Consider the following 46998-nt stretch of genomic DNA (forward strand, 5'->3'; position numbering starts at 1 on the left):
TCTCCCTGCACGGCCTGGTGCGCCACCTCGCCGGGTGCGAACGCTGGTGGTTCCGCATCCAGTTCGCGGGCGAGGACGTGCCCCTCCTCCACTACTCGGACGACGACCCCGACCAGGACTTCGAGGGCCTCGACGGCGACGTGGCCGAGGACTTCGACGTCTGGCGGACGGAATGCGAGGCGTCACGACGGGTCACGGCGGAAGCGGCCTCGCTCGACGCGACGGGAATCCGCAGACGGGACGGCGAGCCGATCTCGCTGCGCAGGATCCTGGTGGACACGATCGCCGAGTACGCCCGGCACAACGGCCACGCCGACCTCCTGCGCGAACGCATCGACGGCGCCGTGGGCAGCTGAGCGGAAGCGCCCGACCCACGGACGGCCACCGGGACTTCCGCCGGGCTCCGGCCCGCAACCCCCCGGGAGCCGTGTCCCCGACGCATCGTCGCCCGGCACCCGGGACAACGGGCGCCGCAGTTCAGGGAGTCGTGACCCCGTCCACGAGCGGACGGCACACCGGCTGGGCCCCCTCCGGGAGTTCGTCCGGCCGGCACCAGCGGGCCTCCAGGATCTCGGCGGGGTCGATCCGCAGCTCCCCGCCCAACAGCCGCGCTTCGAAGGCCACTTCGAGGCGCGTACGGAAACCGCTGTTCAGCAGGACGAGGTCGCCCACCTCGACGTCGAGGCCGGTCTCCTCCTTGACCTCGCGAACCACCGTGTGCCGGAAGTCCTCGCCCTTACGGGCGAACCCGCTCGGCAGTCCCCACTGGCGGCCGGGCGGCCACATGCGGTGGCGCAGCATCAGCACCCGGCCCTCGTCGTCGCGCACGACTCCGGTGACGCCCACCACGAACTTCGCGTTGAGACACCACATCACGCGGTTCTGGAACGGGCGCAGGGCACGCCACAAACGGGCGAGGAGTCGTGACACGGGTGCTCCGGAACGGCGTGGGGGCGGGCGGTTGTCCGCTTCGGACGGTACCCCGCCGCGCGCACGGCACGACAGGCGAGGTGGACAAGGGCCCTGATCACCGGACGGAGAGGGAGCAAACGCGCCTCGGCGAACCGGATTTCACGCTCGCGCGGACGGGGGGGACCGCCGGTGCGCCGGCCCGGTGCGGACCCCGTCGGCTCCTCCGGTGAGATCGCCACGCGATATCCGGCCCAGCCGGGGTAGGCGGCCAGTCACACGGCCGAACCGGCCGTACGCCCGGCCCTCGGAGGAACAGCATGCTCGCACTCACGTCCCGGCGGCTGCGCCGTACCGCGCAGCGGGTTTTCGGCTGGCAGCGGCTGCGGCCGGCCCAACTCGACGCCATGAAGGGCGTGATGAAGGGGCGGGACGTCCTCGCGGTGATGCCGACCGGCGCGGGGAAGTCCGCGGTGTACCAGGTGCCGGCGGTGCTGCTGGGCGGGCCGGTCGTGGTCGTGTCACCGTTGATCGCCCTTCAGCGCGACCAGATGCAGAGCCTGCTCGACTCCGGCGGACTGCGTGCCGCCGCGATCAACTCGGCGCAGAAGCGCAGCGACAACGAGACGGCGTGGGCCCGGATCAGCGCGTCCTCGGTGGACGTGGTGTTCCTGGCTCCCGAGCAGCTCGCCAAGCCCGACGTCGCCGAGCGGCTCGCCGCGGTGCGGCCCCGGCTGCTCGTGGTGGACGAGGCGCACTGCGTCTCGTCCTGGGGCCACGACTTCCGTCCGGACTACCTGCGGCTGCGCCACGCGCGCGAGCGGCTCGGCAATCCGCCGGTGCTGGCGCTGACGGCGAACGCGGCTGCCCCGGTGCGCCGGGACATCGCCGAACGCCTGGGCATGACCGACCCGTTGGAGGTGGTGTCCGGCTTCGACCGGCCCAACATCCACCTCGACGTGACCGCCTTCCAGGAGGAGGCCGCCAAGGAGCGTTTCGTCGTGGAGCGCGCGGCCGTGGAGGAGAAGCCCGGCATCGTGTACGCGGCGACCCGGCGGGCCGCGGACAAGTACGCCAAGGAACTCGCCGAACTCGGCCTGGCAGCCGCGAGTTACCACGCGGGCAGGCCGGCCGCCGAACGCGGGGAGACCCAGGACCGTTTCCGGGACGGCGAGTTGGACGTGGTCGTGGCCACCTCCGCGTTCGGCATGGGCATCGACAAGGCCGACGTGCGGTTCGTGCTGCACGCCTCGGTGCCGGGCTCCCTGGACGCCTACTACCAGGAGATCGGCCGGGCGGGCCGCGACGGGGCACCGGCCCGCGCGATCCTCGCGTACCGGTCCAAGGACCTCGGGCTCCAGCGGTACTTCGCCGCCGGGTCGCCGGACGCCGACGCGCTGCGGCGGGTCGCCGAACGGCTGCGGGCCGAGGGAGCGGCCATGGGGGCGACCCGGCTGCGGGAGGCCTGCGACCTCAGCGCGACCGGGCTGTCCGCGGTGCTGAACCTCCTGGAGGAGACCGGCGCGGTCACCACGGGGCGCAACGGCACCCGCTGGACCGGCCTGACGGACGACGAGAAGGGCGGCACCCCGGCCGGCACGGCGAAGAGCACGGCCGAGGACGACGTCGAAGCCGTCGTGCAGCGCGCGCTGGCCGTCGACGCCACGCACCGCAAGCTCGAACAGTCGCGCGTGGACATGATGCGCGGCTACGCCGAGACGTCCGACTGCCGGCGCCGTTTCCTGCTCGGCTACTTCGGCGAGACCGTCCCCGTCCCGTGCGGCGCCTGCGGAAACTGCTCGGGCCCGGCGCCCGGGGCCGGCCACGACCTGCGCGAGGAGCGCGGCGGTGCGGGGCGGCGCCGGTCGCGCGGCGAAGGAAGGACGACGGCCGCGGGCGTGCCGGCCGACACCCGCCGCAGCGCGCGCCTCCGGCTCCGCGGCGGTGCAGCGCCGCGCTCCGCCGCCGACGGTCCCGGCACGGGCGCCTCCTCCGCCGGGCGGCCCGCCGCGACCGCGGCGCCGGCCCACCCCTACCTGCCGGGCGTCCGCGTGCGTCACGGTCAGTGGGGCGAGGGCGAGGTCATGAGCGAGGGCGACGGCAAGGTCACGGTGCTGTTCTCCACGGTCGGATACCGCACCCTGTCGCTCGCCGTGGTGACGGACCGTCACCTGCTGGACACCATGCCGTGAGCGGGAGTTGACACGTGTTGGCCAGGTGGCCCGTGAGGGGCGGGACGCCCCTGCGGACCGTGGTTCCGTGTACCGCCCAGGCGTATTGAATCGGCCGATGATCGGCTTTATAGTCGGCGTGCCCACATCAGCCCGACCCGCCCCCGCCCTCCTCCCTTCGTCCCCTCCACCCCCCACCACCCGCTACCCGCAGGCCCGCCCGCGCCCCTCGGTGCGGCCGGTCCCATCAGCGTTGAGGTGGATCGATGACGACCCGGACCCACACCCGTGGCCCGCGCAGTTCGGCCGCACTGCTGGAATCGGCGGTACTGGCCTGTTTCGACGGCGCCAGGTCGCTGCACCGCGCGGAGATCGCCGAGCGGACCGGGCTCTCCCGGACCGTGGTGACCTCGCTGCTGAAGGAGTTGGTCGGGCGCGGCACGCTGTCGGTCGCCCCGGGGTCACGGGACCGGAGCCCGGGGCGACCCGCGTTCACGTACCAGCTCAGTTCGGTCGTCGCGCCCGTCGCCCTGGTGCGGCTGGGCCCGGCCACCACCTCGCTGGTCCTGGCGGACGCGGCCGGGCCGCGGTCGGCGGACAGCGTCGCCGCGCTGCCGACGTCGCCCGGCACCTGGGACCGGGCGGTGCTCGACTTCCTGCGACGGGCGCGCGGCGGCGGGTCCCCGGGGGTGCGGCAGGTCGTGATCGCCGCGCCGTTCCCGGTGACGGAGGACGGGCCGCCCGTCCTGCCCTCCGACGGTCCGCTCGCGCGGCGGCTCACCGCGCAGTTCGACGCCGTGGCGTCCGCGCACGAGCGCCTGAGCCGGTGGCTCGCCGAGCCGGTGACCCTGGTCAACGACGCGCAGTTGGCGGCGCTCGGCGAGGCCGTCTTCGGTGCCGCGGCGGGCACCCGGGCCAGCGTGCACCTGAGCGTGCGTCATGGCATCGGGTCCGGACTCGTCTTCGACGGGCGGCTGTTCAGCGGACCGGGCGGCACGGCGGGCGAGATCGCGCACGTGCAGATCGACGCCGACGGGCCCGACTGCCTGTGCGGTGGGCGGGGTTGCCTCGCCACCCAGCTCGCGGGAAAGGACGCCGACCTCGTCCTGTCGGAGCTGTACGGCAGGGCGCTGACCGGCCGCGAGGCGGACGAACTGGTCGCGGCGGGCGACCCGGTGGCCCTGCGCTTCTACCAGGACGCCGGGCGCAAGGCCGCCCGCGCGCTGTCCGGCCTGGTCACGGTGCTCACCCCGGACGCCATCGTCATCGACGCCCAACTCGGCCCGGCTCACGTGCCGTTCACGACCTCCCTCGCCGACGGCCTCGGCGAGCACTGTCCGCCGGGGCAGATCCAGCACCTTCGGCTGGTGCGCGGCCGTCTCGCCGACGCGCAGGCCTACGGGGCCGTCGCACTCCAACTGGGCTCCGCGAACTGAGGGTTCGGGGCATCGCACCCCCGCCGCGAACGGTTCAGTCCAGCACCAGCGTCGCCGCGAGGACCGCCGCTCCGACCAGTTCGGCGTCGGCGCCGAGACGGGCGGGCACGATGTCCATGGACGCGGCGATGGCCGGCTGGGCGTTGCGCTGCACCGTCGCGGTGACGCCCTCCAGCAACGGGCTGCCGGTGGAGCCCAGTTCGCCGCCGATCACGAGCGCGGCGGGGTTGAGCAGGTTGCTCAGCACGGACAGCACCTCGCCCAGGACGTGGCCGGCGTCGTTCAGGATCCGCCGGCTGGTGGGGTCGTCCAAGTCCTCCAGGCGGACCGCGTCGGCGCGCATGCTGGGGTGGGTGTGGGCGATCTGCGCCTTGATCGACTCCACGGAGACGACCGCCTCCAGACAGCCCCGCTTGCCGCACCGGCACAGGTCGGTGTAGCCGGGCAGGGGGGTGTGGCCGATCTCCCCGGCGAAGCCGAGTGATCCCCGGTAGGGCTCGCCGCCGAGGACCATGCCCGCCCCGATCCCGTGGGACGCCTTGACGTACAGGAAGTCCGCGTAGCCGCAGCCGGCGCCGCGGTGCAGTTCCCCGTACGCGCCGAGCACGGCGTCGTTCTCGACGTGGACGGGGAGCCCCAGCCGGTGTTCGAGTTCGCAGGCGGGGGCGAGACCGACCCAGCTGGAGAGGATGGTGGGCGAACGTACCAGGCCGGAGACCGAGTCGAGCGGCCCGGGGATGCCCGCGACCACGACGGATATGTCGTCGACGCCGCTGTCCCGGCCGAGCGTGCCGAGCATGTCGGCGGCCAGGTCCATGGCCTGGCGCGCCTCCAGGTCGACGTCCAGTTCGGCCCGTTGGCGGGCGACGATGTTCCCCGAGGCGTCGATGACGGCAGCCTGGACGTGCGTGTGGCCGAAGTCGAGTGCCGCGCAGTTGCGGCCCGCGGAGACGCAGCGCAGCAGGCCGGCCGGACGTCCGCTGCCCGTCCCCGGTCCCTTCGCGGTCGGGTCGGCCTCGGTCACGCGCTCGTCGGCGATCAAGCGGGAGACCGCGTGGTTCACGGTGCTGCGGGACAGTCCGGTGGCCTCCACGAGATAGGCACGCGTGACGGCCCCGCCGCCCTGGATGGCGCGGAAGATCTCCTCCCGGGTCCGGTTGCGGGGCGAGGAACGATCAGCGGCCACGTCCATCAGCACATGATAGGCAACTCACTTCATTGCGCCAGTCATTGGCCAAATCTTTAAGTCCGGATAACACAAAACCCTGAGTGGCGTTTTGTTTTTGGTTATTGACGGTTCAAAAGGCGGTTCATACATTCCTCATGTCTCCGGCTCATTGCCAGGCCGGACTCGACAGAAGGGACGCTGTCCGTGAACACCACCCCCGTGAACCGTCGGATCAGACCGATGCTCGTCGCCGCAGGAGCCTCGGTCGTCGCGTCGGCGCTGCTCTTCGGCGGGCTCATCCCCGCCCAGGCCGCCACCACCGACCCGCAGCCGAACGCCCTGGAGCAGGCGAACGCCACGCTGTCGCGCCAAGCGGCGGAGCAGGGCATGGTGCTGATGGAGAACCACGACTCGGCGCTGCCCATGGCCCGTTCCGGCAACGTCGCGCTCTTCGGCGTCGGCGGCTACCAGACCGTCAAGGGCGGCACCGGTTCGGGCAACGTGAACAACCGGTACACCGTCAGCGCCCGTCAGGGCCTGGAGAACGCCGGTTACAAGATCACCACCAGTGACGCCTACTGGTCGGCGATGACCACCGCGTTCGACAGCAAGTACCCGCCCTCGTCGGGCGGCAGCGTCTTCGGACCCACGATCGACTACTCCTCGGTGGAGCAGCCGCTGACCGCGGAGACGGCGAAGCCGACCGCGAAGACCGACACCGCGGTGTACGTCATCGCCCGCAACTCCGGTGAGGGTGCTGACCGTTCGGCGGGCAAGGGCGACTACCTGCTGGCCGACACCGAGCGCGCCAACCTCGAAGTGCTGGGCAGGACCTACAAGCACGTCGTCGTGGTCATCAACTCCGGCGGTGTCATGGACACCAGCTTCTACAAGCAGATCAACGCCGCCGAGAAGGACCCCTCCGGCGGCATCGCCCTGGACTCCATGCTGCTGATGAGCCAGGCCGGCCAGGAGAGCGGCAACGCGCTGGCCGACGTGCTGAACGGCACCGCCGACCCCTCGGGCAAGCTCACCGACACCTGGGCCGCGAGCTACTCCGACTACCCGGCCTCGGCGACCTTCGCGAACAACGACGGCAACTCGCAGACCGAGGAGTACAGCGAGGGCATCTACGTCGGTTACCGCTACTTCGACTCCTTCTACCGGAGCATCGACAGCGCCGACCCGGCCTCCGTGGTCAACTACCCCTTCGGCTACGGCGGTTCGTACACCGACTTCGACATCCAGGCGCAGCGCGTCACCGCGGACGCGAAGCAGGTGAAGGTCACCGCGAAGGTCACCAACACCGGCCGCCGCTACAGCGGCAAGGAGGTCGTGCAGGTCTACGTCTCCGCGCCGCAGAAGGGCCAGGACAAGGCGTACCAGCAGCTCGCCGGCTACGTGAAGACCGACGACCTCGCCCCCGGCGCCTCCCAGACGGTGACGGTCAGCTTCGGCACCACGTCGCTGGCCTCGTACGACGAGTCCCGTGCCGCGTACGTGCTCGACGCGGGCGACTACGTGGTGCGCGTGGGCGACTCCTCCCGCAACACGCACGTCGCGGCCAAGCTGTCGCTGTCCCGGTCCGTGGTGACCGAGCAGGACCACACCGAGCTGGACGACCAGAAGCCCGCGAGCGAACTGTCCAGCGACCCGGCGGACTTCTACTCCTACGCGTCGGAGAAGCGGGAGATCGCGGGCGCCCGCCGCATCACCCTGAGCCCCGCTTCCTTCCGCACCGCGAAGGACGCCTCGGAGTACGAGCAGAACGTCACGGTCGACGCGACGTCGCCCTATTACGCGCTCGACGGTGCCAAGGTCTCCTCCACCACGGTCTACCTCGACCCGAGCCAGAAGAACTGGGAGAAGACCGGGGCCCCGTACAAGCCCAAGACGGGCGAGAAGGTCAGCAACGTCCGGACCAACTCGTCGTACACGCTCTACGACGTCGCGAAGGGCAAGATCTCGATCCAGCAGTTCGTGGCCGGCCTCTCCGTCAGCCAACTGGCCACCCTGGTCGAGGGATCGAGCGTCGGCGGCACCACGCCGTCCGCGGTCGGCGCGGCCGGCTACACCACCGGCGCCTACGAGAGCCTCGGCATCCCGAGCATGAGCCTGTCCGACGGCCCCGCCGGACTCCGCCTCACGCAGCAGATCGCGACGACCCCGGCGACCTACCAGTACGCCACCGCGTGGCCGGTCGGCACGCTCCTGGCGCAGAGCTGGGACCACGACCTGGTCGACAAGGTCGGCAAGGCCATCGGCCAGGAGATGAACGAGTTCGGTGTCTCCCTCTGGCTGGCACCCGGCATGAACATCCACCGCGACCCGCTCAACGGCCGCAACTTCGAGTACTACTCGGAGGACCCGCTGGTCGCCGGCCTCACGGCCGCCGCCACCACCGAGGGCGTGCAGAGCAATCCCGGCGTCGGCGTGACCGTGAAGCACTTCGCGGGCAACAACCAGGAGACCACGCGCAGCGGCGGCAACGACGTCGTCAGCGAGCGGGCGATGCGCGAGATCGAGCTCAAGGGCTTCGAGATCGCCGTCAAGGCCGCCCAGCCGATGTCGGTCATGAGTTCCTACAACCGCATCCAGGGCACGTACGCCTCCGCCAACTACGACCTGCTCACCGACCTGTTGCGCGGCGAGTGGGACTTCAAGGGCACCGTGATGACGGACTGGGGCGGCAGCCACGGCGCCACCGCCACCATGTACTCCGGCAACGACCTGATCGAGCCGGGCGGAAGGCCCTCCGACGTGGTCAACGCCACCGTGAAGGCCGATCCGACCATCGACGTGGACGGGCTGCCCGCCTACACCCGCACCGTGCGGGCGACCGGTTCGTCCAGCTACTCGTACCAGCTCGGCGGACTCACCCTGGCCGCCGCCGGCACCTCGACGGTGTCCACCACCGTGGACTCCTCGACGGACCTGTCGAAGACGCCGCTGTCCGGCACCACCACCATCGACGCGATCAACAACCAGACGTACACGGCCAATCCGAAGTTCACCTCGGTCGACGACGCCTACAAGGCGGTACAGACCCTGCTCGCCTCGACCGCCCTGACGGCCGCCCAGAAGGCGGCGATCACGGTCACGGACGTGCAGTACGCGACGCCCGGCGACACCACCAGCGCGGTCACCTCGTACAAGGTGAACCTGACCGGCAACTACCCGGCGGCGGACGCCTACACGATGCGCCTCGGTGACCTCCAGCGCAGCGCGATCCGCATCCTCACCACGGCCTCCAAGACGGAGTCCTTCCAGCAACTGGCCAAGCAGCAGGGCGTGAAGGGCATCTCGGTGGGTTCCTACACCGGGCAGTTCAAGAACCTCGACCCAGCGGTCACGACCTCGAAGGGCCGGGTCGGCAAGGCCCCCGGCAGGCACTGACCACGCGGGGCCCGAACCCAAGGGGCCCATGTCGCGGGGGCGTTCGGCGCAACAGCCGTCGAACGCCCCCGACCGCACCGGTCACCGCCGCGGCCGCGCTCCCGTCACGGGGGCGCGGCCGCGGTGTTCCGCGGACACGCGTCCCGCTCGACTCCCTTTCGGAAGGCGGCACTTGGCGCGGCCCGCACCGGACCGGGGCCGGGTGCCGTGCCGTGTGCCGGGCTCAGGGCCGGGTCGCGCTCGTGGCGGGTCCCGGGACGCTCTGGTTGTAGCGGCCCGCGGCCCGGTCGTTGAGGGCGCTGCCCCAGGCCCGCAGCCGGCCGGCCAGGCCGTGGACACCGGCCGGTTCGAGGCCGTGGCCCTGCCGAAGCGGCGCACCGGCCTCTCCCTCCGCGTCGGGGAGCAGCCGCGCCACCAGTCCGCTCGCCCGGGTCACCAGCGTGGGCGCCACGCCGTGGGCGAGTCCTGCCGCACGCGCCGCCGGTGTCAGTACCAGCCGGGTGCGGCGCCGCTCGACGGCGCGGACGATGCGTTCGGCCGCGCGCTCGGCGTCCATCGACACCACGGGCGCGCCGGCGAGCGCCGAGAACCAGGCGAACTCGGCCGAGGCGCGCCCGCCGAACTCCGCCTGGAGGTGCGAGCCCGTGCGCATCAGTCCCGGGTGGACGGTGGTGACGGTGACGTTCTCGCCGGCTGTCTCCGCCCGCAGCCCCTCGCCGAGCGCGCCCACGGCCGCCTTCGCGCACGAGTACGGCACCAGGTGCGGCACGGCCAGCAGTCCGCCGACCGACCCCACGAATCCCAGCCGTCCGCCGGCCCGGCTCTCGCGCAGGTACGGCAGTGCCGCGAGCGCCGTGTGGAGGGCACCGTCGAAGATGGTGGACATCGCGTCCTCGAACGCCTCGACGCCCGCCGTGGCCGCGGGTGCCACCTGGATGACACCGGCGTTGGCGAGCACCACGTCGAGCCCGTCCTGGACCGCGTACGTGTCGGCGACCGCCTGCTCGACGGCGGCGCGGTCGCGCACGTCGCACACCGCCGTCCGCACGTCGCGACCGGTGCGGTCCTCGATCCACTCGGCGCCCCGGCGCAGTTCGTCCGCGTCGCGGGCCAGGATGGTGATGCGGCAGCCGCGGACCGCCAGCCGGGCCGCGAGCAGCAGCCCCAGCCCTCGCGATCCGCCCGTGACCAGGGCGGACAGCCCGTCGATGCGGGAGCGTTCCAGGGCCGGCATGACCTCACCTCGTTCTCTCGTCCGTCGTCGTGGGGGCGCGACGGGCGTCGGTCGCGAGTACCCCGCCCCACCAGTTGACATCGAGTACCCGTGCCGGGCATCTCCTCACCGGCGGCCCGCCCGCGTCGGCGGTGACCGTTCGCGCGTGCGGCGCGCGTGCGGCGCGACCGTGTGAGCGGCCGTGCCGTCGGGGTGGCTGAGCGGCGGGACCGTTTGTCCGCGGGCGGCAGGGGCTAACCGGCTTCCATGAAACTCACCCGCGTACTGCTCACCAAGACCACGACAGTGCCCGAGGACTTCGGCGCCGCTGCCTCCGGGGCGCGGTCCCCGCTGGTGGACGCCCTCGACGCTCTGGGCCGGGCCGAGTCGCTCGACGGTGTCGCCACGAAGGTCCGCCGCGTGGTGCGGGCCCTCCCGCTGGGCCCCCTGCGCGACGTCCTGCACGGGCGGCAGGCCGGACATCCGCTGCATCCGGCGCTGGTCCAGGTGCCCGTGGGCGCCTGGCTCTCGGCGGCCGTGCTGGACGTCCTGCCCGGCGGGCGGCGCGGCGCCCGCGTGCTGGTGGGCGTCGGCACCGTGGCCGCGGTGCCGGCCGCGCTGGCGGGCTGGGTCGACTGGGCCGAGCAGCACGAGCAGCAGATGCGCACCGGGCTGGTGCACGCGGGGTGCAACGTCGCCGCCGTGACCCTGTACGCGGGTTCGTGGGCGGCGCGGGGGCGGCGCCCCGGGCTCGGCAGGCTGCTGGGGTTCGCGGGGCTGGTGGCGGCCGGGACGGGCGGACTCGTCGGCGGTCATCTCGCCTACCGGCAGGGCGCGGGCGCGAACAAGGCGGAACCGGTGCCGCACCTCGTCGAACCGGGCTGGCACACCATCGGCCGGACCGGGGACTTCCCGCTGGGCGAACCCGTGCGGCACCTGCTCGGCGAGGTTCCGCTGCTGGTCGTGCGCGCCGAGGGCGACGCGGTGAGCGTGCTGGCCGACCGGTGCAGCCATGCCTCCGGACCGCTCTCGGAGGGCGAGGTGGCCGACGGCTGCGTGACGTGCCCCTGGCACGGGAGCGTGTTCCGCCTCTCGGACGGCTGGAACGTCGCGGGTCCGGCGACGGCGCCGCAACCGTGCTTCGAGACGAGGGTCGACGCGGACGGCACCGTCTCGGTGCGCCTGCCCGACGCGGGCTGACGTCGGGAGCGGCTCTCGGGCGGGTGTGCGGGACCGGGCGCGGGCAGGTGCGCGCCGTTTCCGCAGGCATGGGACGCCGCCACGCTGGTACATCCCTCCTGCACGTGAAGGTTCCGCGACGTTCCGAGGGAGAAGCGAGGCATGGTGGCGCCTGCGATGGTCTGGGAGTTGCGCACGGTGGGAGGGTCCGTACGGCGGTCCCTCACCCGGTCCGGCCCCGAGCGGTACACCGCCGTGCAGTCCCTCAAGGCCGCGGGCGCGGCCCTGCTCGCCTGGGCCCTCACGGGGTGGTGGTGGCACGCGCCGCTCGCCCTGCTGGCACCGTGGACCGCGCTGTTCCTGATGCAGAGCACCGTGTACCGCTCGCTCGTCGCGGGGCTCCAGCAGTTCGTCGTGGTCGTGCTCGGCACACTGCTGGCGGCGTTGGCGGGTGTGCTGACGGACAGCACCATGGGCGCCCTGGCCGTCGCACTGCCGCTGACCGTCCTGCTCGGCAACTACGCGCGCTTCGGCGGCCAGGGGCTGTACGCGCCGACCGCGGCCCTCTTCGTCATCGCCGGCGGTTCCTACGGCCCCGTCGCCCTCGGTCACCGGCTGCTGGAGACAGCGGTGGGCGCCGTCGTCGGCATCACCGTGAACGCGCTCGTCCTGCCGCCCGAACACGCCCGGCGGGTAAGGCAGTTGCGGACGCAGCTCGCGATGGAGAGCGGCCGTCTGCTGGACGACGCCGCCGGTCACTTCGCGCACGGCGAGCCCGGTGACGGCCCCGGGGACTGGCGCGACCGGGCGCAGTGGCTGGGCGACATCCTCACCGAGCTGCGCGAGGCGCAGCGCTGGTCCCAGGAGAGCAACCGCCTCAACCCCGGTCGCCACATGCGCCGTTCGGCGGGCCCGGACGATTCGCCGGGGCTGCCCGACACGGCGTGGTACGACCTCACCGACCACCTCTCCGGGCTCACGCGCACCCTCACCGACCTCGACGCACGACCCGACGACCTCCCCGCCGAGGCGCTGCGCCCGCTGCCCTCGCTGTTGCACGGGGCGGCACTGGTGTTCCACCGCGACGCCGCCGCGAAGACGGGCAGCGGCGACGGCGGGGCCGGCCCGGACGGCCCGTACGACGAGGACGCGCTCGCGACGGCGTGGCGGGCCCGCGACGAACTGCTCGCCGCGCTGCCGCACACGGGCCGGGCGACCTCGACCGGCGCCGCCCTCTCCGTCGACACGGAACGCCTGCTGTCGGCGCTGGCCAGGGCCCTGGCACCGGAGGCACGGGCGGTGTGAGGAGCGGACGCCGACGGCCGTGGGCCCCACGCCGCGAGCCGGGGGCGCCTCCCTCTCGCCGTCCCGGCCACCACCGTCCCGCGCCCGCACCCCGCCGCGCGGCCCGTCGCCCGATCGGCCCTGCACCCGCCGTACCGCGCTGCCGAGCGCGGGCGCCGCGCCTCGGCATCGACCGCGCGGCGCGCCCGCGGGTGTGCGCGCGGGCCCGGTTCCGGGGAACGCCCCGGCCCCGCCTCCGTGGCCGGGTGGTCGCCGCCCCGCCCGTGTGGCGCCGGGGCCCGGAGCGGTACACGGTGAGAGCCAGGGTGTGTACGCGACGCCGCGGGGTACCCAGGGCCCGGAGTTCCCGGGGCCGGCCGAACCCCGCCGCCACCCTCGGACGTGTGGGAGGAACGATGGGTGCTCGCCGACTGCTCCGCCGCTGGCCCGCCTACCGGCAGGTCACCGGGACGGACAGGCTGGGGCGCGGCCGGGCGGCGATGTCGCCGGACACCGAGAACCTGCGCCCACGCACCGACTCGGCCGACCGGGTGGTGAAGTCGGTCTGCCCGTACTGCGCCGTCGGCTGCGGCCAGCAGGTGTACGTCAAAAACGACCGCGTGGTGCAGATCGAGGGCGACCCGGACTCCCCGATCAGCCGCGGCAGGCTGTGCCCCAAGGGGTCGGCGACGCTCCAGCTCACCACGTCCGAGAGCCGGGGCCGCCAGGTCCTGTACCGGCGCCCGTACGGCACCGACTGGGAGCCGCTGGACCTGGAGACGGCCATGGACATGGTCGCCGACCGGGTGGTGGAGACCCGGCGCAGGACCTGGGAGTGGGAGCACGAGGGGAAGCGGACGGCCCGCACGATGGGCATCGCGAGCCTGGGCGGTGCCACCCTCGACAACGAGGAGAACTACCTCATCAAGAAGCTCCTCACGGGGCTCGGCGTGGTCCAGGTGGAAAACCAGGCGCGGGTCTGCCACAGCTCCACGGTCGCCGGTCTCGGCTCCTCGTTCGGCCGGGGCGGCGCCACGACGTTCATGCAGGACCTCCAGCACGCGGACTGCATCGTCATCCAGGGCTCGAACTTCGCGGAGGCGCACCCCGTCGGGTTCCAGTGGGTGATGGAGGCCAAGGCGCGGGGCGCCCGCATCATCCACGTGGACCCCCGGTTCACGCGCACCAGCGCGCTCGCGGACCGGCACGTCCCGATCCGGGCGGGCAGCGACATCGCGTTCCTCGGCGCGATCATCAACCACGTGCTGACGGAGGAGAAGGACTTCCGGGAGTACGTCCTCGCGTACACCAACGCGGCCACCCTCGTCGGCGAGGACTTCCGCGACACCGAGGACCTCGGCGGCGTCTTCTCCGGTCTCGACGACGCCAAGCACCATTACGACCAAGCGAGTTGGCAGTACCGGGGCGGGCGCGTGCAGCAGCCGACCGGCGACGTCGACGAGCAGTACGAGGAGCGCACGGCGGAGGCGAAGCGGCAGGTGCGCGGCACCGGCATGCCGGAGACGCAGGGTTCGGGCGGCGCGCAGGCCCACCCCTTCCCGGAGCGCGACGAGACCCTCCAGGACCCGCGCTGCGTCTACCAGATCCTCAAGCGGCACTACGCCCGCTACACGCCGGAGCTCGTGGAGGAGACCTGCGGCGTGCCGCGCGAGGCGTTCCTCGCCGTGTGCGACGCGCTCACCTCGAACTCGGGACCCGAGCGCACCAGTGCCTTCGTGTACGCGGTCGGCTGGACGCAGCACTCGGTGGGCTCGCAGTACATCCGGGCGGCGAGCGTCCTCCAGCTGCTGCTGGGCAACATCGGCCGGCCCGGCGGCGGTATCCAGGCGCTGCGCGGCCACGCCTCGATCCAGGGTTCGAGCGACATCCCGACCCTGTTCAACCTGCTGCCCGGATATCTGCCGATGCCGCACGCCCACGCGCACGAGGACCTGGACGCGTTCATCGCAGCGAGCCGCACCGACAAGGGCTTCTGGGCGGAGATGCGGTCCTACTTCGTGAGCCTGCTGAAGGCGTACTACGGCGACGCGGCCACCGCCGACAACGACTTCTGCTTCGACCACCTGCCGCGGCTGACCGGCTCCCACTCCACGTACGAGACGGTCATGGCGCAGCTGGACGGCACCTGCAAGGGCTACTTCCTGATGGGGGAGAACCCGGCGGTGGGCTCCGCCAACACGCGGCTCCAGCGGCTCGGCATGGCGAACCTGGAGTGGCTCGTCGTGCGGGACTTCTCCCTCATCGAGTCGGCGACGTGGTGGAAGGACGGGCCGGAGATCGACACGGGCGAGCTGCGCACCGCCGACATCGGGACCGAGGTGTTCTTCTTCCCGGCAGCCGCCCACACCGAGAAGTCCGGGTCGTTCACGAACACGAACCGCTGGCTCCAGTGGCACCACGCGGCCGTCGAGCCGCAGGGCGACACCCGCAGCGACCTGTGGTTCATGTACCACCTGGGCCGCCGCGTCAAGGAGCGGCTGGCCGGGTCCACCGACCCGATGGACCGTCCGCTGCTCGACCTGACGTGGGACTACCCGGTGGAGGGCCCCACGGACGAGCCCGTCGCGGCGGCCGTGCTCGCGGAGATCAACGGCCACGGCCCGGACGGCGCGCCGCTGTCCGCGTACACGGAGCTGAAGGACGACGGGTCGACGCGGTGCGGCTGCTGGATCTACTGCGGTGTCTACGCGGACGGCGTGAACCGGGCGGCGCGGCGCACCCCGCACACCGAGCAGGACTGGGTGGCCGCCGACTGGGCCTGGGCGTGGCCGGCGAACCGGCGCATCCTCTACAACCGCGCGTCCGCCGCCCCCGACGGCACCCCGTGGAGCGAGCGCAAGGCGTACGTGTGGTGGGACCCGGAGGCCGGCCGCTGGACGGGGCGGGACGTGCCCGACTTCGTGCCCGACCTCGCCCCCGGCCACGTGCCGCCCGAGGACGCGAGGGGGCCCGCGGCGCTGCGCGGCGACGACGCGTTCATCATGCAGGCCGACGGCAAGGGCTGGCTCTACGCACCGGCGGGACTGGAGGACGGCCCGCTGCCCACGCACTACGAGCCGCAGGACTCCCCCTTCACCAACCTGCTCTACCCCGACGTCTCGCGTTCCCCGGTACGGCAGTTGCTGCCGCGGGAGGGCAACCGCTACCACCCCGGGCCGGACGAGCCGGGTGCCGGTGTCTTTCCGTACATCGTCACGACGCACCGGCTGACCGAGCACTTCACGGCGGGCGGGATGAGCCGCTGGTCGCCGTATCTCTCCGAACTCCAGCCGGAGTTGTTCTGCGAGCTGTCGCCGCAGCTCGCCGCCGAACGTGGTCTGGAGCACGGCGGGTGGGCGACGATCATCACCGCCCGCAACGCGATCGAGGCACGCGTGATGGTGACCGAACGGCTGGCCCCGCTGCGGGTGCACGGCCGGACCGTGCACCAGATCGGGCTGCCCTTCCACTGGGGCCCGAACGGCGTGGTCACCGGCGACGCGGTGAACGAACTGGTCGCCATCGCACTGGACCCCAACGCCCATATCCAGGAGGACAAGGCGCTGACGGCGGACATCCGTCCCGGGCGCCGTCCGCGCGGGGCCGCCCTGCCCGAGATGGTCGCCGAGTACCGCCGGCGGGCCGGCATCACCGAGGCCACCGGGACGGAGACCACGGGGCCGGGCACCACCGGAACGGGAACGGAGACCCGGAAGTGAGCGAGAACCCTCCCAGCGGCCTGCTCAGCGGTCCCGAGCCCGATCCGGCGCGGGACGCCGGCCACACCGACGCGCCCCCGCGCGTGGGTTTCTTCACCGACACCTCGGTGTGCATCGGCTGCAAGGCGTGCGAGGTGGCGTGCAAGGAGTGGAACGCCGTCCCCGAGGACGGTCTTTCGCTCAGCGGGATGAGCTACGACAACACGCAGGGGCTGGGCGCCTCCACGTGGCGCCACGTCGCGTTCATCGAGCAACGCGTGCCGGCCGGACCGCCGGAGGCCGAGCACCGCAGGCAACTCCCGCTGACCGCAACGGAGTCCGGCCGCGCCGAGGAGGGCGGGTCGGGCTGCGGCTGCGGTTCGGGAGGCGGTGGCGGCTGCGGCGGCGGTGGCGGTGGCGGCGCCGCCGCCGGAGGTCCGGCCTCCGTCGCCGAGACCGTCCAACAGGGCGGGCAGGCGGGCGAGTTGCGCTGGCTGATGTCCTCCGACGTGTGCAAGCACTGCACGCACGCCGCGTGTCTGGACGTCTGCCCGACCGGCTCGCTGTTCCGTACCGAGTTCGGGACCGTCGTCGTCCAGCAGGACATCTGCAACGGCTGCGGCTACTGCGTACCGGCCTGTCCGTACGGTGTCATCGAGCAACGTCCGGACGACGGGCGGGCGTTCAAGTGCACCATGTGCTACGACCGGCTCACCGCGGGGCAGGAGCCGGCCTGCGCCAAGGCATGTCCCACCCAGTCCATCCAGTTCGGCCCGCTGGACGAACTGCGCGAGCGGGCCGCCCTGCGCGTGGACCAACTGCGGCAGGCCGGGGTGGAGGGCGCCCAGTTGTACGGGGAGGACCCGGACGACGGCGTCGGCGGCGACGGCGCCTTCTTCCTCCTCCTCGACCGCCCCGAGGTCTACGGACTGCCCCCGGACCCCGTCGTCACCACCCGTGACCTGCCCGCCATGTGGAAGCACGCCGGACGCGCGGCCGGCGCCCTGGTCGGCGGCCTCGCGCTCGCCTTCGTCCTGCCGGAGTTCGCCCGCCGAAAGGGGCACCGATGACCACCGCACCCCAGCAGTCCCCGCGCCGGGGGAAGAAACGGCGGGGCGAGGAACTGATGGTGCCCCGGGCGGAGTTCGAGTCCTACTACGGGCGGCCGGTGATCAAGGCGCCGTCCTGGGCGGCGCGTGACATCGCCGGGTACTTCTTCCTCGGCGGCCTCGCCGGGGCCGGCTCGGTACTGGCCGCCGGCGCCCATCTGACCGGCCGGACGACGACGGCCACCGCGATGAAGGTGTCGTCCCTCGGGGCGATCGGCCTGTCGGCCGCCGCGCTGGTCAACGACCTCGGCCGGCCGGGCCGTTTCGTTAACATGCTGCGTGTCCTGAAGCCGACCTCGCCCATGAGCGTGGGCTCCTGGCTGCTCAGCGCGTACGGCCCGGCCGCCGGCGGGGCCGCGCTGTGCGCGGTGACGGGCCGCCTGCCGCGGGCCGGTGCCGCCGCGACCGCGGGGGCCGCCGTGCTCGGCCCGCTCGTGGCGACCTACACCGCCGTGCTCGCCGCGGACACCGCCGTACCCGCCTGGCACGACGTCCACCGCGAACTCCCGTACGTCTTCGCCGCGTCCGCGACGGCCGCCGCCTCCGGCATGGCCCTGGCGGTGGCCCCCGTCGCGGAGAACTCCCCCGCCCGCTGCGCGGCGGTGCTGGCCGCCGCGGCCGAGCAGACCGTCCTGCGGGCGGCGGAGACCCGGCTCGGGCTGGTCGCCGAGACCTACCGGCAGGGCAGGGCGGGCGCGCTGCTGCGCGGGGCGAAGGCGCTCACCCTGCTCGGGGCGGGCACCGCGCTGTTCGGCGGCCGCAGCCGCACGGCCGCCGCGATCGGCGGTGCCGGGCTGCTCGCGGGGTCGGCGCTCACCCGCTTCGGCATCTTCGCCGCCGGGGTCGCCTCGGCCGAGGACCCCCGGTACACCGTGCTCCCCCAGCGCGCGGCCCGGGAGGCACGCGAGGCTCGCGAGCGGGCGGAGGAGCGGCAGCCGTAGGCGGACGCGGGCTCCGGACGGAATGTGTCACCCGGCCCGGGGCGGGGACTCGTAGCGGACGGAACAATTCACCAACCGCTGGAGGAAACCGACATGCGCGCTCTGACCTGGCAGGGCAAGCGGGACGTCCGCGTGGAGACGGTGCCGGACCCGCGCATCGAGAAGCCCGACGACATCGTCGTGCGCGTCACGTCCTCCGGAATCTGCGGCTCCGACCTGCACCTCTACGAACTGTTCGGGCCCTTCATCGACCCCGGCGACATCCTGGGCCACGAGCCCATGGGCATCGTCGAGGAGGTCGGCCCCGAGGTGCGGACCCTGTCCGTCGGGGACCGTGTGGTCGTCCCGTTCAACGTGTCCTGCCAGAACTGCCACATGTGCGACCAGGGCCTGAACTCGCAGTGCGAGACGACGCAGAACCGCGACCGGGGCATGGGCGCCTCCCTGTTCGGCTACACCAAGCTGTACGGGCAGGTGCCCGGCGGCCAGGCCGAGCTGCTGCGGGTGCCGTTCGGCGACAGCCTCCCGATCAAGGTCCCCCAGGGCCCGCCGGACGACCGCTTCGTCTACCTCTCCGACGTGCTGCCCACCGCGTGGCAGGCCGTGGCGTACGCCGACGTCCCCCGGGGCGGGTCCGTCGCCGTGCTGGGCCTCGGCCCCATCGGCGACATGGCCACCCGCATCGCCCAGCACCGGGGCGCGGGGCGGGTCATCGGCATCGACCTGGTGCCCGACCGCCTCACCCGCGCCGCGGCCCACGGCGTGACGTGCCTCGACGTCCGCCGTCACGGCAAGGACATCGGCGACGCCGTGCGCGACCTCACCGACGGCCGCGGCGTGGACGCCGTGATCGACGCGGTCGGCATGGAGGCGCACGGCGCGCCCTTCGCGAAGGCGGCCCAGTGGGTGACGGGTCTGCTGCCCGACGCGGTGGCGCAGCCGCTGATGGAGAACGTGGGCATCGACCGGCTCGGCGCCCTGCACGCGGGCATCGACATGGTGCGCCGGGGCGGCACCCTGTCCCTGTCGGGTGTCTACGGCGGCGCGGCGAGCCCGATGCCGTTGCTGACCATGTTCGACAAGCAGATCCAGCTCCGGATGGGCCAGGCCAACGTGTGGCGCTGGGTGCCGGACATCCTGCCGCTGCTCACCGACGAGGACCCGCTGGGCGTCGACTCGTTCAAGACGCACGCGATGCCGCTTGAGGACGCCCCGAAGGCCTACGCGATGTTCCAGGCCAAGGAGGACGGCATGGTCAAGACCCTGCTCGAGCCGTAGGGTCGCCGGCGCCGGTGGCGTCCGGCGGGTCCTGCCGCCGGTCGTCGCGGCGCCGCGCCCACAGCGGCAGGACGTACCAGCAGGCCACGTACCAGAGGAAGACCCCCGCGACGAGCCACGGCACGTAGTGGTCGTGGGTGGCGACGCGCAGCACGAGCAGCAGGGCCGACGTCATGGTCCCGAGCAGCAGCAGGAGCCCCACGAAGGTCAGCCGGGAGGCCCAGCGGACGGCCTGCGGCTTGATGCGGCGGCCGGAGACGATCCGGTGCAGGGAGACCGGTCCGATCAGCGCACCGGTCGCCGCGGCGCCCAGCACGACCGTCACGATGTAGATGGCGCGGTCGGCCTGCTGGAGCCGCGCGTAGTGCGGGGTGAAGACGACGGTGAGCAGGAACCCGAAGAGGATCTGCACCCCCGTCTGGGCCACCCGGACCTCCTGGATGAGGTCGCCCCACATCCGGTCGGCCCGTTCCTCGCCCGTCTCGTCGCGCCCGTCGCCGGGCACGGCGTCACGGGCGGCGCCGTCGCCGTTCGCGGCGCCGCCGGTCCGTTCCGGTCCGCTCATGCTCCCCGCCCCCTCCGCTCCCGGTCCCTAGCGGCCCAGGGCCTGCTCGAGCTGCTGCTTGGTCATCGTCGAGCGGCCCTTGACGTTCTTCTTGCGGGCCTCCGCGTAGAGCTGGTCGCGGGTCGGGCCCTGGGCGCCCGAGTGGGAACGCTCACCGCCGCGCTGCGAGGCCGACTTGGGGTCCTTGGTGGACACCGGGCTGCTCGTCCTCGCCTCACCGGCGCGGGCCCGCTCCTTGTTGACGGTGCGGGCGGCGATCTCCTTCGCGCGGCCGGTCGGCTCACCGCGCCGCTCGGCGCTCTCCTTCACGTGCTCGTACTGACGCTCGCGCTTCCTGCTGGATCCGGCCGGCATGTCGGCTCTCCTCTCGAACGGGACGACTCTGACGCTCACTTCCGGTGGCCGGCGGCGGGCCGGCCCTCTCCACGGTCGCCGAAGCCCCCGGGTACCGCACTCCGGGAAGAACACTCCGGGTGAGCCCGGGAGAACCCGCGGCGCGCCCGCGCCCGTGCGGCTCCCGTACCCGGCCGTCAGCTGATCACCGACCACCCGGTGGTGCCGTGCACCGCGAGCAGTACGGCGAAGACGACCAGGTCGGCCAGACCGAGGCCGAGGCCCAGGAACGCACGGAACCTGCGCGGGGTGTCCCGCCTGAGCGCGGTCAGGGCCAGGACGACGGCCACGGGGCCGAGGACCACGTTGAGGACGAGCAGGCCGACGAGTCCCAGGACGAAGGACGCGACAGCCATGCCCTCGGTGTCACGACGGCCGGTCTCGCGGTTCGGCGGGGCGGTGAGACGCATGGTCACGCCCTCCCCGCGCGGCGGCGCCGCTCCCGTGTCGTGAAGACGACGAGCCACACCGCGATCACCACCGCCGCGACCACGGTCACGGGCAGGGGCAGGTAGGCCACCGAGCCCAGCAGGCACGCCAGCAGGATGAGCGCCACTACGAGGAAGAGCACCGATCGACTCCTTGGGGAACCAGGTCGTCACAGCACCGCGCGCCGTCGCGCGGCTCTTGTGACTCACGGGTAACCCCTGAAACGGAAGTCATCCGTACGGAGTCGGTGGGGAGTTGACGCCGTCGCCGCGGCACGCGACCGCCGCACGCGGTCGCCCGGGGCCCGGCCGTCCCGCCCGGACCGGGCTCAGGCCCGGCCCTCCCGGGCGCGGACGGTCAGGGAGGGCGACGTGTCCCAGCCGACCACGGACACCACCCGGCTCAGCAGGGGTGCCAGCTCGACGATGTGCAACCGCCGCCCGTCCGGCAGCCGTTCGGCCGCGGCGACCAGGGCCCGCAGGCCCGCCAGGTCGATGAACTCCAGGTCGCCCATGTCCAGCCACACGTCGCCGGACCAGCCGCGCACCGCCTCAAGTGCCGCCGCCAGGGCCTGCGTCGTGCGGTGGTCGACGGTGCCGGCCACGCGGACGGCCCGCCGCCCCGACCGGAAGTACGGCACCAGCCGCAGCACGGCGTCGTCGTAGAGGGGCGTCAGCTCGACGGTCGCCGGGTGACGGCGTTCGAACGCGTCCAGCTCGGCGGGGGCGAACCGCCGGGCGTCGTACTGGCAGATCGCCGAAGCCGGGCGCCCGGCGAACACCTCGTCGACCTTCGTCTCGTACTCGCCCAGCCGCTCGGCCCCGGGCACGCCCCGCGTCGCCCAGCACATCTCGCCGCTGACCCGGTACCCCCGGTAGCCGGCCGCCAGGGCGTCGGCGACCTCCTTGTGCAGGGCGGCCACCATGGCGTCCGGGTCGAAGGGGCCCGCCGCCAGATAACTGTCGTCCGCCGTCGTCACGCCGAGCTGTCCGGAGCGCAGCGCGGGCGTCGGGTCCACTCCGGCCGCGCGCAGCCAACTCAGCACCGTTTCGGGGGTGTTCCGGTCGGCGTAGTAGATCACCCGCTCGCCGCGTTCGAGCCCGGCACGCAGATACGCGGTCATCACGCGGCGCTGTTCGAGGTCGTCGGCGAACGCCAGGCACAGATGGTCGCCCTGGCGCGCGTCCTCGGCCGGGCGTGCCCGGCCCACCCGCGTCCTCACCCCGCTACCACGCTCTTCACCAGCCCGTCCCCGGCCCTGTCGCCGTCCCTCGGCACCGCCGGCCGGCAGAAGTCCCTTGCCACTGTACTGCCGTGGGGCCCCGCAGCTCGTGTGCTCGGACAAGCGGCGAGCCCGGAGGCATCGTGGCGTTGTCATGTCCCCCGGCGCGGGCGCCCGTTCGCGCAGTTCAGCGCCACGGGACGTGCCTCCGGCGGCCGTTGGCCGGGTCCGGTCCACCGCCCGGTCGACGGTGTGCGGGGTGCTCCCGGGCGCCCTCGTTCGCCCGGTCGCGCCCCGCACCGCAGGTGTGAACGGCCAACACGGTGCCTGGGCGGTGAACTTGACCGCCACCGTGTACCGCCCGGGTGGTGCTAACCCGCGTAGGTCTCGAACTCGGCGATCTTCGGCGTCCCGGACGAGGCGAGGATCTCGAAGGTGACCTTGCGCAGGGAGGTCGCCGGGAAGCTGATGACCCCCGCGCCGCTGCCGGAGGCCAGAACGGCGCCGGTGTCGGCGTTGAGGACGCGATACGAGCCGATCGCCCCCGTGGAGCCGGACGCCTCACGGATGTTGACCTTCGACACGGTGGTGGCGGAGCCCCACTTGACGGAGACGGACCCCGTCGCACCGGCCGGCGACCAGTAGGTGGTCAGGCTGCCGTCGCGCACGTTGCCGTAACTCGTGCCCGACGCCTTGCTGGAGCCGTCCGCGGCGGCCGTGAGGCTGAGGTTGGTCCCCGTCGGGTTGCCCGGCGTGGTCGTCGGGGTGGGGGTCGGCGTGGCGGTGGAGGTCGGGGTGGGAGTCGGCGTCTGCGCGGTGCAGTTGCCGTTGGACACCTGAAGTCCCTTGTTGGCGCCCGCGGTCTGGCTCACGATCGACGGCACGCAGCTCGCGGCGTCGAGGGTGTACGCGTACGGGATGCTGACCGTGGTGGTGGACGTCGGGTTGGAACCGGCGGGGTTGGTCTCGTCGTCCGGGGCGGCCCAGGTGACGTTGTCGAAGATGTTGCCGCTGACCTGCCAGTAGCCGGGCAGGTCGGTGTAGAAGGTGCCGAGGGGGTTGGCGGAGTCCTCGAAGTAGTTGTTCTCCACCTTCGCCTTCGCGCCGGCCCGGGAGTTGATGCCGGACTCGTTCAGGCCCGTGTAGTAGTTGTCGTAGATGTGGGCCGTCCCGCCGCGCAGCAGGGGCGTGCGGGAGTCGATGTTCTGGTACAGGTTGTGGTGGAACGTGATGTAGGTGTTGTCCAGGTCGCTGTCGCTGGAGCCGACCAGGCCGCCGCGCCCGGAGTTGCGCAGCACGTTGTAGGAGACCGTCACGTACTGGGTGGTGGCCTTCATGTCGATGAGGCTGTCGTAGCCCTCGTCCTCGCCGCCCGAGGCGAGCAGCGTGTTGTGGTCGACCCAGACGTTGTGGACGTCGCTCTCCATGCCGATGGCGTCGCCGCCGTTGGAGACGGGCGAGCCCGACTTCTTGACGTTCTGGACCGTCACGTTCTGGATGATGATGTTGCTGGACTCGCGGACGTGGATGCCCAGTTGGTCGAACACGGCGCCACTGCCGACCCCGACGAGCGTGACGTTGCTGATCTGCTTCAGCTCGATCTTGTCGGCCGCGGTGTTGCAGCTGTCGCCGGACACCTTGGTGGTGTTGCCCGCGTTGATGGTGCCCTCGACCTGGATGATGATCGGCGTGCTGCTGCTGGCACGGTTGCACAGGGCCTGGTGGATCTGGGTCCCGGTGGTGGCGCGCACGGTCTGGCCGCCGGCGCCTCCGGTGGTGCCGCCGTTCTGCGTCGCGTAACCGGTGACCCCGCCCGTGGCGGCAGAGGCCTCGGGCATCGACAGGGCCAGTCCGGTCGCGGCCGCCACGGCCATGGTGGCCAGCGTCGCGTACAGCCTCAGTAAGACCGGTTTTCTCATGGTGGTCCGTCTCCTCGTTCGCCGTCGGGTGCCGGCTGTCGCACAGCCGTCCGCGGGTGCGGGTGGTGCGGGTGCGGGTGCATCAGAGAGAGAAAGCGCTTTCTCCCCGGGAGGGTAGAGCTGGGCGCGCCGGGCTGACAAGAGTCGCGTCACTAGCTGAAGGACGAGACGCACCAAGGGAGAAAGGGCTTTCCTCCGCCCGCCGAGCGGCACGCGTGGCGGTCGCCCCACGAGCCCGCCGGGGGCGGCGGGGCACGGTGGACGGGGTGCGGGCGGTCGGCCGGTTCCGTGCCGCTCGTGCGTACTCTGGCTGGTATGCGCACGCGACCGACGCTCACCTGGGAACCCTCCGACGGCCTGCCCGCGCCCACCACGGACCTGACCCCCGTCGTCGACGCCGTGCGCGCGGGCCGGGTGACCGTGCTGAGCGGCGCCGGGCTGTCCACCGAGTCCGGTGTGCCCGACTACCGCGGGGAGCACGGCACCCTGCGGAAGCACACCCCGATGACGTTCCAGGAGTTCACGGGCGACGAGACGGCCCGGCGCCGGTACTGGGCGCGCAGCCAGGTGGGGTGGCGGGCGATGACCGGCGCCCTGCCGAACGCGGGTCACCGCGCCGTCGCGGCACTGGAGGCGGCGGGGCACGTCACGGGAGTGATCACACAGAACGTCGACGGGCTCCAGCAGGCGGCCGGCGCGCGGGACGTGGTCGAACTGCACGGCGGCCTCGATCGCGTCGTGTGCCTGGACTGCCGTCACGTCAGCGACCGCGCGGAACTGGACCTGCGGCTGCGGGCGGCCAACCCCGGCTTCGAGGCCGCCGCCGAACGGCACCGCGCGGCGCGGATCAACCCGGACGGCGACGTGGACCTGCCCGAGGAGGCCGTCGCGGACTTCCGGGTGGTGCCGTGCGCGGTGTGCGGGACGGGCATGCTCAAGCCGGACGTCGTGTTCTTCGGGGAGAACGTGCCGCCCGAGCGCGTCGCCCTGTGCCGGGACCTCGTCGAGGCGTCGGCCACCCTGCTCGTGCTGGGCTCGTCCCTCACCGTGATGTCGGGGCTGCGCTTCGTGCGGCAGGCGGCGCGGTCGGGCAAGCGGGTCCTGATCGTCAACAGGGGCGGGACCAGGGGCGACCAGTGGGCCGAGCGCCGCGTCGAACTCCCGCTCGGCGAGGCGCTCACCGAGGTCGTCGCACGGACGGTGCTCCCCGCCTGACCCCGGCCGGGGGGAATCGGCGGGCGGCGCGCGGGCTCACCCGTCCGGTCCGGCACGCGGTCAGCGGTCAGCGGTCAGCGGTCAGCGGTCAGCCCAGTGTGTGGTCCAGATTCGTCGCGGCGCTGATGAGGGCGAGATGGGTGAACGCCTGGGGGAAGTTGCCCAGGTGCTCGCCGGTCAGGCCGATCTGTTCGGCGTACAGGCCCACGTGGTTGGCGTACGTGAAGACCTTTTCCAGTGCCAGGCGCGCGTGTTCGGTCTGGCCGGTGCGGGTCAGCGCCTCGACCCACCAGAACGAGCAGATGGAGAAGGTGCCTTCGGTGCCGTCGAGTCCGTCGGGTGTCATCCGGGGGTCGTAGCGGAAGACAAGACTGTCGGTGACGAGTTCCTCGGTGATCGCGTCAAGTGTCGAGCGGAACCTGGGGTCGTGCGGCGAGACGAACTTGACCATCGGCATCAGCAGCAGCGAGGCGTCCAGCAGCGCCGGTGGCGTCTCGCCCTCCGACTCGCTCAACCGCTGGGTGAACGTGCGGCGTTCGGGGTTCCAGCCGCGTTCCATGATCTGCCGGTAGATCGCGTCGCGTTCCCGGGTCCAGCGCACGAGGTCGGCGGGCAGGCCGCGCTGGTTGGCGATGCGGATCATCCGCTCGACGGCCACCCAGCACATCAGCCGCGAGTAGGTGTGGTGGCAACGCCCCGCGCGGGTCTCCCAGATGCCCTGGTCGGCGGCGTCCCAGTTGTCGAGGAGCCAGTCCAGGATGCGCCCGAGACCGGTCCACGTCTCGTGCGCGATACCGCCGCCGTACTTGTTGAACAGGTAGACGGAATCGACGAGTTCACCGTAGATGTCGAGCTGGAGCTGCCGCACGGCCTGGTTGCCGATCCGTACCGGACGCGAGTCCCGGTAGCCGTCGAGGTGGGTCAGCTCCTGTTCGGGGGTGCAGGGGGCGCCGTCGATCGTGTACATCACGCGCAGCGGCCCGAGCCGGCCGTCGTCCGCGCGGTCGAGGCAGCGGGTCAGCCAGGCGATGAAGTCCTGGGCCTCCTCGGTGAATCCGAGGCGCAGCAGCGCGTACAGGGAGAACGCGGCGTCCCGGATCCACACGTACCGGTAGTCCCAGTTGCGGTGTCCTCCCAGGTGTTCGGGCAGGGCCGCGGTGGGGGCGGCGATCACGGCGCCGGTCGGTTCGTGGGTCAGGAGCTTCAGGGCGAGGGCCGAGCGGTGCACCATCTCGCGCCAGCGGCCGGCGTACGTGGACTGGCGCAGCCACTTGCGCCAGAACGCGACCGTCGCGTCGAACAGCACGTCGGCCTCGGCCTGTTCGCTCCGGTCGGCGTCGTGGTGGCACGGGTTCCCGCCGGGGGCGGGACCGGCGGCGGTACCGTCCGCGGCACCCTCGGCCGCGCTCTGCTCCGTGCCGGTGCGGTCCGCCGGGCCGGGCGCCCCCTCCTCGTCGCACGGCCTCGGTTCGAGGACGAACAGGACCGTCTCCCCCTGCGAGACCGGGAACGCCCCGCTCGCGTCGCCGTCGTGGAGTTCGAGGCGCACGTCGCTGTGCAGTCGCAGGGTGAGGGAGCCGCCCGTGAAGCGCACCCCGGTCGGCGTCCGCTCCGCGTGGTGCCGTTCCCTGCCGTAGTCGAACCGCGGCGCGACGGCCACCCGCATCCGCATGTGGCCGCGCACGCAGACGACCCGGCGCACCAGTCGCTGGACGTGTGCCGGGTCGCGCTCCTTGAGCACCGGCATGAAGTCCTGCACCTCGACCATGCCGTCCTCGGTCAGCATGCGAGTGATCAGGATGTTGGTGTCCGGGAAGTAGAACTGCTGCCGGTTGGCGATCTCGGTGTCCGGTTCCAGGTGCCAGTGGCCGCCCCGCTCGGCGTCGAGCAGCGCCCCGAACACGCTGGGCGAGTCGAAGCGCGGGGCGCAGAACCAGTCCACCCGTCCGTCCGTGCCGACGAGTGCCGCGGTGCGCAGGTCGCCGATCAGGCCGTGCTCCGCGATCGGCAGGTAGGGCGGGTCGAGCGGCCGCACACCGGGCGACCGGGTGCCGCTCACGCCGTGTCCCGTGGTCCGCGGGCGGTGTCGCCACGCCCCGCCGGCCTTCGCGCGTCCCTGTGCGGCATCGTCGCCTCGCCTCCCGGGCCCGGACGCGGCAGCTCAAGCACCCCGGCTCACGGGGTCCGCGCCGGGAGTCCGGCACGCGCCGACCCCTGATTCACCATAAGGAGCGAAAGGCACTTTCCGCACATGTTGGGCGCCGCTCTCTCAGCGGGAAGCCTCGTCCCCCACCGCGAACGCGCGCCTGCCGTGGCGCACGAACTCGCGCACCGCCGGGCTGTGCGTGGGCCGCCGGACCAGTGCGAGCAGGGCGTGCGCCGGCACGTCGGCGAGGAGCCGGTGGACCAGGCGGTCGTCGTACCGCCCCGCCATGGACTCGCTGAGCACGGCGACGGCGAGGCCGCGTGCCGCCAGGTCGGCGAGGGCGTCCGCCGCACCGGCCTCGAACGCGATCACCGGCCGTACGCCCCGGGCGGCGCACGCCTCGTCGAGCACCGCCCGGAGGCCGGTGCCGGGCGGCATGCAGGCCACCGGGTGGGCGACCACGTCGCGCAGGCCCAGCCGGGAGCGCCCGGCCAGCGGGTGGCCGGGCGGGAAGGCGACGACGAGCCGCTCCCGGACCACGACCTGCGCCTCCAGCCCCTCGGGGGCGTCGTCGGCGGTCCCGACGAGCGCGACGTCGAGGGCACCGGACCGTACGTCGTCGGCCAGCCGGTCGGAGCGGTCCTCCAGCAGGGAGACCTCCACGCCGGGGTGCGCCCGGTGGAACGCGGCCAGGGCGTCGAAGAGCGGGGCGAGGGTGCAGCCCGCGACCATCCCGACGGTCAGCCTGCCGCGTACGAGATCCGTCACCTCCCCCGCCACCCGGCTCACGGCCCCGGCCGCCGCGAGCGCCGTCCGCGCGTGTTCGAGCACGGCCTTGCCCGCCACGGTGAGCGTCACCACGCGGGCCGACCGGTCGAACAGCTCGGCGCCCAGTTCCCGTTCGAGGCGGCGGATCTGCGCGCTGACCCCCGACTGGCTGATGTGCACACGCTCGGCGGCCCGGGTGAAGTTCCGCTCGTCGGCGACCGCGACGAAGTACTCCAGCTGCCTGAGTTCCATGACCGGGGATTCTAGTTTCCATGAGAACCATGCGTTGGACTTCTCGTACGCGAGGTCCGAGGCTGGACAGCGGGCGGCAACGGCCCGCCCCTTCTCCGTCCGCCGACCTGGAGGAACCGATGACGACGCACACCAAGGCCATGCGGCCCGAGGACCTCACCCGGCTGTTCGTGGAGCGGGCCAACGCCGGGGACGCCGACGGGCTCGCCGCGCTCTACGAGGAGGACGCCGTGATGGCGTATCCCCCGGGGCGGCACACGGTGGGCCGGGAGGCGATCCGGGCCCTGTGGGAGAAGGTGCTGGCCCAGGGGCCGCACTTCGCGTTCGAGGAGCCGCTGCCCACCCTCGTCAGCGGCGACGTCGCGCTCACCTCCACTCCCCCGAAGGACGGATCGGGGGCGCGGGCACAGGTGGTGAGGCGGCAGGCGGACGGCAGTTGGCTGCGTCTGCTGGACCAGCCGGAGTTCGCCCCGCCGACCGCCTGAGCCGTGCCCCCGGCCGCCGCCGCCCCGCTCACGCCGCGTCGTACCAGCCTCCGTCCACCCGCAGCGTGCTGCCGTTGATGTAGTCCGACCTCGGGCTGGCCAGGTACGTGACGAGGGCCGCGTACTCGTGCGGGCGGCCGATGCGGCCGACGCCGTTGGGCGCGAGGTTGCCGACGAGTTCGGGTTCGATCTCCTCCCACGTCTCGCCCCACCCGTTCTCGCGGCCGATCCCGACGAGGTGGTCCACGGAGGCGGGGACCAGGATGCCGCCCGCGGCAACGGCGTTGGAGGTGACGCCGGAGTGCTTCAGCTCGCGGGCGAGCGACGCGGCGAGGTTGTCGCGCGCCGCGTTGGAGGCCGCGTAGTGGGGCTGGCTGGCCTGCGGCATGGTGCCGGTGACGCTGCTGATCTGGACGACGCGGCCCCAGCCCCGGGCGCGCATCGCGGGGACCAGGCGCTGCACCATGCGCATGCTGGAGATCACGTTGATGTTGTAGGTGTCGGCCCACTCCGCGGAGCTGGTGGCCGCCCAGGACCGCGAGGGGTCGTAGACGCCCGCGTTGTTCACGAGGATGTCCACCGGCCCGCCCTCCAGCGCCCGCGCCGCGATCGCGTCCGCCCCGGCGTCCGTGGTGAGGTCGCCCAGCGCGACCGAGGCGTCGCCGCCCTCGCGGCGGACCGCGTCCGCGACGGACTGCGCGCGGGCGCGGTCACGCCCGTGCACGACGACAGCGGCGCCCTCGGCCGCCAGGTGCCGCACGATCTCCTCCCCCAGTCCGCTGCTCGATCCGGTGACCAGCGCCCTCTTGCCGACGAGCTTGAGATCCATCCGCCCTGTCCTTCCGTGTGCGGGCACGTCCGTGACGGTCGCCGACCGCTCCCCCGCCGGGGGTCTCACGTGCGGCGCCGTCTGTTCGGGGCCAACGATGCGTCGCGAAAAATGGACCTGCAAGTCCAGAAACGCAGGGCCCGCACACCCCTGCCGCCCCGCTCCCGTGACGCCGCGGCCGGCACCCGCCAGGTGCGCGGATGCCGGCCGGCAACATGGTGCGGAGCGCCCGTCGGAGCGGCCCGCGGACGGTCAGGAGGTCGTCGCGGGAGCGGTGCCGACGGCGAACACGTGCATGATGCCCTTGTCCGTCGAGACCGGCAGCGTGACCGAGGCGATCCCCTTGCTCGCGTCGAGCGCCTGCGGGGCGGTGCCGTACACGTGGGCCGCCGTGCTGTCCGCCGTCCCGGCCGCGTTGTTGCGGTGCGGCGAGGTGAGCACCGTGACGTCGGTGCCCGCGGCGAGGGTCGGTGTGGTCCAGTCGTCGAGGGCCACCGGCACGCTCTGCCGGGTGCCGTCGGTGTACGTGACCTGCGCGGTGCCCGTCGCCGGGCCGTTGGTGGCCGCGCCGAGGAAGGACAGCGCGGAGGCGTGCCGGCCCTTCATGTCGACCGTCTGGCCGTGCGGGATCCAGTTGTCGGGCGCGCCGGCGGCGACGTCGGGCCACGTGTAGGTGACGTCGCTGCCGGGCTGCGCGACCTCCGCGCCCGGAGCGGGCAACGCGTCCGCCTGGTAGGTGTTGTTGGAGGCGTCGAAGCTGCCGAGGCTGCCCTCACCGACGGGGGTCGTGCCGACGTTGTTGTAGACGTCGCTGCCCTCGCCGAAGGACGGAGGGACGTCCTTGGCGCCGGTGCCCCAGGAGCCGGGCTTCGCGGACATGGTGAAGTCGACGGTCCCGCCGTGCCGCGCGAACGACTCCGGGAGCCAACTGGCGCTGGTCTTCATGCCGTTGACGCGCATGCCGGTCACGTAGCGCGCGCTGTCGCTCTGGTGGGGCGCGTTGATCACGTAGGTGCGGCCGGAGCGGCCCGAGCTGGTGATCTTCACCGAGGTGAACGCCGGTCCGGAGACGACGAGTTCGGAGCGGCCCTGGATCGCCGGGTAGAGACCGATCGAGGACCACACGTACCAGGAGGAGAGGGCACCGAGGTCGTCGTTGCCGTACAGGCCGTCGGGGGTGTTGCTGGACCAGAGGGCGTCGCGGATCTCCTTGTTGACGTCCGCGGCGCGGTCGGGGCGGCCGACCCAGTCGTACAGCTCGGGGTCCTGCGAGTCGATCTCGTTCGACATGTAGGCGTAGGGGCTGTTGGAGCCCGGGTTGGCGTTGGTGGAGCCGGGCGCCAGGTTGCTGAAGAAGGTGTCGAGCTGCTTCTCGACCGCCTCCGCGCCGCCCTTCCTCGCGACGAGCGCGGCCACGTTCTGCGGGACCATCCAGCCGTACTGGCTGCCGCTGCCCTCGGAGAACTGGCCGGTGTTGACGTCGAGGTCGACGGTCCGGTCGAAGCCGTTCTTGTTCCTCGGCGTCAGGGCGTTCTGCACCGGGTCGTAGAGGTTCTGCCAGCTCTGCGCGCGCTGCATGAACTTCTCGCGGGCGGCGGAGTCGCCCAGCCGGTCGGCGAGTTGGGCGATGGCGAAGTCGTCGATCGCGTACTCGAGCGTGGTGGAGGTCGGCCAGGCGATCGAGCTGGTGGACGGCTCGAAGCCGAGTGCCGCGTACTGGTAGAAGCCGGCGCGGTGGTTGGTGGCCGGAACTCCTCCGGCCGGGGCGCCGGACGCGTCGTTCGCGATCAGGGTCTGCGCGGCCTTGAGACTGGCGAGGGCCCCCGCACGGTCGTAGTCGGTCGCCCCGAAGGCGTCCGCCTCCGACAGGACGACGTCGAGCGAGTCACCGGCCATCTTGTTCTGGCCGGCGTTCAGCATCGGCCAGTTGTACCAGCCGACCTGGGTGGCCATGTCGGTGATGGACTGGTTGATGTCGGAGGCCCGGTCGGGGAAGAGCAGCGCGACCAGTTGGGCCTCACCGCGGTAGGTGTCCCAGCTGGAGTACGTCGTGTACTCGTGGTGGCCGCGCCGGACCCGGTGGGTCTTCTTGTCGTAGCCCGTGTAGGAGCCGTCGACGTCGTCGAAGAGGCTGGGGTGCAGCAGGGAGTGGTAGAGCGCGGTGTAGAAGGTGGTGAGCTGGGCGGTGCGGGCCGCCGAGGCCGGCCTGCCGCTGGTGACGGCCACCTGACCGAGCGTGCGGCTCCAGGTGTCGTGGGCGCGCGTGCGCAGCGTGTCGAAGCTGTGGCCCGTCGCCTCGGCGCGCAGGTTCTGCCGTGCGCCGTCGACGCTGACGTAGCTCAGGCCGATGGTGGCGGTGACGTGGGAGCCGGGGGCGAAACCGACGAAGGCACCCGTGCCGTGGGCGGCGGTGGACGTCGCGGTGACGTCGGTGTCCGGACCGGGGTCGACGGCGTTCATCGTGGCGCCCTGCCAGGTGCCCGCCGAGGTGAAGGGGCTGCTGAACTTCGCGGAGAAGTACGCGGTGTAGCTCACGCCCTGCTTGCAGGTCGCCTGCACGGTGGTGCTGCCTTCGATGACATCGTTGCCAACGAGGTGCACGGTGGTCGCCGAACTGCCGTTCAGGGAACCCGCGGTGTCGAAGAGGAGGGTCCCGGAGTCGCCGCCGGAGGGGAAGCCGAAGCGGGCGTCGGCGGTGCGCGCGGTCGCGGTCAGCTCACTGCGGACCCCGTTGTCCAGGGTCACGTCGTAGGAGCCGGGCGAGGCGCTCTCGTTGTCGTGGCCGAAGCCCGCGTAGTACGACTTGATGTCCGTGGCGGGGCTGCTGGGCAGGACGCCACCGGGCAGGCTGCCGGTGTACGGCAGGATCGGGAAGTCCTCGGCGCCGTTGGTGTTGGCGCAGCCGGTGCCCGAGACGCGGTTGAGGGCGAACCCGCGTATCTGGTCGGCGTCGTACTCGTATCCGCCCTGGTTGGTGTACGAACCCCCCGCGGTGTTGTACGTGTTGGGGTTGAAGTCGACCATGCCGAACGGTGTCGTCGCGCCCGGCGTCGTGTCGCCGTAGGCGCTCTCGGTGGTGTTCGCCGCGTGGTTGTCCTGAGTGCCGACGAACACGTCCACGTAGTGCGCCGGGTCCGTGACCGTGGCCGCCCCGGCCGGTGCCGCGCCCAGGCAGGTGACGGCGAGCGTCGCCGCGGCGAGCAGCCCCACCCCCGACCGTCGTCGTCTCCGTCCTCTTGTCGCGAGCAGCATTCCGACCCCTTTCCTGTACCGCCCGGTGCCGGAACCGGCCCCCGTTCCGGGGCACACGGGCGTCTCATTCGATCTCCCGGAGGCGACGTACCGGTGAAGTGCTCACGTCGCGTCCGTCACGGGTCTATCAAGATCGCGTGAGCGGGGCCAGAGGGCCGACCGTTCCCGTTCCGGCAGGTCACGCGCAAACACCGTCCGTACCAACCTTGTTGACGGGCCGTCACCGAGCAGCGGCACCGGACCTCCGCCTGCCGCCCGGCCGTTGAGACGGCCGGGCGGCAGGCGGGCGGTCAGTTGCCCAGCAGCACGCGCAGGGACGGCTGAAGGAGGTCGCCGTGGGCGCGGACCATGTCGTCGCACAGGTCCCAGATCCGTTCCACGGGGAGGGCCGCCGCCGTCGCCGGGTCGGTCATCGCCGCCTGCCGGACCGACCGGGGGTCGTCCTCCAGCGCGGCCCGCACCACCAGTTCGTTCATGCTGAGGTAGGTGCGGTTCAGGGCGGCGCACTGGGCGGGCAGCGCCCCGACGGCGGTCGGCTGGACGCCGAGGCCGTCCACGAGGCAGGGAACCTCCACCGTGCCGGAAGCCGGCAGGTTGTCGACCAGGCCGTGGTTGGGGACGTTCCCGTAGACGGTGCGCGGCGTGCCGGTGGTGATGCTGTGGATGATCTGCGGCGCGTACTCCATGGTGCCCTCCACGGTCAGCGGGGTTCCGGCGGCGAGGGCGCCCCGGGTCCGCTCGTAGGTCGCCACGTTCTCGTCGACGATGTCCAGGTAGGCGCCCACCGGCAGCCGCAGCCGTTCGACCTCGCTCTCGTGGCCGAGGTACCAGGGCACGTACTCGGAGGAGTGCTCGCTGGTCTCCGTGGGGTAGTAGCCGAGCCGCCGGTACATGTCGACCCGGACCCGGCGCCGGAGTTGGGGCTGGTCCGCCACCAACCGGTCCAGGCGCGGGTAGAGGTTGACGCCCCGGTGCTCCAGACGCAGCAGCCACGCCTGGTGGTTGACGCCGGCCGCCCGGTAGGTGATCTCCTCGTACGGCACGCCGAGCAGGTCGGCGAGGTCGCGCACCGTCCAGTACACCGAGTGGCACAGACCGACGACGCGGGTGAGGCCGGTGGCGCGGGTGAGGTACTGGACGTTCATGGCCATCGGATTGGTGTAGTTGAGCAGCCACGCGTCGGGGCACACCTCGGCGATGTCCGCCCCCAGGGCGGCGAGATGGGGGAACGTGCGCAGCGCGCGGAAGATGCCGCCGACGCCGAGGGTGTCGCCGATGGTCTGGCGGACGCCGTAGCGGGCGGGGATCTCGAAGTCGGTCCGGGTGGCCTCCCGCATGCCGACCTGCACGATGTTGATGACGAAGTCGGCGCCTTCGAGCGCCGCGCGACGCTCGGCGTGGGCGGTGATCCGGGGCTGCGCACCGCCGTCGTCGCCGCTGTCGGGGCCGGTGAGCCGGTCGGCGATGTGGCGGGCGGCGCCCTCGGCGGTTTTCAGCCGTTCGTCGTCGATGTCGTGCAGGGCGATGTGCGCGCCGCGCAGTTCGGGGAAGGCCAGCAGGTCGGTCAGCAGGCCCTGGGTGAAGACGACGCTGCCCGCGCCGATGAACGCGATCTTGGGGGTGCCGTGGCTCATCAGAGGTTCTTTCCTTCGCGGGCGAGGGCCGAGTGCGCCTCGTCCCAGGTGGGCTGGGCACCGGTTCCGCCGTGCGCCCGGGTGGACAACGAACCGCAGGCGGAGGCGAGTCGGAGGCACTGGGCGGTGGACAGACCGCCCAGCCTTCCGGCGACGAACCCCGCGTCGAAGCTGTCGCCCGCGCCGACGGTGTCGACGGGCCGGGCGGGGAGCGCCGCGGCCCTCAGCACGTGCGTGCCGTCGTGCGCGAGGCAGCCGTCGCCGCCGTCCTTGACCACCACGCACGGGCCGCGCGCGGCGAGGGCGGCGGCGGCCTGTTCCGGGGAGTCGGCGTGCGCGCCTCCCGCGGCCGCCAGGGCCACGGCCTCCCGCGCGTTGGGCAGCAGCACGTCGGTGACGGCGAGTACCGCGCCCAGGGCGCCGGGCGCCCAGCGTCCGGCCGGGTCGTCGTTGGTGTCCAGCGAGGTGGTCGCGCCGTGCGCACGGGCCGTGGCGAACAACTCGGGCAGGGCGGCCGCCAGTTCGGGCAGCAGGAAGTACGAGGCCGCGTGCACGTGCCGACTGGCGGCGAGCAGGCGCGGCGGCACGTCCTCGGGTCCGGTGGCGGCCAGGGTGCCGGGCACCGTCAGGATGGCGCGGTCGCCGTCGGAGCGGGTGAGCACCGTCGTCAGCGGGGTGGCGAGCTTCGTGTCGACGCGGAGCGCGCCGGTGTCGACGCCGCGCTCCTCCAGCGCGGCGCGGACGAAGCGGCCGGCCTCGTCGTCGCCGACCCTTCCGGCGAGGGCGACGGTCAGGCCGAGGCGCGCGGCACCGCACGCCATGATCGCGGCGGAACCGCCGAGCGTCAGCAGCCCGGCGGGAACGAGTTGTTCGCGCTGCCCGAAGGCGAGCGGCGCGTCGAGCGGTCCGATGACGACGTCGGGGTTCACGTCTCCGACGACGAGCAGGTCGAAGGCGTACGGCTGCGGCATGCGGCTCCTGTGGGTACGGGGGTGGTGCGGGCGGCTCGGGATCCGGGTCGTGCGACCGTGCGGGCAGGGCGAGTTGGGACGGTACGAGGTGCGAGGCGCGGGTGTGCCACCCGGGGTGCGGCTCGCGGCGTGTGCGGCCGACAGGGTGGTGTCAGCCCTTGAGGCCGCTGGAGGTGATGGACTGGATGAAGGACCGCTGGGCCAGGAGGAAGGCGGCGAGCACCGGCAGGACGGTGATCACGTTGCCCGCCATCACCGCCGACCACTTGGTGTGGTGCAGCCCCTGAAAGGTCGTCAGGCCGAGTTGGAGGGTGTACTGGGTGTCGTGGTTGATGGCGATCAGGGGCCAGGTCAGGTCGTTCCAGTTGGTGAGGAAGGTCAGCACGGCGACGGTGCTCAGCGCGGGGCGCGACAGCGGCAGCACGACGGTGACGAGCACCCGCAGCCGTGAACACCCGTCGATCCAGGCCGCTTCCTCCAGTTCCCGGGGCAGCGAGAGGAAGAACTGCCGCAGCAGGAACACCGCGAACGGGGTGACCAGCGACGGCACGATCAGCGCGCCGAGGGTGTCGATGAGACCGAGCCGTTTCATGACGAGGAACGTCGGGATCATCGTCAGCTGGAAGGGCACGACCATCGTGGCGAGCATGAGCCCCAGCATCAGCCGTGAACCGGCGAAGCGCATGCGGGCGAACGCGTAGCCGCCGAGCGAGCCGAACACCAGGTTGGAGACGACCGCGACGCCGCTGACGACAAGGGAGTTGGCGAACCAGCGCGGGAACATCGCGTTGCCCAGGACGTAGCGGTAGCCGGACAGGTCGATGCCGGAGGGCCACAGCGCGGGCGGGAAGCGGTTGATCTCGGCGTCGCTCATCACCGAGCTGAGCAGCAGCCAGACCAGCGGCAGGGCGAAGAGCAGGCCGAGCGGCGCGAGCAGCAGGTGCCACGCGCTGAACGGCGCCCGGGAGCGGCGCCGGACGCGGCGGGCGGCCGGTACCGCCGGGGCCGCGTGGGAGCCGGGGCCGCGGGGCACGTCCGCCGGGGCGGCCGTCGGGGAGACGCTCATCGCACGGCTCCTTCGGGCAGCCGTCCCGCGGGGTTCTCGCGCGGGTCCGGGCCGGTGCCGCGTCCACCACGGTCGGAGCGGGCCCGGCGGGCCGCCGACGTCCTCGCCAGGCGCGGCAGGAGCGACACGACGAGCAGGGCGAGGGCCACGGCGTACGCGGCGGCGGCGCCGTAGCCGGCGGTGAAGTTCTTGAAGGCCTGTTCCCAGACGAAGTAGACGATGACCGTGGTGGACCCGAGGGGCCCGCCCTTGGTCGTGACGTAGACGAGGTCGAAGACCTGGAGTGCGTTGATGGTCTGCCACAGCAGCAGGAAGACCAGGACCGGGGTGAGCGCGGGAAGGATCACGTGCCGGAGCAGGTGCCTGCGAGCGGCCCCGTCCAGCCGGGCCGCCTCGATCAGGGACGGCGGTACGTCCTGGAGGGCCGCGAGCGTGACCACCACGCAGAAGCCGGTGCCGCTCCACAGGGAGATCGCGACGAGGGCGAGCATCGCCTGTCCCGGGTCCGTGAGGAAGCCCTGCGGGGAGACGCCGAGGTGGTGCAGCAGGGAGTTCGCGGCGCCGAACTCCGGGTCCAGGATGAAGGAGAACAGCACGCCCTGCGCGGTCGCGGACACGACGAACGGCACGAAGAACAGGGTGCGGTAGAGGCCGACGAGACGGATGCGCCGGTTCAGCACGAGGGCGAGCGCGAGTCCGAGGACGATGCTCAGCGGCACGTAGAGCACCGTGTAGAGCAGGGTGTTGCGCACGGCCTGCGAGAAGTGCGGATCCTGCGCGAGGGCACGGTAGTTGGCGAGGCCCACCCAGCGGCTCGGGGTGACCAGGTCGTCCGCCTGGAAGGACAGCAGGAGCGACCAGACCACGGGGACGACGCTCAGGCCGACGATCACCAGGACCGACGGGGAGACGAACGTCCAGGCGGTCGCGGTCTCCTGGCGGATCCGGCGGCGCGGCCCGGACTCCCGTTCCGCACGCGGTGGTTCGGGTGCGCGTCGGCCGGCGGGCAGGATCCGGCGCGGGGTGAGCGGGCCGGGTGGCCTGCCGTCGCCGGCCACGGCCGGGGGTGGTGCGGGATGACGGGGCATCACGGTCCTCTCGACTCAACGCGGAATGATCAGGGCGGCGTTGGCCTCTTCGGCGCAGTCACGCATGGCCCGCGCGGGGGTGCTGCGGCCGAGGAGGACGGCGGTGACCGCCTCGCCGACGGCCTGCGAGATCTGCGGGTAGGCCGCGTGCACCGGCCGCACCCGCGCCGAGTCCAGCGACTTCGTGAACACGGCGAGCCCGGCGGTGTCGGCCTCCTGGCGTTGCCAGGCGGGGAGCGCGCGGGTGTCGCGGCTGAGCGGAAGACTGCCGGCCCGCACGTCCCAGCGCACGTCCTGGGCGGGCCGCGACAGCCAGGTCACGAAGGTGCGGGCGGCCCGCACCCGGGCGGGACCGTTGTCGAAGACGGTCCAGGTGTCCGGGCCCGAGATGGTGACGGGCCGGCCGCTGTAGCTGGGCAGCGGGACCACCTCGTAGTCGACGCCCGCCTGCCGGATGTCGGGCAGTTGCCACGGGCCGGTGACCACCATGGCCATCCGGTCGGAGTTGAAGACCTGGTACATCTGCTCGGTGCCGGGCTTCGGATCGATGTAGACGCTGCGCGCCTCGGCGAGTCCCGCCACCGTCCGCAGCGCCCGCACGCCCTCGTCGGCGAACCCGATGCGGCGGCCGTCCGGGGCGACGATCTCACCGCCCAGGTCCCACACCATCGGCCACAGCCGCCACACCGTGTCCTCGTCGCCCACACCGGGCCAGCCGGTGCCGAAGACGCCCCGGCCGCGGTCGGTGAGACGGGCCGCCGTCGCCACGAACTCGCCCCAGGTCCAGCCCGCCCGGGGCAGGGGGACCCCGGCGCGCCGGAAGAGCTTCCGGTTGCAGACCACGGCGAGGGAGTCGATCAGCGCCGGAGCGGCCCGCAGCCGCCCGTTGAGGGTGACCGCGTCGCGCGCGGGCTTCCAGAAGTCCTTCCAGGGCACGGGGCCGTGGTCGTGGAACGTGTCGGTGAGGTCCACCACCGACGGACTCCGGGCGACGCTGGCGAGGTCCGAGCCGAAGACGTAGGCGACGTCCGGGAAGGAGCCCGCGGCGAGCGCGGCGGTGATCTTCTGGAGCATCACGTCGGAGAGCACGCCGCCGCCGGCGTCGACCCTGATCCCGGGATGCGTCCGGTTGAACTCCGCGACGAGCTTCTCGATCGCCGCCCGCCCGGTGTCCGTCTGCCCGTGCCACAGCTCGACGGTGACCCGTCCGTCGGCCCCGACGCCGTCGCCCGCGCCTCCCGCGCATCCGGCGACCGCGGGCGCGGCGACGCCGCCGGCCAGCGCCGTGGCCGTGCGCAGGAGCGTACGGCGCGACGGACCGGGACGGGTGCCGGGGACGGGATGCGGGGCTGCTGCGGTCATGGCGATTCCCTGGGGGTGCGTGACACGGCGCGCGGGGGCGGCGCGCCACGGCTGCGGCGGGAGAAGGAGGGGGCGGGGAAGGCAGGCGGACAGCGGCGCGAAGGGGCGGAGAGGCGGGACGCCCGCGGGCGGCGGGACGCGGATCGCTCCGTGCACAGGTACGGTCCACGGGCCGCGCCTCACGACCCCTGTGCCAACAGCCCTATCCGGAGCAGGACTTGACGGAGTGCGCGACGGCGTCGTCGCGTCCGGCGGGGGGACGGGCACGATGAGCGAACATCGTGAACTCCAGAAGGTGAGGGGGTACGTCCCCGCCTCGGGCCCCGCGCGGACGGCGGGAACCCTGGCGACTCAGTCCGGACTTACGGCGGCTGGGCCGTGCTACCGGCTGGGCATACCTCTCAGGCGCCGTCTGTACGTCGACGGCGTTGCATGGAGTAAAGCGAGACGCAACCACGGTGTCAATGGGACGAGTTCGCGCCATTCACGGGCAACGGCGCGCCGCGTCCCGGCCGGAAGATCCACGGCCTCTTGTGGCTCCGCCGCTCGACTCACTAGGGTGCTGAACGATCAGTGCGGGTACCAACGTTGGGCCACCTCAACCAGGAAGGGACGGCGGCATGCGCGGCTTCACGCTCGTGGCAGCGGTCCTTTCCCCGGCGACGCGGCGCCCCGGGTTCCCCGCGGGCCGTCTGGTGGTCCGCCGCCACATCGACCTGCTGCGTGTCGACAGCGCGCTCTGTCCGCGCGTCTGACGTGCCACGTCGGTGACGTGACGGCCGGCCGGTCCGGTCGCGGGCCTGCGGTCCGCACCGCCCGCGTCGGCTGAGCGACCCGGACGCACCTCCGGCCCGGCGATCCGCCGCCGGTTCCCACCGCGCCGCATCAGCCGTCCCCGCGCCTCCCCGCCCCGGTGTCGTCGTGCCTCCGCGCGGCCACCCTGCCCGTCCGTGCCGGCCGTCGCACCGCGACGGCCGGACGGTCGCACCGCCGTGCCCTCCCTCCTCACCCCTCCCCCTCTCTCCCTGGAGTTGCAGCAGCCATGCGCGCCACCCTCACCCGCCTGTACAGGTCCGTCGCCGTCGTCATGGGCGTGTCCGCCGTCGCCGGAGCGCTGACCGCGGTCTCACCGGCCGCCGCCGCGGAGACCGTCCCCGGTCTCGCTCCGCTCACCGTCAGTACCGACCGCGCGGGCAGCGGGGACGGCGAGATCTTCGTCGCCCCGGCGTCCGGTGTGAGCGACTACAGCAGCGGCGCGGAGATCCTCAGCTCCGACGGCCGCAAGGTCCTGTGGTCGCACACGGCGGCCCCCGGCACCTCCGACGCCGACTTCCGCCGGCAGACCTACCGGGGCAGGCCCGTGCTCACCTTCTGGGAGGGCAAGGGTCTCGGCGGCCTCGCCACGGGAACCGACTACATCTACGACACCGAGGGGCACGAGGTCGCCGAGGTGCGGGCGGGCAACGGCTACAGCGCCGACGGCCACGAGTTCCAGCTCACCTCGCGCGGCACCGCGCTGATCGTGTCGTACGCGAAGAAGACCGCCGACCTGACGGCGCTGGGCGGTTCCGACCACCAGCAGGTGATCGACGGGATCGTCCAGGAGGTCGACGTCAGGACCGGCAAGGTGCTCTTCGAGTGGGACGCGGCCCAGCACGTGCCCTACTCGCAGAGCGAGCAGCCGCTGCCGGCCTCCGCGGACACCCCGTGGGACTGGTTCCACGTCAACGCCGTGAAACAGGACGGGAACGGCGCGCTGCTCGTGGACGCGCGCAACACCTGGACCACTTACCAGATCGACCGCCGGAGCGGTGACATCCGCTGGCAACTGGGCGGCAAGAAGAGCTCGTTCAAGCTGAAGGCCGCCAACGGGCTGACGCTGAACGACGCCGACCGCATCTTCGCGTGGCAGCACGACCCGGAGCCGCTGGGCAACGGCCTCTACACGATCTTCGACAACGAGTCGGCCGGTGTCGCGAACACCGGCCAGGACGCCACCGCGGAGCTGTCCTACAGCCGCACGGTCACCGTCCGCGTCGACACCCGCGCGAAGACGGCGACGCTGGTCCGCGCCCTCGACCAGCCGTCGGCCGGCCTCGCCTCCTCGCAGGGCAACGCGCAGACCCTGGCCAACGGCAACCAGGTGGTGGGCTGGGGGTCGCTGGGGGCGGTCTCGGAGTTCGGTCCGTCGGGCAGGCTCCTGTTCAACGCGTCGTTCCCGGCCGGCGTCGTGAGCTACCGGGCCTACCGCTTCGACTGGAAGCACTGACACCACCCACCGCCCGAGCGCTCCGGGCGGCCGTCGGCCGCGTGCCCCCGTCCCGCCGTCCCCGACGACGGCGGGACGGCGGCGCGCGGCGTCCACTCCGGCGGGGTGCTCCGGCGTCCTCGCCCGGCCCGCGCACAGGCGTCGCGCGAGTGCGTTGTCAGTGGTGGGAGGCAGGATGAGCGCATGACGACTCCAGCCGCACAGATCATGGATGCCGCCGCCTACGCGCAGGCGGTCGAGGACGCCGTGCGGGCATCCGCCGCCTACTACGAGGGTGGCACCTCGTCCCTGGACGACGACACCTACGACCGGCTCGTGCGCGGCATCGCGGCGTGGGAGGCCGGCCATCCGGACGAGGTGCTGCCCGAGTCGCCGACAGGCAAGGTGGCCGGCGGCGCCGTCGAGGGGGACGTCCCGCACACGGTGGTCATGCTGAGCCTGGACAACGTCTTCTCCCCGGAGCAGTTCACCGCCTGGACGGCGTCGCTGACCCGGCGGATCGGTCACGACGTGGCGGCGTTCAGCGTCGAGCCCAAGCTCGACGGGCTCGCGATCGCCGCCCGCTACACGCGCGGCCGGCTGACCCGTCTCGTCACCCGCGGCGACGGAACGGCCGGCGAGGACGTCACCCACGCCGCGGCCATCGTGGAGGGGCTGCCCGCCGAGCTGGCCGAGCCGGTCACCGTGGAGGTCCGCGGTGAAGTCCTCATGACGACGGCGCAGTTCGAGCACGCCAACGAGGTGCGTACCGAGCACGGCGGGGCGCCGTTCGCCAATCCGCGCAACGCCGCCGCGGGCACCCTGCGCGCGAAGGACCGCGCGTACACGGTGCCGATGACGTTCTTCGCTTACGGCCTGCTGCCGTTGCCGGGCACCGACTCCGAGCTGGCCGGGCTGCTGGACGAACTGGCGCACAGCGAGCTGATGGCGCGGGCGGCCGGCCTCGGGGTCAACACCACCGCCGGGACGGCCGTGCCGGGGCTGGTCGCCACGAGCGTCGACGAAGTCCTCGCCCGGGTGCAGGAGATCGCCGGTCTGCGCGCCCAACTGCCGTTCGGCATCGACGGGATCGTGATCAAGGCGGACGCGGCCGCCGACCAGCGCACCGCCGGTGCGGGCACCCGGGCACCGCGCTGGGCGATCGCCTACAAGCTGCCGGCGGTCGAGAAGATCACCCGCCTCCTGGAGGTCGAGTGGAACGTCGGCCGCACCGGCATCATCGCGCCCCGCGCGGTGCTGGAGCCCGTGGAGATCGACGGCTCCAAAATCACGTACGCCACCCTGCACAACCCGGCCGACATCACCCGCCGCGACCTGCGTCTCGGCGACCACGTGATGGTGCACCGCGCCGGTGACGTCATCCCCCGCATCGAGGCGCCGGTGGCGCACCTGCGCACGGGGGCGGAGCAGCCGATCGTGTTCCCCTCGGTGTGCCCGCGCTGCGGCTCCGCCATCGACACCAGCCAGGAACGCTGGCGGTGCGAGCAGGGCCGCAACTGTCACCTGGTCGCCTCGCTCTCCTACGCCGCGGGACGCGACCAGCTCGACGTCGAGGGCCTGGGCGGCACCCGGGTCGTCCAACTCGTCGACGCGGGCCTGGTCGCCGATCTCGCCGACCTGTTCGCCCTGACCCGGGACCAGTTGCTCGCCCTCGATCGGATGGGCGAGACCAGCACCGACAACCTGCTCGCGGCGATCGACACGGCCAGGGGCAAGCCGCTGTCCAGAGTGCTGTGCGCGCTGGGAGTGCGCGGGACCGGCCGTTCCATGTCCCGCAGGATCGCCCGGTACTTCGCCACCATGGACAACATCCGCGCGGCGGACGCCACGTCGCTCCAGCGGGTGGAGGGCATCGGACCGGAGAAGGCGCCGTCCATCGTCGGGGAACTGGCCGAACTCGGCCCGCTCATCGACAGGTTGGCGGCGGCCGGGGTGAACATGACCGAGCCGGGCGCCACCCCTCCGCCGCCGGTCACCGAGGAGGGACCCGACGGTGAGGGGGCCGCGGCCGACGCCACCGCGGGCGAGAACCGGGACGCCGGACCGCTGGCCGGGATGACAGTGGTGGTCACGGGCTCCATGACCGGCCCGCTGGAAAAGCTCAGCCGCAACCAGATGAACGAACTGGTGGAACGGGCCGGCGGCCGTTCGTCGTCCAGTGTCTCGAAGAAGACGTCGCTGGTGGTCGCGGGCGAGGGCGCGGGTTCCAAGCGCGAGAAGGCCGAGTCGCTGGGCATCCGCCTGGCGACGCCGGACGAGTTCGGGGAACTGGTCGCCGACTACCTCGGCTGATCAACGTCCCCTGGCGGAACGGGGGTTCGGCGGTGGGGGACGATCCGCCACCGCCGGACCCCCGGCCTGTCCGCCCCCTTCGGGGCCTTCCGGCCCGTCCGCCCTCGCGGCCGTGGCGCCGTCAGGACCCGGCCTGCGCGGCGAGCCCGTCCAGGAGCAGCGTCAGTCCGCCCATGAACTCCCGCTCCACGCCCACGCCTTGTGCCTCGCGCCCGATCCGCCTCAGGTGCGGGAACTCCGCCTCGGGCAGCTCGGCGATGGCCGCCGTGCCGGCGCCGGACAGCGCGCCGAGGTGCTCCAGCTGGATCGCCCCGATGACGTAGCCGAGCAGACCACGCAGCGCGACGACCCGTCGTTCGTCACCGGCGCCGGCGTCCGCGAGAACCGCGAGCACGGCCTCCGACCAGAGCAACGCCCCGCGCGAGTGGTGCCGGTGCGTGACGGTCAGCGGGACGGCCTCCGGGTGGGCGGCGACGGTGTCGCGCAGCCGGCGCACCAGGATCTCGATCCGCTCCCGCCAGGGCGCCGCGTCGTCCGGCAGGCGGGTGTCGACGGAGCCCAGCACGAGCTCCACCACCAGCCGCTCCAACTCCTCGCGGTCGCGCACGTACCGGTAGAGCGCCATGGTGCTGGTGCCCAGCTCCTTGGCGACGGCACGCATCGACAGCCCGGCGAGACCGTCGCGGTCGATGACGGCGAGCGCGGCCGCGGCCAGTCGGGCGCCGGTGAGAGAACGAGGACGTGGCATGACGGTTGACAGCGTACGGGATACGCCTATGTTGGTTGCAGCAGTTAGGAGTACACCGTACGCCTACAAGGGGGATCACCATGCGCACGACTTCCGGCCCGGTGGCACCGGGCTCCACCGTGAAAGAACGCGTGCTTGTCGCGATCGGGGGCGACGAGATCACCGTGCCCGGCCGGGACCGGCTCACCCACCTCCAGTTCCGGCGCTTCGCGGGCTGCCCCGTCTGCAACCTCCACCTGCGGTCCGTCACGCGCCGGCACGCCGAGATCGAGGCGGCCGGTGTGCGCGAGGTGGTCCTCTTCCACTCGCCGGCGGCCGAACTGCTGCCCCACGCCGAGGGACTTCCGTTCGCGGTGGTCGCGGACCCGCACAAGCGCCTGTACACGGAGTTCGGCGTCCAGCGGTCGTGGCGGTCCCTGCTCGCCCCGCGCGCGTGGTGGCCGGTCGTCCGGTCGGTCCTGAGCGCACTGCCCCACGTCGCGCGCGGCCGGGAGCACCTGCCCTCCGGCCGACCGCACGGAGGACGCCTCGGCCTGCCCGCGGACTTCCTCGTCGCCCCCGGCGGACGGGTGCTCGCGGCCAAGTACGGGGAGCACGTCTACGACCAGTGGTCGGTCGACGAGATCCTCCGACTGGCCGCACGACACGGCTCCTCGGCCGGGGAGTCCGGCGGCGGGGACCGGCTCGGGGAGGACACCGGCCCGCGCGGAGGGCGCGTCGGGCCGTAGGGTCGGGGCGGCGCGGAAGGGGATCGGGAAGTTCCGTACGGTTCGGCTTCGTTCCGTACGGTTCGACTTCCCCCTCCGCACTTCGCGCCGCCGCACCCGCACCCGTCCCGTCCTGTCCCGCCCCCCTCACCGGAGCACCACCATGATCACCTCACCCGCCGGCCCGTCGCACCGGAAGACCGTCGACCTCGTGCGGGCGGGGCTGGTTCTCGACGAGGGCCGGGCCGTCGTGCTGCCGAACGCCGCGCCGCTCACCCATGTCGTCACCGCGGCCGAACCGCACGCCGTGAACGAGGCCAAGGGGCGGCCCTCCGGCCAGGCGGTCGCCCTGTGGGCCCATCACCCCGGGACGCTGCGGGCCCTCGACGAGCTGTGGGACCTGAACGCCGAGGACATCCCGCTGGCGCACGCCCTCCTGCGCGACGAGCACCTGACGCTGCTCGCTCCCCTGCGCGCCGGTGCCGATCTGCCGCACTGGCTCGTGCCCGCCGCCAAGGACGGCTGGGTGCTCCTCTTCGGCGCGCGCTGGGAGCCTCTGCGGCCGCTCCTCGCCGACCGGCCGGTGCTGTACGTGAGCAGCGCGAACCGCACAGGACACCCGCCCGCGGCCACCGCCGCCGAGGCACTGTCGATGTTCCCGGCGAGCGTGCCCGTCCTCGGCCTCGACCACCTCGCCCGGGACGGGCGGCCCACGCCGGAGGTTCCGCGCAGGGCGACCACGACGGTCCGGCTGCGCCGCGGCGGCCGGCTCGAACTGCACCGGCCGGGCGCGCAGGACGCCCCGCACCCGGACAAGGACGGCTACCTGGCCCGCCTGCGTACCCGCCACGGCGGCACGGCGGCGTAGCCTCCCGCGCCTGCCCGATCCTGCCCGCCACCCCTGCGGCCTGCGTCTTCCCACCTCGTTCGAAAGACCTGGCCCTCTGTTCGACGCGTTGGCATCGTTGTCCCGCCCGGACGGAAGCCGCTCGAAGGGGGAAGCGTTCATGACCAGGAACACGACCGACAGCAGGACCAGGAAGACGGCGGTGAGGCTGGCGGCGTTCGCGACGGCCGGTGTCGTCGGCACCGCGCTCGTCGCCCTCGCGCCCGCCGCCTCGGCGGCGGTGCCGGCCGCCGCTCCGGCGTCGGCCACGGCGTACACCTGTCACTACTCCTGGACGACCAGCGGCAGCGTGTCGTACCTGTACGCCGGATACAGCAACACCAACACGATCAACACCAAGTCGGGCCAGACCGGCAGCCGCGTGGTCGAGGTGCAGTGCCTGCTGACCTACTGGGCCAACCGCGTCGGGGACAGCAAGTTCAGCCCGAAGGGGATCGACGGCGAGTTCGGCGCCAACACCAAGGCCGCGGTGATCAACGCGCAGAAGGTGTGCTTCTCCGACTCGTCGGAGTGGGACGGCGAGGTCGGCCCGAACACCTGGCCGTGCCTGCGGGTGTGGTGAACCCTGCCGACACGAGGGACCGGGGTGGGCGGGGGGCCCGCCCCCCCCCCCCCCGCCCCCCCGGGGCCCGCCACCCCCCCCCCCCCCCCCCCCCCCCCCCCCGGATTCCCCCCCGCCCCCCCCGGGGGCCCCCCC

General features: G+C 72.8%; 37 protein-coding genes (1 of these 37 only partly in view). 18 read left to right on the forward strand and 19 right to left on the reverse strand.

The annotated features are described in order from the left end of the window. Positions 1-356: the 3' portion of a DUF664 domain-containing protein gene (locus ACFZA0_RS35405; RefSeq protein ID WP_391024626.1), read on the forward strand. 193 nt of this gene lie to the left of the window's left edge; 356 of the gene's 549 nt are visible here — the last part of the coding sequence; its start codon lies off the left edge, out of view; its stop codon occupies positions 354-356. Positions 357-477: 121 nt separating this feature from the next. Here the strand turns inward: ACFZA0_RS35405 and ACFZA0_RS35410 are convergent, their stop codons facing one another. Beyond that, complete coding sequence (locus tag ACFZA0_RS35410) at positions 478-930, reverse strand: NUDIX domain-containing protein (RefSeq protein ID WP_391024628.1); 453 nt, start codon at positions 928-930, stop codon at positions 478-480. Positions 931-1229: 299 nt separating this feature from the next. Between ACFZA0_RS35410 and ACFZA0_RS35415 the strand changes: the two genes are divergently transcribed. Next, positions 1230-3101, forward strand: a complete 1872-nt coding sequence (locus ACFZA0_RS35415) for a RecQ family ATP-dependent DNA helicase (RefSeq protein ID WP_391024630.1) — start codon at positions 1230-1232, stop codon at positions 3099-3101. A 245-nt stretch (positions 3102-3346) separates the two neighbouring features. Then, positions 3347-4516 carry an ROK family protein gene (locus ACFZA0_RS35420; RefSeq protein WP_391024632.1) on the forward strand — a complete coding sequence of 390 codons (1170 nt, stop codon included), beginning with the start codon at positions 3347-3349 and terminating at the stop codon, positions 4514-4516. Positions 4517-4550: 34 nt separating this feature from the next. On the opposite strand, the gene ACFZA0_RS35425 is transcribed toward ACFZA0_RS35420, so the two are convergent. Further along, positions 4551-5708 carry an ROK family protein gene (locus tag ACFZA0_RS35425; RefSeq protein ID WP_391024634.1) on the reverse strand — a complete coding sequence of 386 codons (1158 nt, stop codon included), beginning with the start codon at positions 5706-5708 and terminating at the stop codon, positions 4551-4553. Between the two features lie 180 nt (positions 5709-5888). Here ACFZA0_RS35425 and ACFZA0_RS35430 point away from each other — a divergent pair, with 180 nt between their 5' ends. Next, positions 5889-9080, forward strand: a complete 3192-nt coding sequence (locus ACFZA0_RS35430; RefSeq protein ID WP_391024636.1) for a glycoside hydrolase family 3 N-terminal domain-containing protein — start codon at positions 5889-5891, stop codon at positions 9078-9080. A gap of 223 nt (positions 9081-9303) precedes the next feature. Here ACFZA0_RS35430 and ACFZA0_RS35435 read toward each other — a convergent pair whose 3' ends face one another. Continuing rightward, positions 9304-10314 (reverse strand): SDR family NAD(P)-dependent oxidoreductase, encoded by a 1011-nt coding sequence (locus ACFZA0_RS35435; RefSeq protein ID WP_391024637.1) that lies wholly within the window; start codon positions 10312-10314, stop codon positions 9304-9306. A gap of 246 nt (positions 10315-10560) precedes the next feature. Here ACFZA0_RS35435 and ACFZA0_RS35440 point away from each other — a divergent pair, with 246 nt between their 5' ends. The 6 genes from ACFZA0_RS35440 (at position 10561) to ACFZA0_RS35465 (ending at position 19782) form a co-directional block, all read left to right on the forward strand. Then, positions 10561-11493: a Rieske 2Fe-2S domain-containing protein gene (locus ACFZA0_RS35440; protein ID WP_391024639.1), complete on the forward strand. Its 933-nt coding sequence runs from the start codon at positions 10561-10563 to the stop codon at positions 11491-11493. 141 nt (positions 11494-11634) lie between these two features. Continuing rightward, the gene (locus tag ACFZA0_RS35445) at positions 11635-12777 is read left to right on the forward strand and encodes an FUSC family protein (RefSeq protein WP_391024641.1); all 1143 of its coding nucleotides are present in this window, start codon (positions 11635-11637) and stop codon (positions 12775-12777) included. 395 nt (positions 12778-13172) lie between these two features. Beyond that, the gene (gene fdh / locus ACFZA0_RS35450) at positions 13173-16475 is read left to right on the forward strand and encodes a formate dehydrogenase (RefSeq protein ID WP_391024643.1); all 3303 of its coding nucleotides are present in this window, start codon (positions 13173-13175) and stop codon (positions 16473-16475) included. Further along, the gene (locus ACFZA0_RS35455) at positions 16472-17524 is read left to right on the forward strand and encodes a 4Fe-4S dicluster domain-containing protein (protein ID WP_391024645.1); all 1053 of its coding nucleotides are present in this window, start codon (positions 16472-16474) and stop codon (positions 17522-17524) included. The genes fdh and ACFZA0_RS35455 overlap by 4 nt, the downstream gene beginning before the upstream one ends. A 56-nt stretch (positions 17525-17580) precedes the next feature. Continuing rightward, complete coding sequence (nrfD, locus tag ACFZA0_RS35460; RefSeq protein WP_391024698.1) at positions 17581-18504, forward strand: NrfD/PsrC family molybdoenzyme membrane anchor subunit; 924 nt, start codon at positions 17581-17583, stop codon at positions 18502-18504. 93 nt (positions 18505-18597) lie between these two features. Further along, a complete protein-coding gene (locus tag ACFZA0_RS35465) occupies positions 18598-19782 on the forward strand; it encodes an alcohol dehydrogenase catalytic domain-containing protein (RefSeq protein WP_391024647.1) in 1185 nt (394 codons plus the stop codon). Here the strand turns inward: ACFZA0_RS35465 and ACFZA0_RS35470 are convergent. The 6 genes from ACFZA0_RS35470 to ACFZA0_RS35495 all read right to left on the reverse strand — a co-directional run bounded on the left by ACFZA0_RS35470 (position 19760) and on the right by ACFZA0_RS35495 (position 24310). Beyond that, entirely contained in the window at positions 19760-20347 is a 588-nt protein-coding gene (locus tag ACFZA0_RS35470) for a DUF6328 family protein (protein WP_391024649.1), read from the reverse strand. The two genes, ACFZA0_RS35465 and ACFZA0_RS35470, sit on opposite strands and share 23 nt — an antisense overlap. Positions 20348-20374: 27 nt before the next feature. Next, positions 20375-20701, reverse strand: a complete 327-nt coding sequence (locus ACFZA0_RS35475) for a plasmid stabilization protein (RefSeq protein WP_391024651.1) — start codon at positions 20699-20701, stop codon at positions 20375-20377. Between the two features lie 176 nt (positions 20702-20877). Further along, a complete protein-coding gene (locus ACFZA0_RS35480; RefSeq protein WP_391024652.1) occupies positions 20878-21150 on the reverse strand; it encodes a DUF4190 domain-containing protein in 273 nt (90 codons plus the stop codon). A gap of 2 nt (positions 21151-21152) precedes the next feature. Continuing rightward, on the reverse strand, positions 21153-21311 hold the full coding sequence (locus tag ACFZA0_RS35485) for a hypothetical protein (RefSeq protein ID WP_391024653.1): 159 nt from the start codon (positions 21309-21311) through the stop codon (positions 21153-21155). A gap of 186 nt (positions 21312-21497) precedes the next feature. Then, positions 21498-22379: an MEDS domain-containing protein gene (locus ACFZA0_RS35490; RefSeq protein WP_391024654.1), complete on the reverse strand. Its 882-nt coding sequence runs from the start codon at positions 22377-22379 to the stop codon at positions 21498-21500. Positions 22380-22762: 383 nt separating this feature from the next. Further along, positions 22763-24310, reverse strand: coding sequence for a polysaccharide lyase family 1 protein (locus ACFZA0_RS35495; RefSeq protein WP_391024656.1), 1548 nt, complete (start codon positions 24308-24310; stop codon positions 22763-22765). Positions 24311-24625: 315 nt separating this feature from the next. Between ACFZA0_RS35495 and ACFZA0_RS35500 the strand changes: the two genes are divergently transcribed. After that, the gene (locus ACFZA0_RS35500) at positions 24626-25525 is read left to right on the forward strand and encodes an NAD-dependent protein deacetylase (RefSeq protein ID WP_391024658.1); all 900 of its coding nucleotides are present in this window, start codon (positions 24626-24628) and stop codon (positions 25523-25525) included. Positions 25526-25613: 88 nt separating this feature from the next. Here the strand turns inward: ACFZA0_RS35500 and ACFZA0_RS35505 are convergent, their stop codons facing one another. After that, on the reverse strand, positions 25614-27584 hold the full coding sequence (locus tag ACFZA0_RS35505; protein ID WP_391024660.1) for a glycoside hydrolase family 15 protein: 1971 nt from the start codon (positions 27582-27584) through the stop codon (positions 25614-25616). 210 nt (positions 27585-27794) lie between these two features. After that, on the reverse strand, positions 27795-28691 hold the full coding sequence (locus ACFZA0_RS35510; protein ID WP_391024662.1) for a LysR substrate-binding domain-containing protein: 897 nt from the start codon (positions 28689-28691) through the stop codon (positions 27795-27797). Positions 28692-28810: 119 nt separating this feature from the next. On the opposite strand from ACFZA0_RS35510, the gene ACFZA0_RS35515 reads away from it, so the two are divergent. Beyond that, complete coding sequence (locus ACFZA0_RS35515; RefSeq protein ID WP_391024664.1) at positions 28811-29176, forward strand: nuclear transport factor 2 family protein; 366 nt, start codon at positions 28811-28813, stop codon at positions 29174-29176. Positions 29177-29204: 28 nt separating this feature from the next. On the opposite strand, the gene ACFZA0_RS35520 is transcribed toward ACFZA0_RS35515, so the two are convergent. From ACFZA0_RS35520 to ACFZA0_RS35550, 7 genes are all read right to left on the reverse strand, one after another. Beyond that, entirely contained in the window at positions 29205-30005 is an 801-nt protein-coding gene (locus ACFZA0_RS35520; RefSeq protein WP_391024666.1) for an SDR family NAD(P)-dependent oxidoreductase, read from the reverse strand. A 252-nt stretch (positions 30006-30257) separates the two neighbouring features. Continuing rightward, positions 30258-33257 (reverse strand): GH92 family glycosyl hydrolase, encoded by a 3000-nt coding sequence (locus tag ACFZA0_RS35525; protein ID WP_391024667.1) that lies wholly within the window; start codon positions 33255-33257, stop codon positions 30258-30260. A 290-nt stretch (positions 33258-33547) separates the two neighbouring features. Beyond that, positions 33548-34891, reverse strand: coding sequence for an alpha-galactosidase (locus tag ACFZA0_RS35530; protein WP_391024669.1), 1344 nt, complete (start codon positions 34889-34891; stop codon positions 33548-33550). Next, positions 34891-35862 carry a PfkB family carbohydrate kinase gene (locus tag ACFZA0_RS35535; RefSeq protein ID WP_391024671.1) on the reverse strand — a complete coding sequence of 324 codons (972 nt, stop codon included), beginning with the start codon at positions 35860-35862 and terminating at the stop codon, positions 34891-34893. Before ACFZA0_RS35535 ends, ACFZA0_RS35530 begins: the two co-directional genes overlap by 1 nt. Positions 35863-36013: 151 nt before the next feature. Beyond that, positions 36014-36928 (reverse strand): ABC transporter permease subunit, encoded by a 915-nt coding sequence (locus ACFZA0_RS35540; protein WP_391024673.1) that lies wholly within the window; start codon positions 36926-36928, stop codon positions 36014-36016. Continuing rightward, complete coding sequence (locus tag ACFZA0_RS35545) at positions 36925-38016, reverse strand: ABC transporter permease subunit (RefSeq protein ID WP_391024675.1); 1092 nt, start codon at positions 38014-38016, stop codon at positions 36925-36927. The genes ACFZA0_RS35540 and ACFZA0_RS35545 overlap by 4 nt, the downstream gene beginning before the upstream one ends. Before the next feature lie 15 nt (positions 38017-38031). After that, positions 38032-39378, reverse strand: coding sequence for an extracellular solute-binding protein (locus ACFZA0_RS35550; RefSeq protein ID WP_391024677.1), 1347 nt, complete (start codon positions 39376-39378; stop codon positions 38032-38034). 620 nt (positions 39379-39998) lie between these two features. On the opposite strand from ACFZA0_RS35550, the gene ACFZA0_RS35555 reads away from it, so the two are divergent. From ACFZA0_RS35555 to ligA, 3 genes are all read left to right on the forward strand, one after another. After that, positions 39999-40133 (forward strand): hypothetical protein, encoded by a 135-nt coding sequence (locus tag ACFZA0_RS35555; protein WP_391024679.1) that lies wholly within the window; start codon positions 39999-40001, stop codon positions 40131-40133. 287 nt (positions 40134-40420) lie between these two features. Then, the gene (locus tag ACFZA0_RS35560; RefSeq protein WP_391024681.1) at positions 40421-41647 is read left to right on the forward strand and encodes an arylsulfotransferase family protein; all 1227 of its coding nucleotides are present in this window, start codon (positions 40421-40423) and stop codon (positions 41645-41647) included. Positions 41648-41830: 183 nt separating this feature from the next. Then, a complete protein-coding gene (ligA, locus tag ACFZA0_RS35565; protein WP_391024682.1) occupies positions 41831-43939 on the forward strand; it encodes an NAD-dependent DNA ligase LigA in 2109 nt (702 codons plus the stop codon). Between the two features lie 121 nt (positions 43940-44060). On the opposite strand, the gene ACFZA0_RS35570 is transcribed toward ligA, so the two are convergent. After that, entirely contained in the window at positions 44061-44687 is a 627-nt protein-coding gene (locus tag ACFZA0_RS35570) for a TetR/AcrR family transcriptional regulator C-terminal domain-containing protein (RefSeq protein ID WP_391024684.1), read from the reverse strand. Positions 44688-44767: 80 nt separating this feature from the next. Between ACFZA0_RS35570 and ACFZA0_RS35575 the strand changes: the two genes are divergently transcribed. The 3 genes from ACFZA0_RS35575 to ACFZA0_RS35585 all read left to right on the forward strand — a co-directional run bounded on the left by ACFZA0_RS35575 (position 44768) and on the right by ACFZA0_RS35585 (position 46863). Then, positions 44768-45415 carry an AhpC/TSA family protein gene (locus ACFZA0_RS35575; RefSeq protein WP_391024686.1) on the forward strand — a complete coding sequence of 216 codons (648 nt, stop codon included), beginning with the start codon at positions 44768-44770 and terminating at the stop codon, positions 45413-45415. A 142-nt stretch (positions 45416-45557) separates the two neighbouring features. Continuing rightward, positions 45558-46262, forward strand: a complete 705-nt coding sequence (locus ACFZA0_RS35580) for a hypothetical protein (RefSeq protein ID WP_391024688.1) — start codon at positions 45558-45560, stop codon at positions 46260-46262. Positions 46263-46401: 139 nt separating this feature from the next. Then, the gene (locus ACFZA0_RS35585; RefSeq protein ID WP_391024690.1) at positions 46402-46863 is read left to right on the forward strand and encodes a peptidoglycan-binding protein; all 462 of its coding nucleotides are present in this window, start codon (positions 46402-46404) and stop codon (positions 46861-46863) included. The last annotated feature ends 135 nt before the right edge of the window (positions 46864-46998 follow it).

Source organism: Streptomyces sp. NPDC008150 (assembly GCF_042956945.1).
In the GTDB taxonomy this organism is placed as follows: domain Bacteria; phylum Actinomycetota; class Actinomycetes; order Streptomycetales; family Streptomycetaceae; genus Streptomyces.

What these genes read in the sequence shown, in the direction of transcription:
- ACFZA0_RS35520 (WP_391024666.1), bottom strand. Translation starts at nt 30,005, where the DNA reads ATGGATCTCAAGCTCGTCGGCAAGAGGGCGCTGGTCACCGGATCGAGC.
- fdh (WP_391024643.1), top strand. Translation starts at nt 13,173, where the DNA reads ATGGGTGCTCGCCGACTGCTCCGCCGCTGGCCCGCCTACCGGCAGGTC.
- ACFZA0_RS35440 (WP_391024639.1), top strand. Translation starts at nt 10,561, where the DNA reads ATGAAACTCACCCGCGTACTGCTCACCAAGACCACGACAGTGCCCGAG.
- ACFZA0_RS35425 (WP_391024634.1), bottom strand. Translation starts at nt 5,708, where the DNA reads ATGGACGTGGCCGCTGATCGTTCCTCGCCCCGCAACCGGACCCGGGAG.
- ACFZA0_RS35475 (WP_391024651.1), bottom strand. Translation starts at nt 20,701, where the DNA reads ATGCCGGCCGGATCCAGCAGGAAGCGCGAGCGTCAGTACGAGCACGTG.
- ACFZA0_RS35560 (WP_391024681.1), top strand. Translation starts at nt 40,421, where the DNA reads ATGCGCGCCACCCTCACCCGCCTGTACAGGTCCGTCGCCGTCGTCATG.
- ACFZA0_RS35510 (WP_391024662.1), bottom strand. Translation starts at nt 28,691, where the DNA reads ATGGAACTCAGGCAGCTGGAGTACTTCGTCGCGGTCGCCGACGAGCGG.
- ACFZA0_RS35515 (WP_391024664.1), top strand. Translation starts at nt 28,811, where the DNA reads ATGACGACGCACACCAAGGCCATGCGGCCCGAGGACCTCACCCGGCTG.
- ACFZA0_RS35585 (WP_391024690.1), top strand. Translation starts at nt 46,402, where the DNA reads ATGACCAGGAACACGACCGACAGCAGGACCAGGAAGACGGCGGTGAGG.
- ACFZA0_RS35525 (WP_391024667.1), bottom strand. Translation starts at nt 33,257, where the DNA reads ATGCTGCTCGCGACAAGAGGACGGAGACGACGACGGTCGGGGGTGGGG.
- ACFZA0_RS35435 (WP_391024637.1), bottom strand. Translation starts at nt 10,314, where the DNA reads ATGCCGGCCCTGGAACGCTCCCGCATCGACGGGCTGTCCGCCCTGGTC.
- ACFZA0_RS35415 (WP_391024630.1), top strand. Translation starts at nt 1,230, where the DNA reads ATGCTCGCACTCACGTCCCGGCGGCTGCGCCGTACCGCGCAGCGGGTT.
- ACFZA0_RS35580 (WP_391024688.1), top strand. Translation starts at nt 45,558, where the DNA reads ATGATCACCTCACCCGCCGGCCCGTCGCACCGGAAGACCGTCGACCTC.
- ACFZA0_RS35530 (WP_391024669.1), bottom strand. Translation starts at nt 34,891, where the DNA reads ATGAGCCACGGCACCCCCAAGATCGCGTTCATCGGCGCGGGCAGCGTC.
- ACFZA0_RS35480 (WP_391024652.1), bottom strand. Translation starts at nt 21,150, where the DNA reads ATGCGTCTCACCGCCCCGCCGAACCGCGAGACCGGCCGTCGTGACACC.
- ACFZA0_RS35555 (WP_391024679.1), top strand. Translation starts at nt 39,999, where the DNA reads ATGCGCGGCTTCACGCTCGTGGCAGCGGTCCTTTCCCCGGCGACGCGG.
- ACFZA0_RS35445 (WP_391024641.1), top strand. Translation starts at nt 11,635, where the DNA reads ATGGTGGCGCCTGCGATGGTCTGGGAGTTGCGCACGGTGGGAGGGTCC.
- ACFZA0_RS35575 (WP_391024686.1), top strand. Translation starts at nt 44,768, where the DNA reads ATGCGCACGACTTCCGGCCCGGTGGCACCGGGCTCCACCGTGAAAGAA.
- ACFZA0_RS35545 (WP_391024675.1), bottom strand. Translation starts at nt 38,016, where the DNA reads ATGCCCCGTCATCCCGCACCACCCCCGGCCGTGGCCGGCGACGGCAGG.
- ACFZA0_RS35550 (WP_391024677.1), bottom strand. Translation starts at nt 39,378, where the DNA reads ATGACCGCAGCAGCCCCGCATCCCGTCCCCGGCACCCGTCCCGGTCCG.
- nrfD (WP_391024698.1), top strand. Translation starts at nt 17,581, where the DNA reads ATGGTGCCCCGGGCGGAGTTCGAGTCCTACTACGGGCGGCCGGTGATC.
- ligA (WP_391024682.1), top strand. Translation starts at nt 41,831, where the DNA reads ATGACGACTCCAGCCGCACAGATCATGGATGCCGCCGCCTACGCGCAG.
- ACFZA0_RS35535 (WP_391024671.1), bottom strand. Translation starts at nt 35,862, where the DNA reads ATGCCGCAGCCGTACGCCTTCGACCTGCTCGTCGTCGGAGACGTGAAC.
- ACFZA0_RS35465 (WP_391024647.1), top strand. Translation starts at nt 18,598, where the DNA reads ATGCGCGCTCTGACCTGGCAGGGCAAGCGGGACGTCCGCGTGGAGACG.
- ACFZA0_RS35500 (WP_391024658.1), top strand. Translation starts at nt 24,626, where the DNA reads ATGCGCACGCGACCGACGCTCACCTGGGAACCCTCCGACGGCCTGCCC.
- ACFZA0_RS35470 (WP_391024649.1), bottom strand. Translation starts at nt 20,347, where the DNA reads ATGAGCGGACCGGAACGGACCGGCGGCGCCGCGAACGGCGACGGCGCC.
- ACFZA0_RS35495 (WP_391024656.1), bottom strand. Translation starts at nt 24,310, where the DNA reads ATGAGAAAACCGGTCTTACTGAGGCTGTACGCGACGCTGGCCACCATG.
- ACFZA0_RS35570 (WP_391024684.1), bottom strand. Translation starts at nt 44,687, where the DNA reads ATGCCACGTCCTCGTTCTCTCACCGGCGCCCGACTGGCCGCGGCCGCG.
- ACFZA0_RS35420 (WP_391024632.1), top strand. Translation starts at nt 3,347, where the DNA reads ATGACGACCCGGACCCACACCCGTGGCCCGCGCAGTTCGGCCGCACTG.
- ACFZA0_RS35540 (WP_391024673.1), bottom strand. Translation starts at nt 36,928, where the DNA reads ATGAGCGTCTCCCCGACGGCCGCCCCGGCGGACGTGCCCCGCGGCCCC.